Here is a 57,671-nt window from a genome sequence, read left to right on the forward strand (position 1 = left end):
GTGTTCGTGTTGTACGCCGAGCCGACGGGTATTATGCCCAATTTTGCTTTGATGCTGACCGCAAAGAGCAGGGAAACTATACAGGCAATGTTATCGGTCTTGACCTGGGATTGCAATATTTTTACAAAGACCAAAACGACAATGCTGTAGTTTATCCTAAGTATTTGCGAAAAGCAGAAAAAAGGCTAAAACGTCAACAAAAACGATTAAGTAAAAAGTATAGGAAAGGGGCAAAACCTCAATCCAAGAGCTACCATCGAACCAGAAAAAGACTGGGTAAACTCCACCTGAAAGTTCAACGCCAGCGGAAAGATTGGGCGATTAAGTTAGCCCGAAACGTAGTGGCATCTAACGATGTTGTGGTGTATGAGGCTTTAAAAGTGTCGAATCTGGTCAAGAATCATAACTTGGCTAAGTCTATTTCTGATGCAGGTTGGTATCAATTCACTCAATGGCTAGACTACTATGGCAAAATTTGGGATAAAGCAATAGTTGCGGTTGCACCCAACTATACTTCCCAAGATTGCTCTAATTGTGGTCATCGGGTGAAAAAGTCACTAAGCACTAGAACTCACTCTTGTCCTCACTGTGGAATTAAAATCTGTCGTGATACAAATGCGGCTTTAAATATTCTTAAAAGAGGAATGGAAGTTCTCGGGATGGAATGGCAAAACAGTACCCAAGGGCATTGGGAATCTGGGTCGGAAGACCGAAAGCATGGGGAGAAAACCGCCTCTACTATTGAAGGGAAACCAGAGATAGCAAGTGGATTTCTATGAACTATGAATAAGAATCCCCCGTCGTTCACGCGGGGGAGTATGTCAACGCTATAACTAAGCACACAAATCACCCAGACTGAGAAAATATCATGCGTATCGCTCACGATGTCACCGAATTGGTTGGCCGCACTCCTTTAGTACAATTGAATCGGATTCCCCAAACAGAGGGCTGTCTTGGCCGAATTGTGATGAAATTAGAAGGGATGAATCCCGCTGCTTCCGTCAAAGACCGTATTGGCACCCACATGATTAATAGCGCCGAAAAAGCGGGTTTAATCAATCCAGAAACCACGGTTTTAGTGGAACCCACTTCCGGCAATACGGGAATTGCCCTCGCGATGACTGCGGCAGCTAAGGGTTATCGCTTAATTTTAACTATGCCGGAAACGATGAGTTTAGAGCGCCGGGCGATGTTAAAAGCCTACGGTGCTACCCTAGAACTTACCCCCGGTTCCCAAGGCATGAAAGGGGCAATTTTACGCGCTCAGGAAATCGTTGATAGTATCCCCGGCGCTTATATGTTGCAACAATTTCGCAACCCTTCTAACCCAGAAATTCACCGTCTCACCACTGCTGAGGAAATTTGGCAAGATACGGAGGGACAGGTAGATTTTATTGTTGCAGGTGTGGGTACTGGAGGCACGATTACGGGAGTCGCTGAAGTGATTAAATCTCGTAAACCTAGTTTTCAAGTAGTCGCGGTGGAACCTTTCAATAGTCCGGTGATTTCTGGTGGTAATCCCGGTCCCCATAAAATTCAGGGTATCGGTGCGGGTTTTATTCCGGAAGTTTTACGCACAGATCTGATTGATGAGGTAATTACCGTCAGTGATGAGGAAGCTTTTCAATTTGGTCGTCGTCTGGCAAAAGAAGAGGGTTTACTTTCGGGGATTTCTTCCGGTGCCAATCTTTGCGCTGCGATTCAACTGGCCCAACGACCGGAAAATGAGGGTAAATTAATTGTGGTGATTCAGCCTAGTTTTGGAGAACGTTATCTGAGTACACTGATGTTCCAAAATATCGAGGAGCGCGAGTTAACTTTGGTGTAAAAAAATATCCTCTTCAATCTCTACAGTCAGCCTTTAGCTTTAACTATAGCAGTTATCTTAAATGGTGGCCTAGGATTCAGGCGCAGGTCGTCGGTCGTCAGTATTCTCCGAGTCAGGAGCCGGTCGTTAGGAGACAGGTTTTAGGTTTTGGGGTTTTGGGGTTTTAGTTCAATTTCCCCACTCCCCCACTTCCCTATACTTTTTAAACAGGATTTAGTATTAATCATATTTCAAGAGGGATTTTTTCACCTGTAGGGGTATTTGTAAAGGTTGCGGTTTGATTGTTTCTTGGCCGGAAAAACTATCGAGTAAAGCCGATCGCACTTGCGTGTCGGTTTCTCGCGAGAGAAGATAACGGAAGTATTCTTGGCATTGTTCTCGACGACTGGGGGAAAGTTCCATTTCACTTAAACGTCGGACTGCCATTAAGCGCATTAAGGGATCATTGACTGTTAATTTTTCTAACCAGCGATCAAAGTTTTTTGACTCATTTTGACCGCGATGGTCGAGAAAATGCCATCCTAGCAGGATTAAAGTCAAAACCGTGCCAATTCCTTGCAAAATTGAGGCTAGAGCTAACCAGCGATTTTCGGCATAGGTCCAAATGGCGACAGCGAGATAGGTGGCTAAACTGCCCAAACCGCCACAGACTACCGCTAAAGTTAACTTACCGCTATCGGCAGTGAAAAAAGCACGCCCCCACAGCCACAGCGATGGCCAGTTTTGACCCTGGAGATGGTAAACTCCAATCATCGCCCCCACTCCGGTTAAAGTGGCCAAAACTAACTGCCAATTCCACGCCCAGAGGATCAAAAAACTAGCACAAGCTGCCGCCCATGTCAAGAATTGACGGGTTTTTTTTGCTGCGAGAGTTTTGATGACTCGACGCTGCAGAGCGGGAGAAAAATAGCGAGGAAGGCGGAATACTGAAGACACGGGAAGTTTTTCACTGAGGGTTTGATGATCACTATAGCCTGTTCTCAGGCAGACAGATCATTTTTCTCGGTAAAAATCCTCGTGGCAAAAGAGCGCAGTGCTAGGGTGGCCTAAAATTGCGATCGAGAATCGGCTAAAGTTCAGGTTGGCGAGCTTAGGTGTTAAGATACTTTGCCATCAAACTCAACTTTTTTTGTTAATAAATAGCTCAACAATATTCTGTAAACTTATATACAGAAACCTAAAGAAATATATTAATTGGCAGTCTTTAAGGGCAGTAAGTTCTGATAAATAATCTAGAGTGTTAAGTATAAGTACCGCATCTAATTTTACCTAGTCACGCCAGCTATCTAACTCATCTATTTCACTTCCGAACAGAGTTAGAACTTCCTTTGTTACGTTCTGAGAGGCAAAAAAATGACTACTCAACTACAACAAAAAGCCGAACTTGAAATCGTCACCTTGAACCCTGTTTACGGAGTTAACTATAACAAGGGTTACATCGGTTTTACCTATGACGGAACAAATCCAGTTGGTCGAGGAATTGCTTATTTTACTAAGTGGGATAAAATGAGCAATATTTATGCTACTCACGCTCTCATCGTTACGGGTGAAAATACCTGTATTGAAGCGAATGCTGGCACGAATATGGTAGAAGAAAATCCTCTAGAACCCTATTTTCAACCTTCTAATTGCCAAATTTTCTTCCGCAAACCCAAAGATTTAACTGATGAGATTGCAGAGCGTATTGTTGAGATTCTCAAACCAGAAGTAGGTAAAAAATATGACTATAAACTAATCCTAGCTCATGCCTTTTCTGGAAGTTTACCTGGTCAAATACTCAATCTTTTATCACGGCAAAAAATCAAAAAGTTACTGTCTGAAGCTCTCAACTGTCCTGATAAATGGATTTGTAGTGAGTTAGCAGCTTACGCTTTAGATGAGCAACCTGAATACCGAGATATCGGAGTTCTGATCAATCCTAATTCTACCATTAATCCTCAAAAATTATTTGAAGATGATCTGATTTTTCAGGCTTGGGAAAATCAGGTTGCAGCAAAGTTTAAAGATTTAATCACCGGGACAACAGTAATTGCTTAAATGATCGAAAAACACTTTTGATTAGAAAGGAGAATCAATTATGGCTTATTTACTCTTTAAAATGGATTTGCCAACATCACGAACTAATCAGTTCCGTCAAGGCAAACTTCATGTCATGGAAGGAAACACTTCCATTAAATCTTGGACAGCAACATCAGGATATGCTCCGTATCAATGCCTCAATGATCAATCTACAAGGGCTAAAGGACCGATTCCATCCTGCAGCAAGGTTGGCATAACCAATTATTCTGTTAGTACCTCTCCAATTAATCATGCCAATACACCTGGAATCCGTAGCAATTTTTATCATATTCTCAATTCGCGATGGTCTGAGGGAAGGATATTTGTTAATGGTATTGCAAGAAGTCAATTTGGTATTCATTTTGATGATCGCAGTCCTGGTTCTGCTGGTTGTATTGTCATCCGAACTCGTTCTGAGTGGAATGATTACGATCAATATCTTAAAGCCTATCGTCAACGAGGACATAATCGTATTGACTTAATTGTTCAGTACAACGGTAGTTCTCCGCTGCTACCTCAATCTCAAGTTTTCACCGTACAGCAACCCACTTCAGGTCAAAACCAACCTGTTAATACCTCTATTACCTTTTCAGGAACGGCAAAACCAGAAGTCTCAAAAATCATCGCCTTAGTCGGTCCCGGTGGTCCTTTCAAAATTGCTGAACTGACCAGTGCAGGTGCAACATGGCGTTTTGATTACAAGTTTTTAAACCGTGGAGTCAATCGTCCTTTCACTTTTCAAGCCTACAATTCGTCTGGCCGTTTACTGCAAACAATTTCATTCAGACTCACCATTATCTAGATTTATTTCGAGTGAAAATTGTGCCTAATTTACCTATTTCTAGGAGGATAATATTATGAGTTGGCTACGGTTTACGATGAATTTGAATGACGATCCCTCATCTTTAGAGGAGATACATGATAGTTATCAGACCTTAGTGAAAGGTCAATTGGCGATTATGGAAGAAGATGAAGCAAAAAATATTTATGAGGCAACATCAGGGTTTCCTCTCTATCAGTTTATCTCTGCTCAAAGCTTGATTGGTCGGGGTCCGATTCCCTGCTGTGGTAAAGTGGGTATTCCTGCTTATACTGTTTCGACCCTACCTTTTGACTTAACTTCAGAAGCCAAGAGTGAGGAAAACTTTTATTTGATTGAGCCAAATACTGTAGATGCAGATGGTGTTAAACGGGGAAGTTTTGCCATTCAATTTGATGATAATCCTCCTGGTTCTGCTGGATCGATTGGCTTAATTAATGCTCAAGATTGGCAAAAACTTAAAGCATTTATGGCTGACTATCATCAGCAAGGATTTGAATCAATTGATTTAATTGTTGAATACAATAATATTGCAAAACCTGCGCCAATATCCTTATCAGAATCTGTTTTTACAGTAGAGTCCCCAACCCCTGAAACGGTTCATAATATTAGTAAACCGCTTACTTTTTCAGGGATGGCAAATGCTTCTGTCACCAAGATTATTACGACTGTTAGTGCAGAGGTAATGTTCATTATCGGGGAAGTTGAACCGATGGATGGACAATGGAAATTTGAGATTCAACTGGATAGTACAGAGGAGAATTTATTCAAATTCCGTGCTTTAGATCGAGATGGAAATCTCTTACAAACTATCGAATTTGGTTTGATTTTAGATGAGGATTAATTACCCTCATTTAAACAATTAAAGTTTTACGATTTCAACCATTTACTAAATTGGAGGAAGTCATCATGATTACTATTACCAGTGTTCCTGAAACAATCGAAACTAATCAGAATTTTTTCATTAAAGGAACAGCATCAGATGATCTACGAGAAAAACCCGTTGAATTAATCATTGATTATCAGTATAAAGTCTCAGGGGGAAACGTTGCAGATGACGGAACTTGGCAAATTAACTTTGTCTTTCTGTCTGCGGGTGATCGCCGCTTAAAAATTGTCATTGGGGATCCCACAGATAATACAGCATACGCCAATATTCAAGTAGTGGAAGCTGTTCCCACTATTCGCATCACCCATCTACCTACAACTATCAAAACATCAGAACCTTTTGTCATTAAGGGAGAAGTCGATAACCTTGCTAATGGTGAAGAATTACTAATTCGTATTGATGGGCAATTTGATGTGGCTAAACCCATCGTTGAAGGGGGGAAGTGGGATGCACAGATTGTCCTTTCTCAAGGTGGACGGCGATTGCTAGAAGTCATTGCATCAGATCAAGAAAAGCTCCAAAAAGAGATCGATATTCAAGAAAGTTCTCCTACCCTTAACATTATCACTCGTCAAGTTTGGGGCGCACCGCCTACTCCTTCTAGCCTTCCCAATCTTAATGCCCAACGCATTACCATTCATCACACTACTAATCCTGCTTTGTCTCCGAGTGCAAACCAAACCAGCGAATTTCAGCGCATGAGAAGTATTCGCGATTATCATGTAAATTCCCTCCAATGGTCTGACATTGGCTATCACTATGTCATTATGCCCAGTGGTCGTATTTATGAAGGTCGTTATGACCGCAAACGAGGGGCGCATGACAAAGTTAATGACGGTTTTGGTATTGCTTTTGATGGCAACTATGTATCAAGCAGTATTACAGACGCACAATTCAATTCTGCGGTTGCTCTTTGCACTCAGTTGTGTAAACGGATGGGCATTAATGATCCTACTGTTCTTGTTTCTACTCCCACCTATTTTTCTGGAAACCCCAATCGCAACCTTCCTCGTATTTTAGGACACCGCGATCGTGATTATAATTCTTGCCCTGGAACACCGAATGGCACAACTGTGCGTTTAGAGCAAATTCGTCAAGCCGTTAAAAGGGCATTGTCAAATTAAGTGATCTTAAATTAGTTAGGTTTGGCTTCAATTTTACCTAACCGATGTTTCCCAAATTTATCAGGAGAAAAGCTCATGGCGAATCAATACAAAGTTAAGGCAGGAGATAGCCTCTACAAAATTGCCCAAAACCATAATTTATCCCTCACAAGATTGCTTAATCTTAATCCACAAATTTCTAATCCCAATCTAATTCAAATTGGCGATCCCATTAATTTACCTGATTCTGGAAGTGATAGCGGTGAGGTGGCCCCAGACGCTTCGGATATTATGGCTCGAACAATTTATGGGGAAGCACGCGGAGAATCTGAACTGGGACAAATTGCAGTAGGTTGGGTCATTCTTAATCGTGTTGCTAAACAAACATGGTATGGCAAGGATGTTGTAAACGTATGTCTTAAATCTTGGCAGTTTTCCTGTTGGAATCCTTCAGATGCAAATCGAGCAAAAATCAAGTCGGTTAAAATAGGCGACCCAGTGTTCGATAATTGTCGTGAAAGTGCTAGAAAAGTTCTTACCCGCACTATCCCTGATCCAACGAATGGAGCAACTCATTATCATGCAAAATCCGTTAAACCTTCTTGGACTCACGGTGCAACCTTAACAAAAACAATTGGTAATCATTTGTTCTACAAAAATGTCGATTGAGTAAAAGTTAGAGAAATCAACTCAAAAGGAGGTTGTTTTATATGAAACTTCACCGTAAAAATGTCAAAGGGAATCTTCGGCAATCAAGTCTTTGGATTTCTCTGATTTCGCTGACTCTAATAACCAGTGGTTGCCATGAGGATTTAAGCCAAGTCCGAGAATTTAGTAAGGTATCAGGAACAATTCAAGAAACATCTGAAAAGCTGGGAAAAGATATATATGAATCCTGTCTTAGACGAGAAAACCGACTGGATGAAACCGAGAAACTCCAATCATCCTTTGCTCAAACTCAATTTCCGTCTCCTTCTGGCGTTTTAACTCGTGAAAATAGTCGGACAAGAACATTAGAAGGATTTGAAGAATTTCCAGTCACGGGAGATTCTAATCCTTATAAGTTTCCCCCGATTAGAATGGATGAACGATGCGATCGCTTTAAACCCGTCGCTAAATCTACCATTCAAGCCAATCTTCTTGCCGTCAATTATTTAGAATCCCTCGGACAATTGGCAGGTGATCAACGGGTTTCACTGAACCAAAGTCTCACGGATATTGGGAGTGCCATTACCAATCTCAATTCCATCTTTGAAAAAGCTAAAATATCCGTGCAGATCAATTCAGATTATGTTAAAGCGGGAGAAAATATTGTTGGCTTTTTACTCAGCAATTCTCATTTTGAAAACAAAAGAAGATAAAGTTCTCTATGTGAACAAGAGAACTTCTGTCTAATTATCATTTTTTTTCAAGATAATCATCATAATTAGCTTCAAGAGACAGTTTTAAAATATCTGCCCATAAAAAACTTATCTCAACTCATAAATTTAGCTGAAATTCTGACCTAATTTCTGGTTTTTTCAATGAATAAAATAATCTTTCCTTCTCTCGAAAAATTGACATTTTTAACTAGAATTTATTTTTTTAAGCGGGACATATTCGGTAAGAATAAACAAGAAAAACTCTGACCAATTCTTAAACCAAAAATATTTTAATAAAGTACGAATATCATTAAAAAAACTGGTGCGAGTAACTAATAACTCACGAATCTTTTGATAAGTATGATTAACTAAATCTAAAACGGTATGAAATAAAAAAGCTAGTAAATTTAAAGACAACAAGAACTCGCATAAATGACTTTGACCATGACCAAAATTATGTTCTAAATTATAACCGTGATTTTTAAGAACGTTATTTCCTTCATTCTCAACTTTCCATCTGCTGCGTCCAGCTTTGACAATTTTTTCAACATTATTTTCAGTAATTTCATGATTGGTAATCCAATTATTTTGATAGATAATTTTCTGTGTTTTTTCATTAATGACCGTGACTTCACACCAATTAACTTCGAGACTTGACTCGACCTCTCTCAGAGGAACTCTAGAAACATAACGATAACGATAAATGAGATTCTTTCCTCCATCCCATTGTTTCTTTTCTACGGCTTTAACTTCTCCACTTTTTTTTAAAAATTCTAGCCATTCATATAAGGTTTTATGAGAAGTTTCAAGACAAACAAAAATAAAATTATAACCTTGTTTTAGAGCTAACTCACAGATAGGTTGGCGAGAGTATAAGTCATCTCCTAACAGGGTTACAGGATAACCATACTTCTTTTGATGATTCTTATCTAACCATCTTTTAACAGCCGCATTTTCACAATCTTGTTTTTGCTGCCCATCTTGTTTTTTAATAAATTCTGGTTCTAAATTAATCACTTGTTTTTGCTCAGGAGAAACCACAATTGGCGTGACGCAACCATGAAAATAAGTTGTCGTTCCATTACGAGCATTGCGGCAATTACAATGGGGACAACTAATTTTCTTTGAAGAAAAATATTCCGTACCATCTAAAGCTATTAAAATTTCCTCATCTAAGTAGAAAAATTTTTTAATAACTCCCTGTTTTTTTAACCATTGATAGACTTGTTGAAAAGAGCCAAATATTGTGGCAGCTGGGATAGGATCTAACAGCTTTCTGATTTGATTATCACAAGGTATTTTTTTGATACCAAATAAACTTGAAGCATTATCTTTTCCCTTACTACTTTTCATCAAACGTTGATGCTCTAAAAAAGAAGGTGACTGAGTAAAAAAAACCGAAAAAGCCGCCTTAACTGCATCTTCTACCTGATATTTGGTATTGTTTCCTGGTTTTCTGTCATCGGGTAAGTCATGTAATTCTTGAACTAAAAATTGTATTAATTCAGGAATTTCTAAAGTCACAGCCTTTTTCGTCATCGCAGAACAGTTTGATTAATTAATATTTCCAACTTAATAATTTTACCTCAACAGACAACAATCATCAATTTTTATTTGGTTCTCTTTCTGATGTAGAGAACTTTTGTTCTAGATTTCTCCCATCTTTCAAATATTTTGAGTATAAATACTCTATATACTCACTTCTCTGCGATGCAGTCGCACTCGCGGGAGCGCATTTTGTAGATTGCTTAAAGCTTTGTTTCTGTCTGTATCACTTGTTACTTTTTAAAATGAGAATTGCTGCTTTTTACTGGATAATTTTGTTGTTAAGCCCATTCAGCGTAAAAACCTTAAATCTGTTATTGTTTGCCAAGATGAAAATTTTCAACAATATATTTTGTTGCTCAATGAAGTTAATCAACTTTACCGAGATACTTGGTTAGAAAGTGAAAAAGGTGGACTCTATCGTTACTTTGAAGAGCGATTTCAACAAGCCCCCACTCGCTATCGCAATAATATGCAAGAGTTGGCCAATGAAATTCAAACAATTACCCAACAATATACCCAAGAAAAGGCTCAATTAAACGGTCGAAAAGAGCAAGCAGACGCTTATATTGCATTATTATCTCTCACGGCTCAAAATCATCATAAACTAGCCATAATTTTCGGAAATAATATGGATAAAAAAGCAATTCAATCCTTCTGTCCTCAGAATTCTACGGCCACAACGGCTGAAATCTATCAAAACTTAGAGCCTCCTTCTCAGGAACAATTAAAAGAAGCTCAAAAAGTTTTAGATAACTATCTCAAAGAAGCTAAACCCTTAGTGGATAAACTCAACCAAAAAGCTCACTAGAGATGCTTACTATTTATCCTATTTAATTTGAGGTGAAATGATGAACACAATGACTCGCTCAGACGCTAAATACCTTGCTCAGAAAATCCTAAACTTAGTCCCTTTTCTCCAGCAAAAACGCTATGAATTATTTAACGCAGGTGAGTTAACTCCTGAAGAATTTTTAATGATTGCTCGCTATGAGAGAAGATTATTAGAATTTGTGGATGATTTGAGCCTGATTATCTTTCAACAAATTCTAACCGATTTAGAAGCCCCAGCGACTCGAATTCAAACATCTATTCAGGAAGCGCAGGAAGCTATTCAAAGAGTCGAAAATACCAACAAATTGATCGATATTGTCAAGTGTGTTGTCAATCTCGCTGGAGCAGTAATCTTGGCAGTTAAGCTAGGAACCCCTGCAACGCTAATTAACTTAGTCAATCAGTTAGATAATCTATTGATGACTGTTTAGAAATTCAATCTTAGGTCAACTTTAAAGGAGAACTGTATGAGTACCTTACAAATTCTTAGCCCCACTAATGATGCTCGATTTGAATGTCTAAAACCTGTTACTTTTACAGGCAAAGTCGATCCTGGAATAGTCACTGTAGAACTAAAAGCAGACGAACAATATTCCCTAGGCAGTGGTCAGGTTAAAGCGGATGGTTCTTGGTCGATTACTTATTCAGGATTTACCAATATCGGTGAGCGCAAAATTACCGCCATCGGTTTTGAGCAAGGAAATCAAAAAAAGGCAGAAACCAGTATCTATATTAATGTTGTTTACGCCACGGATGGACTTGATAAAATTATTGAGGTTGCCGCTAATTCCCAAATAGCCCGTTATCACTGGCTCGATCGAGGAGTTGCACCCAAAGGTTACATTAAAGGGATGGCAGTTGTCTACGCTAAGGTTTATTGCCAGTTGAAAGCAGCTAATCCCTTTGCCAAAGAAATGGCGAAAGCTAACACAGGAAACTCCGATAAAGATGCCTTAGCACACTACGCTCAGAAATTCCGTGATTTAGGGATGAATAATAGCGTGGCAGGGGTTGATACCCTCAGACATTTATTTGTCTTGCTGATAGGTTTAGGAATGCGAGAAAGTTCTGGAAAACACTGTGAAGGACGTGATCGTTCAGCCAGCAATACCACTGCTGAAACGGCGGAAGCGGGATTATTTCAAACAAGCTATAATGCCCGAAATTCTCATCTATTGTTACCTCAGTTATTTGAACAGTATTTAGCCAATTCATCAGGGTTTATCGAAATCTTTAAGGAAGGGGTTACTTGTCCTCCTCAAGACTGGGAAAACTATGGAGAAGGGAAAGGAAAAGAATTTCAACGCTTGTCGAAAGCTTGTCCGGCTTTTGCCGCCGAATTTGCTGCTATTGGCTTAAGAAATCTCCGAAAACATTGGGGACCAATTAACCGCCTAGAAGCTGAAATTTGTCCTGAAGCTGATGCTCTGTTACAGGAGGTTCAGAAGATTGTTGATCAATTGAATCTTTGTTCATTGTTTTAATTATCTTTTTTTCTATCTCTCAAATAAGGGAAAGGAGGGAGTTATGAAACTTTTCAATACTCTAATTGCTGGTGGATTATTAACTATTAGCTTTTTAGTCATTACTGGGGCAACAAAAGCTCATATCTTTCAAGAAAAAGTGGCTGAAAACGCTGTTAAAGAATGGCGAAATTTTCATAATCCACCCATTGTTGTCAGAGCTAAAGCAGATACTGAAATACGCAGAGATACAGGAACAGCTGAAAGGGAGCATCCCACTTTTGCAATAAGAAATTGTACTTAGATGCGAAATGCTTAGATGGCAAGCCTTTTCGGGAGTTCATAGATTTTTAACGGTTCTCTAAATTGTGTGATTCAAACCAGAATCGTTACTACAAAAGCCTTCTCCCCCTTCCGAGCATTTATACTCATTACATAATTGGGATGCTCCCCAGCTGAAAGACCTCTAGAATATGCTCAATGTAACATAGTTAATCGTTACTGGCGCAGTGTAAAAACACCCCCTAGAGGTGACTTTTGTAGATTACCCAGAATAGCAGATAAAAATCAAGGAGGCTGGGATAATTATCCTTGGTCAGCCGCTTTTATTTCTTTTATTATGAAACAATCACGGGCAGGTGATCAGTTTAAATATAGTGTCCGTCACGCTACTTACATCGTTGATGCCGTCAAAAATCGGGACAATCCTAATGCTTCTTTTCGAGGCTATCCCATTGATTGGATTCGTCCATCTGTTGGCGATCTAATCTGTGCGCCGCGAGGAGAAAATGCGGGTTTAACCTATTGGAAGATTATTGATCAAGGAGATTTTGAATCTCATTGTGATGAGGAGAAAATGCGGGTTTAACCTATTGGAAGATTATTGATCAAGGAGATTTTGAATCTCATTGTGATATTGTGGTTGCCAAAAATAACAATCAATTAGAAGTCATCGGTGGGAATGTAGGAGATAGTGTGGCAAAAACGATTGTTTCTCTAGACGATCAGGGACACATCAAAGTCACCAAACCTGATTTCAGACCTTGGTTTGTGGTTATTAAAAATAATCTCAGATAATGTGCAACTCTTGAAGTGATGGCAAAGTTGAAATCTTTAAGGAGGAAAGGCGATACATGGGAAAATCCTGCGCTTTTCCTCCCCTATAGAATTTAAGCGTATTGTCGCTGGACAAGAATATCATTTTCAAGCAACAGGTCAATGGACAGACTGGACAATTACCTCTAATGCTGATGGTTATGAAAGTCCTAATTTCTTGCTGAAACTATGTGAAGGACTACGACGAATGCCTAATTCAGCTTGGTTTTCACTGATTGGTTCAATTGATAAAGATCAAGATAGTTTCTTCCTCATCGGCACAAATAAACAGTTTATAGCCCCAAAAACAGGACGGCTTTACTGCTTTGCTAACGATGTGATCATCGCCTATGGCAATAATCGAGATAGCATCCAACTCACTGTAACTTCCTTAACTTGACAAAGGGAACAGTCAAACTAGAGGCCCTATGAGGTGAAAGTCTCATGTACGGTTCGGAATGGCAGGGGATGGGGACGACGACCTTCTCGACCCCTACTCAGTTTAAAGGCAATACAGTTGACAATGCACCCCATTCGATAAATCACCGATAAATATTGCTTAATTGAACTAACACTGTCCCTTAACTACAGGTTTACCCCAGATTAATTTCTGGACTCTAAGGTAGTAAAGGCATCTTGATCACTACAGTATGAGTAACGCTACCTTTACAGAAAATTTTAATGCTTTTACTGGTTCGGGATTCGCCCCGATTCCGAGTCTAGGTCAGCTAGATTCCGACCTTTGGATTATTTCCGGTCTTTCCGATGGCAGCATGACCCATGGGGACACCCGTACTTCTTCAGGAGATTTTGCCAGAGGACAGACATCTAACCCTGTCACCACTGGGGGAGTTTATGCTTTCAGCATCGCTTCGGGAAATAATGCTTTTGGGGTACAACCCACAGGAGATGATTTTACCCCCGGCGCTATCACCCTACGCTTACAGAATGTCACTAATAGCTTAGTGGATTCGATTACTCTTTCCTATATCATCCGCTTTCGCAACGACCAAAATCGGGCTAATTCTCTGAATTTTTCCTATTCTGGGGACGGAAATACTTTTACTGCTGTTAGCAGTTTAGACTTTATCACCCCGGATAAGCTGGACAGTTCCGGTTGGCAGTCGGTAACTCGTTCTATTACCCTTTCTGGATTAAGTATCGCCGCTAATAGTAATTTTTTCCTGCGTTGGACAGGAGATGATGTTAGTGGTAGCGGTAGTCGCGATGAATACGCAATTGATGATATTGCCGTGACTGGTTTAGCTGCCCCCAGTACATATATTCTACCCACTCCTACCCTCGTAAAAATCCATGAAATTCAAGGCACGGGTTTAGTCAGTCCAATTTTAAATCAATTGGTGACTGTAGAGGCGATCGTGGTGGGAGATTTCCAGGGTAATACGGGATTAAGTGGTTTTTATCTTCAGGAGGAAGATAGCGATAGCGATAGTAATCCTCTGACTTCCGAAGGTTTATTTATTTTTGAAGGCAATATCCCGATTATTAACCTTACTATCGGCGATAAAGTTAGAATTACAGGAACAGTTAGTGAATTTGGTAACGCGGGGGTATCCTTAACCCAACTGAGCAGCATCACAGAAGCGTTAATTATTTCTAATAATAATCCCTTACCCACGGCCGCCACTATTAGCAATCTCTCGAACGCGAATGCTCAACCGCAAGTTTTAGAAGCTTTTGAGGGAATGCGGACAACTTTCGCCGAAACTCTCTCTTTAACCGAATATTTCCAACTTGGTCGTTTTGGTAGTGTGGTTTTATCCTCCGGGGGACGTTTACAGCAACCCACTAACGTTACCAATCCGGGGACAGATGCCAATACTTTACAAGCGAGTAATAATCTGCGACGAATTACCCTAGATGATGGTAGTAATCTCACTTTTCCGACGACTCTATTCGGACGTGGTGGCAATCCCCTCAGTACCAGTAATATTTTACGGGCCGGGGACACAGTAACGGGATTAACCGGAGTTTTAGACCAACGTTTTGGAGTCTATCGCATCCAGAATAACCAAGGTGTGGACTTCCAAGCGGTCAATAATCGCTCAGAAACGCCCACTAATGTGGGTGGTCGCCTAAAAATTGCCAGTTATAACGTCCTTAATTACTTTACCACCATCGCCAATGGCACTAATAATGCCCGGGGTGCCAATAGTATCAACGAATTCCAGCGTCAAGAGGAGAAATTAGTCACGGCACTTATCGGTCTTGATGCCGATGTTTTCGGGTTGATAGAATTGGAAAATAACGGCGATGGGGCGATATCTAAGCTTGTTAACGCTTTAAATGCCGTTGCAGGTGCAGGAACCTACGCTTTTATCCCCACAGGTACAATTGGCACTGATGCGATTAAGGTGGGAATCATCTACAAACCCGCTAAAGTTACCCCTGTAGGTGATTTTAAGATCTTAGACAGTAGCGTTGATGCTCGTTTCGATGATACTCGCAATCGTCCCGCCCTAGCACAAGCCTTCCAAGAAGTCAATACCGGTGCCAAATTTAATTTAGTCGTCAATCACCTAAAATCAAAAGGTCAATCGGGTTTAACTAATACAAGTGATCCTAACTTCGATCGAGGGGATGGTCAAGGTTTCTGGAATGCCAGTCGCACCAATGCGGCCTTAGCCTTAAGGGATTGGATAGCCACGGATCCCACTAATAGCGGTGATAGGGATTATTTAATTATCGGGGATCTCAATGCCTACGCCCAAGAAGACCCAATTCGAGCGCTCGAATCCGCCGGATATACAAATTTAGTGGGTCAATTTGGGGGTATTAACGCTTATTCCTACGTTTTTGACGGTCAAGCTGGTTATCTTGACCATGCTCTCGCTAATGCTAGTTTAGCCTCCCAGGTAACGGGAGTGACAGAATGGCACATTAACGCCGATGAACCTAGTGTTTTCGACTACGATGACAATATCGTTGACCCCGGGGAAAATCCCTCCAATCCTCCCTTAAACCCCTCTGCACTCTACCAAGTTAACCCCTATCGTACCAGCGATCATGATCCCGTTTTAATTGGTTTAAATTTAACCACCCCTCAACCCTTTAAACTGCAATTATTCCATTTTTCCGACAACGAAGGCGGAATTTCAGCCCTTGATGATGCCCCGCGCATGAGTGCGGTGTTAAATGCCCTCAAACAGCAGGACATCGATAACGATGGTGTAGCAGGTTTTGCCAATACCCTCACCCTTGCGTCTGGAGATGCCTACATTCCGGGGCTATTTTTCGGGGCCAGCGAACAGGTATTCGGGGCAGTTGGCCGCGGCGATATCCAGATTCTCAACAATTTGGGAGTACAAGCGAACGCTTTTGGCAATCATGAATTTGATCAAGGTACAGCAGTTGTCCGTAATCTAATTCTTGCCAATGGCAACTATCCGGGTACAAATTTCCCCTATCTCAGTTCTAATCTTAATTTTGCCCCCGATACCAACTTAGCCAGTTTAGTGACTGCCGATGGTCAGGAAGCGAGTACCATTGCTAATAAAATCGCTAAGAGTACGGTGATTACTCTGCCCGATGGCGAGAAAATTGGCATTGTTGGGGCAACTACCCCGATTTTACGCTCAATTTCCAGTCCGGGTAACGTGGGAGTTTCTCCTGCTAATCCAAATGACCTTGATGCTTTAGCGGCCATTATTCAAGCTTCCGTCGATGCACTTTTGGCTGCTAATCCGGGGATGAATAAGGTCGTTTTGTTAGCCCATATGCAACAATTATCGATCGAACAGACCCTAGCGGAACGTTTACGCAATGTCGATATTATTGTCGCTGGTGGTTCCCATACTCGTTTAACCGACGAAAATGACCGTTTACGCGCCGGAGACACCTTCCAGGGCGTTTACCCCATTGTCAAAACTAACCCGGAGGGAAAACCGGTAGCGGTAGTTAATACCGATGCCAATTATAAGTACGTCGGGCGCTTAGTTCTCGATTTTGATAGCAGTGGTCATATCATTCCCGAAAGCTACAATCCCAATATTAGCGGTGCTTACGCCACCGATGCCCAAGGGGTGACGGAAGTGGGGGGAACAGGATTAGAAGACCCCGAAATTCGGGGGATTACCAATTCCCTCAGAGGGGTTATTAACGCTCAAGAAGGCAATTTCTTCGGTTTTACGCGAGTTTTCCTCAACGGTCAACGGTCGGGGACAGGATTAGATGGAGTTCGCCAACAGGAAACCAACCTCGGCAATATTACCGCCGATGCTAACCTAGCTGAGGCCAAAAAAACCGATGCTAACGTGGTTATTTCCCTGAAAAATGGCGGTGGTATTCGCAATAGCATTGGCAGTATCATCGTTCCCACCGGTACGGAAGCAGTACGGGTAGCACCAGAAGAAGTACCTGGAGTGAAACCGGCCGGGGGAATTTCAGAAGTAGCGATTAAAAATGCCCTCAGTTTTAATAATTCCCTTAGTCTCACCACTGTCACCGCTAGTGAATTAAAGGGGATTTTGGAGTACGGTCTGGCAGCTAGTACAAACGACCCTGCTAATTCCCAAGGCCGTTTCCCGCAAGTGGGAGGAATGGCCTTCAGTTTCGACCTTGATGACCCCGCTGGCAGTCGGATAAAATCTTTGGTAATCAAGGATGAAAACGGCACAGTTATCGATGTGGTGGTGCAAAATGGCGCAATTGTCGGTGATGCTAATCGTAGCTTCCGCATGGTGACGCTTTCTTTTCTTCTTGGTGGCGGTGATGGTTATACCATTCCCCAGCGCAATCGCGTCAATTTGCTAGGCAGTACACCCAACTTCACTGGTAACGCAACTTTTGCCCCCGATGGTACGGAACAGGACGCTTTTGCGGAGTATTTACGGGCGAATTTCTTCAATCAACCCTTTTTAGGGGAAGATGTGAGCAGAGAATTTGATACCCGTCTGCAAAACCTCAATTTCCGCAGTGATGAAGTTTTGCGTTCCACTCGTTCGGGTACGGCCGGCATTGATAATCTAGTGGGTACTACCGGTGATGATGTCTTAGTCGGGTTTCAAGGTCGCGACACCCTAACTGGTTTAGGTGGTAATGATTTGTTTGTTTATGTCAGTTTGAGCGATCGCAGTGATACTATTACTGATTTTACCGTCGGCAGCGACAAAATTGTTCTCACGCAACTGCTTAATAGTTTGAATTACACCGGCAGTAATCCCATTGCTGATGGTTATATCACTTTTACTGCTCGTGGTAGTAGTACGGTTCTCAATATCGATACTGATGGTTTTGGAACTGCCGCAAGTCCTTTATCCCTAGCGTTAATTAATAACGTTGCGGTGGCGGCCTTGAATAACCTTGCCAATTTCCTGTTCTAGTTTTTTTGGGTGGGCTATCAATGCCCACCAAAGTTTTTTTTAAGGAGTAATTGCCATGAATAAAGTTGCTGTAATCACAGGTTTAGCCCTAGCATATTTTGGTTCCAATGTCAATAGTTTACAAGCGGCAAATATTACCTACAATTTTCAAGGTGTTATAACTTCTGGAAGTCTGAATGGGAGTTATTCTGGTTCGGCCAGTTTCGATGATGGGGCGATTACAGGCGTAGATTTTGAATCTATCCCCTTGACCAATATTAGTTTTAATCTCCTCGACCATAGCTTTAATCTCGCTTCGGCCGATGCCAACCCTGTGGCTAATTATTTCGATGGGACTTTTATTGGCATCGATTATAGTGTCACCTCTACTAATGCCTTCTTTCCTATCGCTAATTTTGCCCTGACTAGCGGATTTTTTGAACTAAGTGAAGCGGCTTTTACCTATAGTCCTCGCTTGGGTATTGCAGGACAAGGTAGCCTAACTTTTAGCAAAGTTCCTGAACCTTCTATCGTTATCGGTTTAATTACCTTAGGAGGAATAGGTCTTGTCTTTCGCAAAAGTCCCTAACTAGGGTCTGCTGAAAAAGTTTGTTGGTGGGGGCAGGGCGTGGGGTGTGGGGTGTACGGAAAGAAACCTCTTTCATCTGTGGGGGTGAAAATTTTTTCATCGGGACCGACGACCGACGACCGACTCCCACGGTTAACTTTACTTTTGTCCGACCACTTATAGACATGAAACTATCAGACTATTGCTACTCGATTTTATAGAGATAGGCTTCCGGGGTTTCAAGAAGGGAAGTCATCGGGCGATCGAGAGGGGGAGTTTTGACGAGGGTAAAAATTGGAAATAAATCGTTCATTTGGATAGCCATTTTAAATTTCGGCTGTATGTAATAACTACCCGATGGGCAAGCATTGGTGATCTTTAGCTCTCTTTTGGTCATAAAGGTATCGATATAATCGTACTGACCACGCTCTTTTCTTCTGCGTTTCTTGGCTGGATCGCAAAGGGTTGAACCGACCGGAATCTGATTGATAATTGCCACTGTATCGGCCACGGATAGGAGCCTTTCGGAACCGTATTTACTGGCAAGATAACGTTGATTGAAATAGAGATTAGTTGCGATAGAATAGCCGATGATAATTGCTAGAAATAGAGCGAGGATCCTGTGGAAAGTCTTAGTAAAGTTTAGATAGGCCAGACTAGCGATCGCCAAGAGGATAGGAGCAAACCAGAGCCGGATTTTACGATGGGAATAAAAATGCTCATCAGGATAATTGGAGGAAGCGTAGAGAAAAATTACCCAAGTAATCGCCAAAAAGCCAATCAGCGTTTTATTGCCTCGATATTTTTTGATGACTATGTATAGAGAAACGCCGAAAAAATAACCGAAACTACGACATTGAAAATCGATATTTTGTCATTCAAAAAAATACTTGATTGCCCAGATAAACCGTTTCCCAAATCGCTTTAAATAGACGAGTGAACAGATTGCTCGATGGTTCACCGCTCGCCCCCTTCGCCGTGATTGCTCTCACGATTCCCCTCGTATTAGCGAAATTCCGAACGATCTCACTGTGCCAATACATAAATAAGGCGAGATTTGCCGAGAGAATCGATAGAAAAGGCAAAAGACATTTACGAGTATTCTTGCGATTGCGATAAACAAACCATAGACAGGCAATAACACAAGTCACTGGGATAATTAACATCGTGGTGGTGTGTAAACTCACCAATATAGCGACGGTAATCCCGAAGAATATCCAAGCTATAGTCTGATAGAGCAGCGGCTTACTCGTTTCCATCTGGAATCGATAGAGTAAAGCAAAAACGAGCAGGAAAAAGGGTATTGGGCTAGGGGCCCAGGAAAAATTATTAATAAAATAGTCCGCATAAATCGTGCTATACCGAAATCCTGCCAAACTGGACAGGAGAAGACGTTTATCTTGTTCTACATTTTCTAAAAGTTGATAAACAAAGTAGATTAAGAGCGGAATCGATAGAAAAGAAAATAGACCATTAGTAAGGACTTGAAATTCGGGAGCGGTACCGAAAATTGTCAGGGGAAACCCTAAATAAATATAGAGGGGGGGAATTGCGAATCCATATCTTCCCCCCCCTGCGAGTCCCAATTGAGGAAAGTTTCCCTTCCACATATCCATCCAAAAGTAACCACCGCTAATCTGATCGGGATCGGGTCCGATATCGAAGGTAACATATTCAAAAATACTGACAATCCTGGTGAAAAAGGCAAAGGCGATCGCTAGAATCCCTAAAATCAGTGCTGTTACTCGGACTTTATTGATTGATTTCCCCATAAGTGTCGGTATTTTTATCCTAAAATTGTCTAGTAGCTTTGCGACCGTATCCCCGAATATTTATCTTGGCATGGTAGCGCAAATTTCTAGTCCTACTCGGTCAGAATTATAGCGTTGCCGATCAAGATGAAGTATAACCTGATTTAGCATCGCCTACCGAAGAGGGACTCCCGAAAACGAAAACTTCGTACCTCACCATGAGGACAACTGCCATAAGATTTAAGGGACTGTTTAGCAATAAACTGGGTACACTCGCTTAACAAAATTTTTTTTAGACAGAATATTGGACAAGATCGGGAACCCCGTGTTAAACTGCCTCGATAAGATGATCTCACTCTCAAAGCCTTTCACTATATAATCCAATGGTAATACAATCGATCAGTTTAACAGTTAAGGACTATAAGTCTAACATTCCCGTGGCCATCTTGTGTGGTGGCAAAGGAACCCGACTGCGGGAAGAAACCGAATTTCGACCTAAGCCGATGATTGCCATCGGAAATCGACCGATTATTTGGCATATCATGAAAACTTATGCCCAATATGGGTTAACTGACTTTATGCTCTGTCTAGGGTACAAAGGGGAAATAATCCGGGACTATTTCTTTAACTATGATTGGAATCAAAGTGATGTACTCTTAGAGTTAGGCAATAAAAAAGTGACCAAACTCGATAGTGGACACCAGGAGGAAGACTGGCGTATTTGGTTAATTGATACGGGACCCGAAACCATGACGGGAGGCCGTCTTAAACGTCTCACCCCTTACATAGAGAGAAGTGGAAGCGAGATCTTTTTGGCCACCTATGGGGACGGGGTTTGTGATGTGAATATTGCGGATCTGTTGGATTTCCATTACTCCCATGGGAAATTAGCCACGATGACGGCGGTTCGTCCTTCTTCTCGCTTTGGCGAGTTAATCATTGAGGGTAATTTAGTCACTCAATTCCAAGAAAAGCCCCAAACGGCTGAAGGATGGATTAATGGGGGTTATTTTGTCTTAAATCGCAAGGTTTTGGATTTAATTGAGGGAGATACGACGACTTTTGAAGCACAACCCCTAAGAACCCTGGCTGCTTTAGGAGAACTCGCCGTCTATAAGCATGAAGGGTTTTGGCAGTGTATGGATACTTACCGAGAAATGGAAATGCTCAATCACCTTTATGACACTGGACAAGCTAGATGGAAAATATGGTAAAGAAAGCATTTTGGCTGGGCAAAAAGGTCTTTATTACTGGTCATACTGGCTTTAAGGGGTCTTGGCTGGGGTTTTGGTTACTCCATCGAGGGGCAGCGGTAAAAGGCCTCAGTTTAGCTCCCAATACCACCCCCGCCTTATTTGAGCAATTAGACTTAGCTAAAATTTTGAGTCACCATCTAGGAGATATTCGAGAGGCTGAGTTAGTGACTCGTTTAATCGCTTCATGGCAGCCGGATGTAGTCTTTCATTTAGCGGCGCAATGAGCGTCTTATACCGAACTCAAGTCATTGACAGATAGTCAATCCTTTAATAGCAGGAGGTACAAAGTGGACATAGTAAATTCAATACATCTCCAGATTAGGAAAATGCTCAAACAGCAATCAAAAATTGATGGCAGATTTTTGGTAATTGCTGCAGTCTTAGGATATTTTGGGTTATTGTATGTAGCTAATTTTTTTGTTCCCTATCACAAGTTTTGGAGGAGACTTGGGGTTCCTGCGCTTAAAAACCCTTTTATGGATCTTGGACTCGTATTAGGTGGTTTTGATTGTGATCGATTGACAGGAGAAGTTTCCCTAACAAATAATTCTTGCTTCAATCAAATATCTTATCCTAGTAGTTGGTCTTTATTAACTTGGCTGGGGTTAGAGCAGCGTGATACTATATTTTGGGGAGTTTTCTTTGCTTTAATCTTTTATGGGATAACTTTAATTATCATTGGCCGATTAAATTATCAAGAAGCTGTAGTTTATGCCCTAATTTTATGCTCACCTCCGGTAATGCTTTTAGTGGAACGTGGCAACGTAGATATTGTTATCTATTCTTGGCTGGGTGTCGCACTAATGATAATTAAGAATAGCCGAGCATTAATTTTTAGGTTGTGTGCCTACTTATTAATATTTTTTTGGGGAGTTGTTAAACTATTTCCCATTTTTGGTCTGACGGTAATTATTAAAGAGAAAAGAAATCTATTTCTGTTCTTGTCGGCTATTTTTACCACTGCTTTTATTACTTATTTTCTCGCTAGTATAGGGGAGATGAAAACTATCTCACAAGCATTTGATGTTGAGCGTGTTTGGTTTCGTTTTGGCCATCAAGCCCTCTTTTTGAAAGTCAAACCTTTTCTATCAAATCTTTCTCTATTTACTGGCGGCGAAACTGATATTAAAAAGATGCTCAGATATATAATTTATATAATTGTGATTCTATTGACGCTGTTAATCTTGACCAGATTTTTACTGTCGAAATTTAAAATTTTTCGAGAATGGCTTAGTTCCGATTTTGTGTCAATGGATTCGGGCAAATCTTTGGATAAAAGCCAATATATTGATTATTTCCGTCTTGCAGCAGGCCTTTATTTAGGAAATTTTCTAGTTATTGGCCTTGTTATGGATTACAAATTAACTTTTCTAATCTTTGCCCTTCCTCAAATTTTGGATTGGATTAAGCAAGAAAATCAATTAAGCTTGTCTTCCAGTATAGCTTTAGTCGCTATGGTGACAACCTTTTACGCAAGTCCATTGTTACATCCTTGGGCAATTGATGAAATTATCAATTTGCTCTTATTTTTCAATCTATTATACATTTCACTTCTCTCTATGCCTGAATGGCTAAAAAGTTTAGTCCATAGGAGATTATCTGGCAAATTTTCCGTATAAAAGTTTAACCCCGGGCTAATATATAGCAAAATTAAATGAATTGTCAAATCCCCTTAAGCAATTGACATCCTCCGTCAAGTTCATGTATAGTAGCTCCCAAAGAGTTAGGGTGATGGGTTTAAGCCTTGACGAAAACTCTTTGGGAGCGATTACTTGCACAAAGCTGCTGCAATTAACTGAAAACCCAGTATAGCGAGTCTATTTGACTTGTGAACAATCGTAGCTCCCCTCTCCTTCTGGGATGAGCCTGATGGGTTTTGGCAGTGTATGGATACTTATCGAGAAATGGAAATGCTCAATCACCTTTATGACACTGGACAAGCTAGATGGAAAATATGGTAAAGAAAGCATTTTGGCGGGGCAAAAAGGTCTTTATCACGGGTCATACGGGCTTTAAGGGGTCTTGGCTGGCGTTTTGGTTACTCCATCTAGGAGCAGAGGTAAAAGGCCTCAGTTTAGCTCCCAATACCACCCCCGCCTTATTTGAGCAATTGGACTTAGCTCAAAACCTGAGTCATCATATAGGAGATATTCGAGAGCCTGAGTTAGTGACTCGTTTAATCGCTTCATGGCAGCCGGATGTAGTCTTGCATTTAGCGGCACAACCCTTAGTGCGGCTTTCTTATCTGGAGTCGGTGGAAACCTGGAACACAAATGTCATGGGGACTATTCACGTTTTAGAAGCCCTCAAAAGCCTGAATCATCCCTGTGCCGCCGTGTTTATTACTAGCGATAAGTGCTATGAGAATCGGGAATGGGTCTATGGTTATCGGGAAAATGACCCCCTAGGGGGTTACGATCCCTATAGTTCTAGTAAAGCGGGGGCGGAATTGGCGATCGCATCTTGGCGCAGTTCCTTCTTTAAAACTCCTCAAACCGCCATCGGCATTGCCAGCGCCAGGGCAGGAAATGTCATCGGTGGTGGAGACTGGTCCCTAGACCGGATTGTACCCGATGCAATGCGGGCCTTGATGAAGTCCGAAGCGATTCCGGTGCGGAACCCTCTAGCGACTCGCCCTTGGCAGCACGTTTTAGAGCCTTTAGGTGGCTATTTACGGTTAGCTGAGTCGATTTATGAGCAGTTGATGACGGCTAATTGGCAGCAAGACAGCCGGGGGTTATATGGGGCGTTTAATTTCGGTCCGTCTCTGACTTCTAATCGTCCGGTTAAAGAGTTAGTTGAGTCTATCCTACAACTTTGGCCGGGGACTTGGCTCGATCAAAGTGATCCGAATGCTGTTCATGAGGCTAAATTGCTTAATCTAGTCACAGATAAGGCTTTTCATACCCTAAAATGGCAACCCGTCTGGGATTTTCGGCAAACCCTCAAGGAAACCGTGACATGGTATTATCAAGCGGCCCAAATGGACTCTCAAGATAAGGCACAATTCCAGGAACTTACCCGCCAACAAATCGAATATTATCAAAGTTGTCTGAGCGATTAGCGAACTCAAGGCTGATAATAGTGCAAATTAAGTAATAATTAAGTACAAATTTCTCCCCTGAAAGGAAATTAACCATGACTCAATCTATTTCTCCCCTCAATACCAATACTGAAGCAGAACTGCGAGAGCAAGTCTTTCAAGCCGTACAAGAATACTATAAGCACAAATTTCAACCCCGGGCTTTTGTGGCGGGGCAGACCTATATTCCGGCATCGGGTAAAGTATTTGATGAGCAAGAATTAGTCAAATTAGTGGATTCTTCCCTAGATTTCTGGTTAACGACGGGCAGATATGCGGCAGAATTTGAGGAACGTTTTGCCCAGTGGATGGGGGTAAAACATTGTTTATTAGTCAATTCCGGCTCTTCGGCCAATTTAGTGGCCTTAAGTGCCTTAACTTCCCCTAAATTGGGGGAAAAACAACTTAAACCGGGGGATGAAGTGATTACCGTCGCCGCAGGTTTCCCGACTACAGTTAATCCCATCTTTCAAAATCAGCTAATTCCCGTCTTTTTAGACGTTAAATTACCCGGTTATGACCTTGATATTGATCAACTGGAATCGGCCTTGTCAGAGAAGACTAAAGCGATTATGATCGCTCATACCTTGGGAAATCCGTTTAATTTAGAAACGGTGATGGCTTTTGCCGAAAAACATGACCTCTGGGTAGTTGAGGATAACTGTGACGCGGTGGGAAGTCTCTATAAAGGGCAAAAAACTGGCACCTTTGGGCATTTAGCAACGGTTAGCTTTTATCCTGCTCATCACATGACTATGGGAGAAGGGGGTGCGGTTTTAACCAGCGATACCCGCTTGAAAAAGATTGTCGAGTCATTCCGTGACTGGGGGAGAGATTGTTGGTGTCCTCCGGGTGTAGATAATACCTGTAATAAGCGCTTTGGTTGGCAGTTAGGAGATTTACCCTTTGGTTATGACCATAAGTACACCTATTCTCATGTGGGTTATAACCTAAAGATGACGGATATGCAAGCAGCCGTCGGGGTAGCGCAACTGGATAAATTGCCAGGATTTATCAAAAAGCGCCGGGAAAATTTCGACTTTTTGCATCAAAAGTTACAGGAGCTTCAAGATGTTTTAATTCTGCCTGAAGCCAGCCCCGATTCTGAACCGAGTTGGTTCGGGTTTCCGATTTTTGTCAAGGAAAATGCTCCTTTTAGCCGCAATGATTTGGTTAAGCATTTGGAGGAAAAACGCATCGGCACAAGGCTATTATTTGGAGGAAATTTATTGCGACAGCCTCTTTATAAGGGGTTAAATTATCGAGTCGTTGGGGATTTAAGTAATGCCGATAAAATCATGAGTAGTGTTTTTTGGCTGGGCATTTATCCTGGATTAACGGAGGAGATGTTAACCTATGTAGTAACGACTATCCGAGAATTTTGTCATGGCCAATAAAATTACCGAACTTTTGGGACAAAATTTCAGGTTAAGGAAAATATGGCGGCTCTTCTCGTTTCTGTGTGGAAGGAAGAAGAATAGGGATAATTTTCCAGAAGTATAATGTTCAAAGTTTTGCTAGGCAAGACTTCTAGGAATGGTGCGCCCTGATTATTACAGAAAGTCGAGAAGACCCAAAATATGAAAGTATTGATTACCGGTGCAAGTGGTTTTGTTGGTTCCCATGTAGCAAGGCTTTTAATAGCCGAAGGGTGTGAGGTACACGCACTTGTGCGAGAAAACGGCGAACAATGGCGAATTCAAGATATTCTCCCATCACTACATTTATGGCAATCTGACTTAGTAGCATTTGAAACAGTGAATGCTTATTTACAGAAAATCAAGCCTGAATTGTGTATTCACTTAGCTTGGTATGTTGGGTCAGGAAAACAACTAAATTCTCGGGAAAACTTGAATTCATTCCAGGCAAGTCTCAATTTATTCTCTCAACTAGCTGAAGTAGGTTGTAAGCGGTTTGTGGGTATAGGGACTTGTTTTGAGTATGATTTCAATCTAGGATATTTTTCTGAATCAAGTCCGACAAAACCCATCACCTTATATGCAGCGAGCAAGGTGGCACTATTCACTATTTTACAACAACTAGCCCAGAGCGCCGAAGTAGAGTTAACATGGGTTCGTTTGTTTTATCAGTATGGTCCAATGGAGGATGAGCGACGGTTAATTCCGTCGGTTATTTGTTCACTGCTGCGGGATGAAGTGGTAAAAACAACTAAAGGTGAACAAGTTCTGGATTTCCTTCATGTTGAGGATATAGCATCGGCAATTTGGGCAGTTGCTAAGAGCAACGTTTCAGGTGTAGTTAATGTTGGTTCTGGTCAACCTGTAACCGTTGGACAAATAGCACTTGAACTTGGTAATTTATTAGGTAAACCTGATTTAATTCATCTGGGTGCTTTACCTTACCGTCCCAATGATCCCATGTTTATTTGTGCTAATAATGAGTTGCTTAGGAGAAAGACTGATTGGACACAAAAATATAATTTAACGACGGGATTAAAAAATACAATTGAATGGTATAAAGACCATTTAAACATAAATAAAATTGAGGAAATTTAAGATGAGTAAAAAATTAATTAGTGTTGTTACTCCCTGCTACAATGAACAAGATAATGTTGAGTTTTCATATACTGAGGTCAAAGAGATTTTTGCAAGATTAGGAAAATATGAATACGAGCATATTTTTATCGATAATGACTCTCAAGATAAAACAGTAAGTATATTAGAGCAAATCTCTCAAAGCGACTCTAGAGTCAAAATTATCATTAACGCTAGGAATTTTGGCTTTGTTCGTTCTACCTATTACGGCCTCTTACAAGGAACTGGAGATGCGGTTATTTTAGTCTTCGCCGATTGTCAAGATCCTCCCGAACTAATCGTCGATTTTTTAGAAAAATGGGAGGAAGGCTATCAAGTTGTTAAAGGAATTAAAAGATCTAGTCAAGAGAACTCTTTGGTCTATAGTGTGAGAAGATTTTATTATTTTTTAGTTAGAACCCTATCAGAAGAGATTGACTTAACTTCTAATTTTACCGGCTTCGGTTTATATGATCACAAAGTGATAGAAGCATTGCGTTTGATCGATGATCCTTATCCCTACTTAAAGGGTCTTATTTCAGAAGTCGGTTTTAAGAGTGCTAAAATCGAGTATCATCAGAAAGTCCGAAAACGAGGTAAGAGTAGTTTTAATTTTTATCGAATGTACGATCTGGCAATGCTGGGCATCACTACCTATTCTAATTTTCCGCTAAGATTGGCGACAATGATCGGGTTCGCTCTATCTCTAGTGAGTTTTCTGGTCGGTCTGGTGACTTTGATTTTGAAGCTTCTGTTTTGGAACCTTTTCCCCATAGGAATAGCGGCGATCATTATCGGATTGTTTCTTTTTTCTTCTGTACAGTTATTTTTTATAGGTATTTTAGGAGAATACATTGGTTTGATAAATAGACGAAGCTTAAAAAGACCTCTAGTGGTAGAGAGAGCGCGAGTCAACTTTGATTAAGAGTTACCTAGCGATGTTCTTTAATCCAAATTGTAAAAGACAATAAATAAAGAGGAAAATAAAATGTATCAAATGAACAAAAATATGATCGATCAATGGCTTAAAGGAGTAGGGGCGTTCCTACTTATTTTTATTGATGTAAATTATCTTCTTACCACAAGATTTGAGAGCTTGAAAGGAAATGAAAGTTATGAAGCAATGTGGTATCTATTGGTTTTAACTTCAATTGTTGTTTTACCTATATTCTTGGGTAAAGTTTTGAACTATTTGAGTTCTATTTTATCAAAAATAATCAATAATTGGCAAGTCACAAATCAAAGTCACAATCTTGAGTTTTTACTTTCGTGGGGACTTGGTCTTGTTTTCAACACGATAGCAATTCAAAGAATCTTTACCCAAGGATCTAGTCAAAGTCTCGGGTTATATATCAGACCCGAGATGTCATCCAACTCAGATAAGCTGACAACTTATTTATCAAGCTTGAATTTTTCGTTGCTAATTCCAGTTGCATTAATTTTAACAGTTATTTTCTTTTTTCTATTACATTTATTTTCCCTTCGTAAATTTGTGAGAACATTATTGATTGAAAATATAGTTTTTATTGGAGTTTTAGTGACGGTGACATCAGTTGCTTGGAGTCTGGTTTATACTGATCCATCGAACTACCATTTTAATGTGGTTCTCTTCCCATTAGCTGCCATTAATGGTGATTCCCCTTTTATTCCCCTTGTTGACGATGGATTTAAAAGTTTATATGGCGGATACTACCTTTGGCTTGGCCTACTATCACGATTAATGGGAAATAGTCTATTGTCTATCAAAATTGTTGTATGTAGTTTGATTGCTCTTCAGATTATTCTTTACTATTTAATAGTTAAAGCCATCTACAAAAATTCGTTGATCAGAATTTTGGTATTCATTAGTTGCCTATTTTGGAGTTATTTTCATGGTAAGGTAGTAAGCCAAGATTTATACTTTCAATATTTTCCTTTAAGAACTTTATTCCCTTGTCTTTTGATGGTTACTTTGTTGTATATATCTGAAAGAAAATTTCTCGATAAAGCTACTTTTTCCTTGAATTTTTTAACAATTAACTTACGAGATTTACTTCTAGATTTTATAGTGGCAATGGCTCTATTAAGTAATTTTGATTCTGGTATCTCTGTCTTGATTATGTACTTTTTTATTTACATTTGGAATGAGTTTAAAATAGATGGTTTTAGCGCAAAAAACATGATTAAAAAATTAACGGGATTTAGTATAAATCTCATAATTATCATTTTCATAATTATTTTTGGCTTTAGAATTATTGCTGGAGAATTTATCAATTTTTATAATTATATAGGTTTTACTCTTAAATTTGGCTCTGGCTTTTTTGGTTTGCCTTTTCCAGATAATATATGGATGATATATATGGTTGTTTACGGTTTTAATATCATACAATCTTTTCAGAGTCCCATTGAGGATAAAAACGCTAAGTATCGTTTTGTAATTGCCATCTGGGGAATAGTTAGCCTCTTTTATTTTGTCAATAGAAGTCATCCTTGGAATTTGATATCTGTATCACTTCCATTTTTTCTTTCCTATGGTTGTTTGATTGATTATGCCTTTAGTTCTTATCGAAAAAAATGTCTGAATCTGAACCAGAATTGATGCAGAATAAAATGGCATTTAGGGAGTTTTTACCAATCTTATTGCCCGATTCGTTTGATTTGTTAAGGCTCTCCCTTATCAGTGTATTAGTCATGCCCTTTATTATTATGTCCCTAATCGCTTGTGTAAAATTTATCCCCGCAACGATATCCAATTTTCAAAGCCCTAAAAGCTATTCGCAAATGTCTGCTTTAGCCAGCTTGTCTGAGAGAGTGGCTACATTAGAACAGCAATTAAACCGTCCATCAATTCTCCTTTCAGATTCATTTGAATCCTATTATTATCTTGACAAAAACAGAAAAGTCTTGTTCTATCCCGAGACAACTTCTATTTTATCTGGGGACAATTCTTTTCAGCCCCGTTTTATTGATGCTCTCAATAAATTTAATCCAATTGTCACGGTCTGCCCCTTAAGGAAAGTTTTCAATTACAATCTTCGTGGCACGTTTTTAGAATTACTCTATCAGAACAATTATAAACTTCTAGAATCCCGGAAAAGCATAGATTCTACTATAAAGCGAAGTTGTGATATTTATGTAAAAGATTAGAACTGTAATAGAGTCAGAGAATCTGGTTCTTCGGTTTGTCTTATGCAATGTCTGTCTCTATAAGGAATGAAACCCTTAAGTAGTCGTGCAAAATTAATTTCCTAGTGAAGATAGGCAAAAGGCAAAAGGCAGGAGGCAAGAGGTGGTTAGATATGTGTAATTAATTTTGCTTAGGTACTTATAGAGACAGACATTGCCGCAATTTTTGTCAATTGTTTGGGATATGAAGCGAACTAATCAATTAAATCTCTTGCCAGATAAGGATTTAGTCGATTTATGCCCCCATGTCAAACCATACCAAGTCCCGGAGAGCCGAGAATCTTGACAAAATCCCATAACCTAAAATGAGCCGAGCGCTTGGCATCAAGATTGATAGCGCTAGGGGTTGACATTGATGATAGTTTATGATAGGAAAGTAGCACCAGTTGTTCACCCCAACTAATCCAATGGCTGAAGAAACCCTCCTAATTGCAGCTAACCCACAAGGGATCAAGCTACCACCAACCCAAGATGAGCTACCTTCTGATGATGGTATTCCCATGGAAACCCAGCGACACGGACTGCAAATGCAGTTATTAGTCAGACCTCTCTCCCGGTGGTTAAAAACTCAGGGACGAGAAGCGTTTGTCGGAGGCAATATGTTTGTTTACTTTAGCCCCAATCAAGTGCGGAACGAGGATTATCGCGGGCCTGATTTATTTGTCGTTGTGGACGTGCCTCGAAAAGAAAGGAAAAGCTGGGTCGTCTGGGAAGAAGAGAAAGCCCCTGATGTGGTGATTGAGTTGCTCTCTGAAAGTACAGCCAAAAAAGATAAAGAAGAGAAAAAACTCATCTATCAGAATCGTTTGCGGGTGACAGAATACTTTTGGTATGATCCCTTTGACCCAGAAGATTTAGCGGGACATCGCTTAGAAGGGGGTGTTTATAAATCTTTAAACCCAGATGCTCAAGGCAGATTCAGCAGCAAAATATTAGGGCTAGTGTTAGTGCGGTGGCAGGGAATTTATGGGGATGAACAAGAGCCGATTACTTGGCTACGTTGGGCAACAGCAGAGGGGCAATTGCTCCCCACCATAGAGGAGTTGGCCGAGCAGGAAAAGCAACGGGCCGAGCAAGAAAAGCAACGGGCCGAACGCTTGGCAGCAAAATTAAGAGCGCTAGGGGTTGAAGTTGATGATAGTGTATGAACTAATTGCAGGCATTGTCCACCTACAGGTCTATTTTATAATTAATTTAATGCACCTACTTAGTCGTGGACAGTTTATGAGAGCTTATTAAATATAGGAAGGACTGTTTACGACAATGACACCATCTACAATTAATTTGTTCAAAAAATCACCGCCAATCACCTGGGAAAAACTGCCAGATGATTTTATTCTACCTGACGAACCTGTGGACAACAACTTGCAACCCCTATTAGCAGCAGCTTTACGGGAATCCCTAGAATTAGCAGGACTAATTCTAGAATCGATGCTAATTGCCTCTAATTTTGGCTTGTGTGCTACCGTTAAAACTCAAACTGTTGTCAAAGCACCTGATTGGGTTTATATTCCCTCAGTAAAACCGATTGCTAGTGGAGAAATTCGGCGCAGTTACACTCCCCACCTCCAAGGAGAAATTCCTACCATCGTCCTAGAGTTTATCTCGGAAACCGAAGGGGGTGAGTATTCCATCAATCCTCACTATCCCTATGGAAAATGGTATTTTTACGAGCAAATCTTACAAGTACCTGTCTATGGAATATTTCAGCCAAAAACCGGAGAATTAGAAATTTATCGATTGAATCAAGGAAGGTATGAACAACAAAAACCTGATGAAAACAATCGTTATTGGATAGCAGAGATTAACTTATTTTTGGGAGTCTGGCAGGGAAAAAAAGCGGAAGTAACAGCCTATTGGTTACGTTGGTGGGATAAGTCGGGCAATCTGTTATTGTGGGGGAGTGAGTTAGTACAACAGGAAAAGCAACGGGCAGAGCAAGAAAAGCAACGAGCCGCGCAAGAGCGTCAACGAGCCGAACAAGCTGAGTTAGAACTTGAGCAAGAACAAATTGCTCGCCAACGTTTGGTGCAAAAGTTAAAAGAGTTGGGAGTCAATCCTGAAAATCTATAGGCCATTTTAGATATTTGAATTAGTGAAATTACTTATGACAGCCATGCAACTACTTCAGTCAAACCCCTTACCAACTATTACCTGGGAAAAACTGCCAGATGATTTTATTCTACCTGACGAACCTGTGGACAACAACTTGCAACCCCTATTAGCAGCAGCTTTACGAGAATCGTTAGAATTAGCAGGACTAATTCTAGAATCGATGCTAATTGCCTCTAATTTTGGCTTGTGTGCTACCGTTAAAACTCAAACAGTTGTCAAGGCACCTGATTGGGTTTATATTCCCTCAGTAAAACCCATTGCTAGTGGAGAAATTCGGCGCAGTTACACTCCCCACCTCCAAGGAGAAATTCCAGCAATTGTCCTAGAGTTTATCTCGGAAACCGAAGGGGGTGAATATTCCATCAATCCTCACTATCCCTATGGAAAATGGTATTTTTACGAGCAAATCTTACAAGTACCTGTCTATGGAATATTTCAGCCAAAAACCGGAGAATTAGAAATTTATCGATTGAATCAAGGAAGGTATGAACAACAAAAACCTGATGAAAACAATCGTTATTGGATAGCAGAGATTAACTTATTTTTGGGAGTCTGGCAAGGAAGCAAAGCTGAATTTACTACTAATTGGTTGCGCTGGTGGGATAAGTCGGGAAATTTGCTATTATGGGGCAGTGAGTTAGTAGAGCAAGAAAGGCAACGAGCCGAGCAAGAGCGTCAACGAGCCGAACAAGAGCGGCAACGAGCCGAGCAAGAGCGGCAACGAACCGAGCAAGAGCGTCAACGGGCCGAACAAGCTGAGTTAGAACTTGAGCAAGAACAAATTGCTCGCCAACGTTTGGTGCAAAAGTTAAAAGAGTTGGGAGTCAATCCTGAAAATCTATAGCCCATTTTAGATATTTGAATTAGTGAAATTACTTATGACAGCCATGCAACTACTTCAGTCAAACCCCTTACCAACTATTACCTGGGAAAAACTGCCCGATGATTTTATTCTACCTGACGAACCTGTGGACAATAACCTGCAACCCCTCTTAGCAGCAGCTTTACGCGAATCCCTAGAATTAGCAGGACTAATTCTAGAATCGATGCTAATTGCCTCTAATTTTGGCTTGTGTGCTACCGTTAAAACTCAAACAGTTGTCAAGGCACCTGATTGGGTTTATATTCCCTCAGTAAAACCCATTGCTAGTGGAGAAATTCGGCGCAGTTACACTCCCCACCTCCAAGGAGAAATTCCAGCAATTGTCCTAGAGTTTATCTCGGAAACCGAAGGGGGTGAGTATTCCATCAATCCTCACTATCCCTATGGAAAATGGTATTTTTACGAGCAAATCTTACAAGTACCTGTCTATGGAATATTTCAGCCAAAAACCGGAGAATTAGAAATTTATCGATTGAATCAAGGAAGGTATGAACAACAAAAACCTAATGAAAACAATCGTTATTGGATAGCAGAGATTAACTTATTTTTGGGAGTCTGGCAAGGAAGCAAAGCTGAATTTACTACTAATTGGTTGCGCTGGTGGGATAAGTCGGGAAATTTGCTATTATGGGGGAGTGAGTTAGTAGAGCAAGAAAGGCAACGAGCCGAACGCTTGGCAGCAAAATTAAGAGCGCTAGGGGTTGAAGTTGATGATAGTGTATGAACTAATTGCAGGCATTGTCCACCTAGATGTCTATTTGATAATTAATTTAATGCACCTACTTAGTTGCGGGCAGTTTATGAGAGCTTATTAAATATTAGGAAGGACTGTTTACGACAATGACACCATCTGCCATTGATTTACCGACAAAATCAACGATAATCACCTGGGAAAAACTGCCAGATGATTTTATTCTACCTGACGAACCTGTGGACAATAACCTGCAACCCCTCTTAGCAGCAGCTTTACGCGAATCCCTAGAATTAGCAGGACTAATTCTAGAATCGATGCTAATTGCCTCTAATTTTGGCTTGTGTGCTACCGTTAAAACTCAAACTGTTGTCAAAGCACCTGATTGGGTTTATATTCCCTCAGTAAAACCGATTGCTAGTGGAGAAATTCGGCGCAGTTACACTCCCCACCTCCAAGGAGAAATTCCTACCATCGTCCTAGAGTTTATCTCGGAAACCGAAGGGGGTGAGTATTCCATCAATCCTCACTATCCCTATGGAAAATGGTATTTTTACGAGCAAATCTTACAAGTACCTGTCTATGGAATATTTCAGCCAAAAACCGGAGAATTAGAAATTTATCGATTGAATCAAGGAAGATATGAACAACAAAAACCTAATGAAAACAATCGTTATTGGATAGTAGAGATTAACTTATTTTTGGGAGTCTGGCAGGGAAAAAAAGCGGAAGTAACAGCCTATTGGTTGCGCTGGTGGGATAAGTCGGGAAATTTGCTATTATGGGGGAGTGAGTTAGTAGAGCAAGAAAGGCAACGAGCCGAGCAGGAAAAGCAACGGGCCGAGCAGGAAAAGCAACGGGCCGAGCAGGAAAAACTACGGGCCGAACAGGAAAAACTGAAGGCCGAGCAAGAAAAGCAACGGGCCGAACGCTTGGCGGCACAATTAAGAGCGCTAGGAGTTGAAGTTGATGATAGTGTATGAACTAATTGCAGGCATTGTCCACCTACAGGTCTATTTGATAATTAATTTAATGCACCTACTTAGTCGTGGACAGTTTATGAGAGCTTATTAAATATAGGAGGGACTGTTTACGACAATGACACCATCTACAATTAATTTGTTCAAAAAATCAACGACAATCACCTGGGAAAAACTGCCAGATGATTTTATTCTACCTGACGAACCTGTGGACAACAACTTGCAACCCCTATTAGCAGCAGCTTTACGGGAATCCCTAGAATTAGCAGGACTAATTCTAGAATCGATGCTAATTGCCTCTAATTTTGGCTTGTGTGCTACCGTTAAAACTCAAACAGTTGTCAAAGCACCTGATTGGGTTTATATTCCCTCAGTAAAACCCATTGCTAGTGGAGAAATTCGGCGCAGTTACACTCCCCACCTCGAAGGAGAAATTCCAGAAATTGTCCTAGAGTTTATCTCGGAAACCGAAGGGGGTGAGTATTCCATCAATCCTCACTATCCCTATGGAAAATGGTATTTTTACGAGCAAATCTTACAAGTACCTGTCTATGGAATATTTCAGCCAAAAACCGGAGAATTAGAAATTTATCGATTGAATCAAGGAAGATATGAACAACAAAAACCTAATGAAAACAATCGTTATTGGATAGCAGAGATTAACTTATTTTTGGGAGTCTGGCAGGGAAAAAAAGCGGAAGTAACAGCCTATTGGTTGCGCTGGTGGGATAAGTCGGGCAATCTGTTATTATGGGGGAGTGAACGAGTCGCACAAACTGAATATCAACTCGAACAGGAGCGAATGTTACGGCAAAAATTAGCTGAAAAATTAAGAGAATTAGGCGTTGAACCAGAAACCTTGTAGGAGACTTGTCAAATGCTGATAAAATCATGGAAGGAATCTTGGTAATGATTCGGGGCTGAAGATGCAACCTAACCTAACAAATGACTTAAATCACATTCTTGCCCATACTAAAACCCTGTGGGAGGAATTGCGGGGACAGCGGATATTTATTACCGGAGGTACAGGCTTTTTTGGCTGCTGGCTTTTAGAGAGTTTTATCTGGGCCAATGATCAGCTAGACTTAAAAGCATCGGCAGTGGTTTTAACCAGGAATCCTGATAGTTTCAGGCAAAAAGCTCCTCATTTAGCCAATCATACCGCTATTCAATTCCATAGCGGTGATGTTAGGTCATTTCAGTTTCCTGAAGGAGAGTTTTCTTATATTATTCATGGTGCCACTGAAGCGAGTGCCAAGCTCAATCAAGAAGATCCCTTACTAATGTTTGATACGATTATTGAGGGAACAAGGCATACTTTAGAATTTGCTAAATTTTGTCAGGCTAAAAAGTTCTTATTAACCAGTTCTGGTGCCGTTTATGGCAAACAACCCCCTGAGATAACCCATGTTTCTGAAGACTATTTAGGCTCTCCTGATTTAACTAATCCGGGTTATGCTTATGCAGAAGGAAAACGGGCAGCAGAAATGCTCTGTACTCTTTATGCTAAACAACAGGGATTAGAAACGAAAATTGCTCGTTGCTTTGCCTTTGTCGGTCCCTATTTGCCACTGGATACCCATTTTGCTATTGGTAATTTCATTCGAGATGGTATGACGGAGGGGCCGATTCTCATCCAGGGGGATGGTAGTCCTTATCGTTCTTACCTCTATGCGGCAGATTTGGCGATTTGGCTGTGGACAATTTTGTTTAAGGGAAAATCATGCTACCCTTACAATGTCGGTTCAGATGAGGATTTAACTATCGCTGAATTAGCAAAAGTTGTTGCCAGTACATTTGCATCAAAAGTTGAGGTAATTATAGCTAAAGAACCTATCCCGGGTAAACCTGCTGAACGTTACGTTCCTTCAGTAAAACGAGCCTTTTCTGAGTTACAACTTAAACCCTTGATTTCCCTAGGGGAATCAATTATCCGAACAGCTAGTTATAATTCATCGAAATTTTAGGATTTACACCATGAATCAGAAAAAATCACTGCGGAATTGTCCAATTTGTCAAGAAGAAAATGGGGAGATTCTTCACACACAAAATTTTGTTTTACCTGAAGGTCATCCCCTCTCAAATGGATATGATATACTATGTTGCGATCGATGTGGTTTCGTCTATGCTGATACAACAGTAAGTCAGAAAGATTATGATGTTTTTTACGCCAAATTATCCAAATACGAGGACAAAAAAACAGCTACGGGAGGAGGGGAGTCTCCCTATGATGCCGCCCGACTTCAAAAAACGGCTGAATGTATTGCTGAATTTTTACCAGATAAGAGCATTCGCATTTTAGATATTGGCTGTGCCAATGGTGGTTTATTAGGCTATCTTAAAAAACTAGGATATAACAATTTATGTGGTTTAGATCCATCTCCTGCTTGTGTTGAGAATACAAAACAGCTTTACGGAATAGAAGCTTATGCTGGTTCTATTTTTACGCCGCCTCAAGATTTAGGAGATTTTGATCTTGTCATTCTTTCTCATGTGTTAGAGCATATACAGGATCTGAAATTTTCTGTAAAATTAATAGAACAATTAATCAAAGTCGGGGGATATCTATATGTAGAAGTTCCCAATGCTTCGGGATATGTTGATCATGTTTTTGCCCCTTTTCAAGATTTTAATACTGAACATATTAATCATTTTTATCATCCCCATTTATCAAATTTATTAATTCAATTTGGATTGACCAATAAGTTAATCGGCGAAAAAGTCTTTGAGGTTTCTCCAGGGATGTCTTATCCAGCCATTTATAGCTTTTGGCAGAAGCAAGAGTCTAATTCATCGGAATTGGTAATTGCTCAGGACAAAATGCTCAAACAAAGAATCCTGCTTTATATTGAAAGCTCAAAAAAAATTATGACTGATATTGATCTTAAATTACAGTCAGTGTTAGAGGATGCTGCCGATGTTATTGTTTGGGGAACGGGACAATTAGCCATGAAACTACTGGCCGAAACTTCACTGGCAAAAGCCAATATAGTTGCTTTTGTTGATGGAAATCCCATTAATCAAGGTAGTGTTATTTCAGGGATTACGGTGCTATCACCCCATCAAATTCAATTGAGAGAGATGAGACAGCCGATTATTGTAACCTCAATTTTATCTCAAGAAGCTATTTACAATGCTATCCAAAAAATGCAGCTGCCTAACCCAGTTATTTTATTGAGATGAGCAAAGGCGAACTTAGCTCTATTTTATCGGTGAAATTTCTTTTTATTAATCTTGTCGAGTATATCAAGGTAAAAATTATAATTCTGAAATCATTGACTAGCATGGGTTTCAAAAAAAATGTCAATCGATATCTTTAATATCGCTAAAATTATTATACTGGGTGTTAATCTACTTACATCCTATATAATGATGTCAACCAAATTAGCGAATCTAAGAGCGAAACCCCGATGAGAGTTGCCGACTATATCGCCCAAACCCTTGTAGAACATGGCATCCATGATGTTTTCTTGCTTACTGGTGGTGGGGCGATGCACCTGAATGATGCTTTCGGGCGCTGTTCAGGACTATCCTACACCTGTTGCCATCACGAACAAGCTTGTGCCATGGCCGCCGAAAGCTACTATCGGTTAACCAATCGCCTAGCCGCCCTGAATGTAACCACAGGACCGGGGGGAACTAATGCCATTACCGGAGTCTATGGAGCGTGGACAGATTCCGTCGGTATGATCGTTATTTCCGGACAGGTGAAATGGGAAACCGTGGTCAGAAGTACAGACTTACCCCTCAGACAATTGGGAGATCAGGAAATTGACATTGTTAAATTGGTGGAACCGATCACCAAATACGCGGTGATGGTGACAGACCCCCAGTCAATTCGCTACCATCTCGAAAGAGCATTACATCTGGCTCAATCTGGCCGTCCTGGTCCGTGCTGGTTGGATATCCCGATGAATGTTCAAGGAGCTAAGATTGATCCCACATCTCTACCGGGCTACGACCCTAAAGAAGATGCGATCAGATATACTACTACCAATCTAGCAGCCACCTGTGAACAAGTTATCAACCGACTGAAAACCGCCGAACGCCCGGTTATCTACGCCGGATCGGGAATTCGTTTAGGGAGGGCTTATGAAGACTTCCTGCGCTTAGTGAATACTTGGAAAATCCCCGTAGTTACAGCTTGGAACGCTCACGATCTGATCTGGAACGATCATCCTTACTATATTGGTAGGCCAGGCACGGTCGGCGATCGCCCTGGTAATTTTGCCGTCCAAAATTCTGATTTCCTATTAGTTTTAGGTTGCCGGCTCAACATCCGCCAGGTGAGCTATAACTGGGAAAATTTTGCCCGGGAAGCCTATAAAATTATCGTGGATATTGACGAATCAGAACTGAAAAAGCCAACGCTCAAGCCAGATTTACCTGTTCATGCCGATGTAGCCGACTTCTTGGCGCATTTACTGCAACATCAAGTTGAGCCAACACAACACCATCAACAGTGGCTAGACTGGTGTTTGATTCGTAAGGAAAAATATCCTACTGTCTTACCCGAATATTGGCTAACACAAGGGGCAGTTAACCCTTATTGCTTTGCTCAAGCACTCTTTAAGGAACTCCCCCCGGGAGAAATAGTCGTGACCGGTGATGGAACTGCTTGTGTGACGACATTTCAAGCGGCATCAATCAAAGAGGGACAGCGCCTCTATACTAACTCTGGTTGTGCCTCCATGGGATACGATCTACCCGCGGCGATTGGGGCCTGTATTGCCAGTGGTAAGCGGCGAGTGATTTGTATTGCGGGAGATGGCAGCATTCAATTAAACCTACAAGAATTACAAACCCTGGTGGGATATCAACTGCCTATCAAGATTTTTGTCCTCAATAATCAAGGCTATCACTCGATTCGTCAAACTCAGCAGAATTTCTTTGCCGATAATATTGTCGGTTGTGGACCGGAAAGTGGCGTGACCTTTCCCAGTTTTGAAAAGTTGGCGGCGGCCTATGGGATTCCTTACCGACTTTGCCGAGAACACGCAACTATGCGGGAAGCTATTCAAGAAACCCTTGCCGGGGAAGGTTCTCAGATCTGCGAGGTGTTTCTTGACCTCAATCAACCCTTTGCTCCTAAGTTGTCTTCTCGTCGCTTGGATGATGGGCGCATGGTATCTTCTCCCTTAGAAGATTTATCCCCCTTCCTAGATCGAGATGAGTTTATGAGTAATATGATTGTTGCGCCCTTGACTGAATGACTCATCATCAATGTGGGACGGCTCTCAAGAGGTGACAAAGAGGTTGCAAGCCCAAATACAGGTTGAGTTAACGGGCTATTTCTCGCGCCCGACTGGCTAAACCCCAAAGGGCATCTTCTGATTGCTCGGAAAGCCTAATGGGCTCGCCCAGATAATTGTAAAAGGCCGACTGTAAAAATCTACTTTTTTGCATGATTCCCCCTGAACCAATATACTCAGAAATCTGACGAGAGTCGTGATTGATTCGCTTGAGTGCTTCGATATGGTTCTGGACGATCGAAACGAAGCAAGCCTTAAGGACTGAAGAGACATTTAGATTTTCCTCAGTCAGTCCCGTCAGTGAGCCTTCATTGCCGATCGCACTTGGGAAAAACCCCAGATTGACTTTCAATCGAGATGAAAAGCTAAGATCATGATCAACTTTTCGAGTCACCTCTGTCCAAGCTAGATCCAAATCGAGTTGGGGACTCAACTCAGTGAATAGCTTGAGCAGAGCATTCAGAGCGCGTCCAGCTGGAAGATGTGTAATTGTTTGAAGATAGCGTCCCTGAAAATAGGGGCGCGTTTGAAAATCTCCAACCTGAAATTCAGAACTCAGGCGACTCACTTGACTGCCTGTTGCGATGTTGAATGAAACTTGATCATCTCGCCATAAACCCGCTCCTAAAAGACTCACTTGCTGATCTCCAACGGAAGGATATACGGGTATTGTGCGCCCCCCCCATTTCAGGTATCCAAGTACTTCTTCTCCGACCACTACACCAGGCCAGTCGAAGCAATCAATCTTAGCAGTTCGAATAATATCCCGATGCCAATCGCCCTTCTTAATGTCCCAACATCCTGTAGCTGCGGCATTGCTTATGTGGAGCTGCTGAACAGGATTCTCGATGAGAGCCGACACGATCGCCGATCCCAGATCACAAACAACTCCTAGCTTCTCTCCCATACCTTGGAGCCGAAAAAGCTGCGTGATCGGAAATCCTGGCCGCAGGTACTCACCGGTCTCATGAAGAACAGAAAATATCCCCAAGCGATTTTTCAATTTTTGAAACGAGCTTACACCATCCTCGCTCTCCAGACATCGCAGGTCTTGCCAAGAGATAAAGGGAGAACAAAAGTCTTTCTCTCTCATGAGAACAAGTCCGTGCATCTGGTTGCTAAGAAGAACGCCCTGGCACTTTTCGGGATGGCTACTTAACTGGACTTGAATGGCTTGCGAAACGCTGTCAAGGATTCGACGCATGGAAACAGTTTTTCCATAGTTTCCGTCAAACGAAGGAAAAGGAATTCGCTCGATTCCATTCATTGAAAATTCTTCAGCATCAATCCGGGCTGACTTAATATAAGTCGCCCCTAGATCAAGACCGATAAAAAACATCTTCATTCAACAAATACCTTTCCAGTAGAGACTTAAATTCTTCGTCCAATGCAGTTTTTTTAATCTCAAGACAATTGTTCTCGGTGAAGTACACCATGTTTACTTCGGAAGCACTCGCCGCCTTTTTATCTCGACGAGCGGCCGTTAAAAGCCCTTCTGCTGAGACAAACTTGGTGTTCTTAAATCCAAAGTGATTGAGAATAACCTTCTTAATACGGCTGTATTTACTTTTCTCAAGCCAGCCTTTTTCAAAGGCAAAGAAATTTACGAAATCAATTCCCCACATGACTCCAAGTCCATGGGGTACGAAATGATTGGTTTCAGCTTCCAGAGCGTGGCCAAAAGTATGCCCGTAGTTAAGGATTCGACGGAGATCAGATTCATACTCATCTTCTTCAATGACCTTCTTTTTAACCATCAAACTATCGTAAATATGTTTGGCAGTGGCAGGTGATAGCAGCTCCTCTTGTTGTTCTAGATCTTTTTCAAGCTCCACGAACTTTTCAAACCCTCCAGTTAAATGCAACTTTAATATTTCACCGTATCCTGACTTGATATCATCGATTGACAGAGTTTTTAAGAACTCTGGTGTAATCAGAATTGCATAGGGCGAATTGAAAACCCCCAACTGGTTCTTAAAAGTTTTCAGGTTAATTCCGCATTTAGCTCCAATACTACTGTCAGACATACTCAATAGGGTCGTTGGAACTAATGTCCAAGGAATGCCTCGGAAAAAAATGCAGGTTGAAAACGTGGTAATATCCTGAATAATTCCGCCACCAATGGCGACCAAGTGGTTGGCTTTTGTGCATTTGTTTTCACTCAGCCAGTTTAAAACTTTTTCAATTCCACCAAAAGTTTTTGCGTCTTCGGTGGCCTCAATTTCTAAAACTGGAAACCCGTTCATGATTGGTTCAAGAGTCTGACCATAAAGCTTGCGGACGTTCTGATCAATGATAAAGAGCCGATTTTTGATCTGAGATACTTTTTGGGCAATATCTTCAACTGTAGGGGAAAACTCAACTGGATATTCCCTCTGGGCTGACTTAATTTTAAAGCTACTTGGGGTTGGAAAAATCATTTTTTCGTTCATAGTTCCTCTTTCTCTAAACAATCTAAAGAATCGAAATTCCACCATCCACAACGATGTTTTGACCCGTAAGATAGGAATTTTCTTCTGACACTAAAAAAGCGGCTGTTTTCGCAATTTCACTGGGTTCAGCCATTCTTCCAGCTGGAATCAACGATGAAATTTCCTTAATTTTTTCATCAGTATTGTTCTTGCGCGTGAGTTCCGTGTTCACGAAACCAGGACTCAGACAGTTCACCATGACGTTGTAGGGCGCCCATTCAATAGCCGCCGTTCGTGTCAAACCTAGAAGTCCCGACTTTGAAGATGTGTATGAGGCTCTGCCCGCTTTCGATAAAAAGCTAAACAAAGATGCGATATTGAGAATACGGCCATTTCTTTTTTGGCACATTCCAACTCCAAAGTGCTGCATCAATAGAAAGGGAGCATTTAAGTTGATATTCTGAATTGTCGACCAAGTTTGAAAATCAACTTCAGCTAGGGGTTGAACCACATTTTCTCCGGCATTATTGACCAGAATGTCCACAGAATCCGAAGAATGCTCGGCGACGAACTTCTGAACGGGGTAATGATTCGGTAGTAGTGGCGTAGCTCTCTTGCTTACCTGGTATGAATTGTGTAAAATATTTATTAATAAAAATAATTGGCTCGAATCAGTCTTTAAACCTCTAGCTTGATCATGACTTTTCTGATAAATATCTTTTTCTGGCTCCTGTCTGGCTTACTGAAATATCAGTCTAGCACCGAACAAAGTCCCCCCCCTAGTTCACCTCCGTTCCCCTGTCCTAATTGTGGTTCTCACCATACGATCAAGAATGGTTCTATTCATAATGGAAAACCCAAACGTCAATGTAAAGAATGTGGTCGTCAGTTTGTGATCAATCCCACTAATAAAACCGTCTCTGACGAAACCAAACAATTAATTGATAAACTCTTGCTCGAACGAATTTCCTTACGAGGAATTGCTAGAGTAACAGGGGTAAGTTGGTCATGGTTACAAAATTATGTCAACAATAAACTGGCGGCTGTCCCCCGTCAAATAAAGGTTTCGGACAAACCAAAAGGTAAATTGGTTATAGAATGTGATGAAATGTGGTCTTTTGTTTTTTCTAAGACGATAAAGGTCTATATTTGGCTGGCAATTGATAGAAATACAAGAGAAATTATTGGTTGCTATTTAGGAGATAGGAGTCGTCAATCAGCCAAAAAACTTTGGGCTAGTTTACCAGGTGTTTACCGACAATGTGCAGTTGCTTACACAGACTTTTGGGAGTCATATAAGACAGTAATTCCCAGTAAACGTCATCGACCAGTCGGGAAAGAAACTGGTCAAACTAATCATATTGAAAGATTAAATAATACCTTTCGACAAAGGATTTCTCGGTTGGTGAGAGAGAGTCTATCTTTCTCTAAAAAAATGGAGAATCACGTTGGGGCTGTTTGGTATTTTATCCATGACTACAATGCACAACTGGCAAAGGATTAAGCCGCCATCACTACTACAGAATCACCACCCTGAACGGATTCCATGTCACAAAGATCTAAATCTTCCCTTTTAGGTCTCAGTACCAATATTCCTCTCACCTCTAACTCAATAGCAATGGCTTCGCCGATTCCCCGAGAGGCACCAGTGACTAAAGCTGTTTTTGTCATGACTCTTTGAATGGTTTACGGAGGTCAATCGCAATTATAGCCTAATCTGAACCGTTCGGGGGGTTGGCTCTTCTCGTTTCTGTGTGCAGGGTAAGAAGAATAGGGAAATTGTCCAGAAATACAGTCCCCAAAGCCTTGCCTAGCAAGACTCCTACGAATGACAAGCACTGATTATCAAAGATTATAGCGGTGTGCAGTCGTATTAGGTACAGTGTCACAAGCTATAAACCATGCTAGGCAAAGCTTGGTCTGTATCTCACTCAAGCGCTTACCGCTATATCAAACAAAGTCCAGAATAGTCATAATTTTAAATACCCCGTTGATAGATAATCTTTCTGAGATTATCGTTAGTTGAATAAGGGCTATCAATGGAGTCAATCATAATCGGTTCATCCTTGTTGCAGGCCCTAGTTAATATTTCTCCTGACATTAACTCCCGGCAAGAAATCTGTCCTTTCTGGAGAGGAACCGCCAAGTATAGATCTTCATTGATGCGGTCATGGTTGAGAATGTAACCTTCTGGCAAATCCCTTTTAGCGTAAACCCCTCGAACCAGCGCATCAAGATACTTAATTTCTCTTTCAGGGGGCATTCTTTTTTGAGTACCCGGCGCGCCACACATTTCTTTAGCTTTTTGAAAAGCTTTAAACCAAATATCGACTTGTTCAGGTAGGGAACAATAAGGAGAGACAGGGACTCCATCCATCTCAATATCGATATGCCTTTCAAAAGTTCTCGCACCTTTAGCGTAGGCTATCAGCATTGAGGATGTCCAATCAGTATATTCATGGGTTGAAAAACCAATGACATGATTGGGGTAGCGATTTTTTAAATAATCGATTTGATTCATCTCTAGCTCAGAATCTTCGGAAGGGTAGAGAGAAACACAATGGTTAATAGCCAAAGGAACATTACGATTTTCAAAGAAGATGACTAAATCATCTATATCCTTGAGAGAAGAACCTCCGGTTGACACAATTACTGGTTTGCGAGTATCGGCAATTTTCTCAATTAAAAACCAGTCGTTGAGATCTGAACTAGCGATTTTAATAATGGGGATCCCCAGTTCGGCACAAAGATTAACAGACTTTTCATCAAAAGGAGTTGCCATCGGAATACAGCCACTTTGACGTACTGCTTTCACTAGAGTTGCGTAATCATCTTCTGTCATTTTTGTATCGAGAGTTTTTTTGATATAGCGAATATCAGCCCTGTCCCGAAAATCTCGATGAATGAAATTGTCCACATCTCTGAATTGAAGCTTGATCGATGCTCTGACATTATTAAACCTAACAATTCTAGAGAAGTCGGTGATGATTTTTAATCCTCTCTCTAAACTACCCCAATGATTATTGGCAAGTTCTAAAACAAAGAGTTCGTCAAAAATATCGCGGTTAATAGACATTGGATAATCCTCCTTAAAATTAGACTCTATTATTCCCTTGCATGAAAAGCTAATGCTTGATTAGACCTATCAATTCGGGAAAACTATAAATTTTACATAACTGCTCGGAAGTTTCAGATTCGTGTACTTTTCCATAGCCATAGGTGGCGGCAATGAAACTAAGTCCACAGGATTTGGCTGCCTGAGCATCATCACGAGAATCTCCCACCAACATAGCAGATTGTTGATTGATTTGATACTTTGTCAAGATATGTTGACAAATTGCCGATTTAGAGGAATAGGGATGAGTTCCCGTATCTGGAGATACAACATCGGCAAAAAAATGTAGCATCTGGAGATGATCTAAAATCTTAAAGGTTGGGTGGCTAGGCTTGTTAGTAACAATAAACATTGTAATATTAAAGTCGGACAATTGGCAAAGAGTTTCTACAACTCCTTCATAGATATCAGTTTTTTCCCAACCTTCACTATCGTAGCTTTTGCGAAACTCCCGGGTTAAATCATCAATCAGATCTGGATCAGCATTGCCGATCATCTGTTTGAACATTTCGGCCACAGGGGGGCCAATTAAGCTTGTAGAAATCTGATCTAGAGCAAAGTCTGGAAGTACAGATGACAACGCCTTTGTTAGAGAATATTTAATTCCCCTTGACGAATTAATCAATGTACCATCTAGATCAAAAAATATGTTTTGGATTTTCATATCAGTTTTAAGGTTTATAGGCAATAATCCCAACTCCCTCCCGACCATCATCTTGAGCATCAGGTAAGTAATCGATACGGGAAATGAACCCTTTTCTCTCAACTATAAATCCCACTGGCGTGCCTACAGGTGCTCATATATCTCGGTCTAAAGAATGTTTTTAGCCATGTTACACCATATTGCTATCTTTGTCAAGGATAATTTGCAAAATTGCTCAGTGGAGTTATAATGATAAAATATAGAGTAGCAATTATGGCATCAAAACAGTTCTTATAGCTGCCTTGCCGATTATGTTGCCAAACCATTGTCATGTTATGGGGGGTTTACCTGTAAATTAATGTATCTGATCAAAAAGGCTAAATTGGTTAACCTGATTAAAAAACATAAATTTGCCCGTTTTTTGCTGGTTGGCGCACTAAATACCCTGTTTGGTTATTTTTTATATGGTAGTCTTATACTGATAGGACTGAATTATAAGTACGCTGTCTTGCTGGCTACCATTCTGGGAGTTTTATTTAACTTTCAAACCACGGGAAAGTTAGTTTTTGGTAGCAAAAACAACAAATTGATTTTTCGTTTTGTCTTAGTTTATGTGGTGACTTTCTTGTTGAACGTTGAGGCCCTGAGAATTGTTGATGCTATTGATATTGGCATCGAGCAAAAAACTAAAATGTTAATCGCGGGTGCTATCTTGGTTCTTCCCTTGGCTGTCATCTCTTTTATTCTAATGAAACTATTTGTTTTTAGGGAAGGCTCGAAATAATGAAGAAAATTACGATTATGACCCCTTGTTATAATGAAGAAGGAAATATTGAAGACCTTTACCTGCGAGTTAAAGAAGTCTTTAATCAGTTACCTAACTATGAGTATGAACATCTTTTTATCGATAACGCTTCCCAAGATAAAACTGTAGATGAATTAAAAAAAATTGCTCAAAAAGACCCCGGGGTAAAGGTCATCGTCAATGCTAGAAATTTCGGTCCCGTTCGTTCTGGTTACTATGGGATTCTTCAGTGTTACGGAGATGCGGTTATTCCTATTGTAGCAGATCTGCAAGATCCTCCCGAATTAATCCTAGAATTTGTCAAGAAGTGGGAAGAAGGCTATAAAGTTGTTAAGGCGTTTAAAACGCCGATGAAAGAAGGATCTTTTTTCTATTTTGCCAGACAAATTTTTTATTATTTAATGGACAATCTTTCAGATATAAAAATTACTAGAAATTTTACAGGTTTCGGTTTATACGATCGCAAAGTCATCGATGTTCTACGAGAGGTTAATGATCCCTATCCCTATTTTAGGGGACTGATCGAAGAGTTGGGTTTTGAAAGTTTCTCTTTTGAGTATCAACAACAACGGCGAAAACGGGGTATTAGTAGTTACAACTTCTATCGATACTATAGCGAGGCGATGCTGGGTATTACCAGTCACTCCCAAGTTCCCCTCAGACTGGCCACCATGTTAGGCTTTGCTTTGTCCCTCTTGAGTCTGGTAGTGGCGTTAGGTTATTTAATCGCCAAATTGTTGTTCTGGGATTATTTCCCTTTAGGAACCGCACCAATCATGATCGGACTATTTTTACTCGCTTCTGTGCAACTATTTTTTATCGGTATTATTGGGGAATACATTGGCTTAATGCACATGAGAATTTTAAAAAGGCCTTTAGTTGTCGAACGAGAACGGATTAACTTTGAGTGAGTGACTGTATTTGTTATACTAACTCAATCTTGGAGGACAAATGGTAATGGTTAGGCGTTGGGTTTCATGCTTCAACCCAACCTACTTTCATCTTATATTTAATTCCACCCACCTACTTAAATACAATAGAAAACCTATCTGGATTAGCTAATCTATATATAGCGTTTTTCAGTCTAATGAGGTATAGTAAATCCATCGATAGATAGGCGTTTCAGCGTTTCAATCGGGACTCACTTCTGTGAAAACCGCTATAGTAAAATGTAGATTCTGTGTACCCCCCCACTTTTCCATAGCGATTTAGTCTGATTGACGATTCGATCGTAAAATAGCAACAGATCAAGAGAGTACAGGTCAAATATGCCGAAATTTGTTATCTGGGGTAGTTATTGTGAAAACGTGCTGGAAAAACGCGCACCCTATCGTCAAGCGCATCTAGAGGGATTAAATCAACAGAAAGAACGGGGAATTCTCATTACTATCGGACCAACGGCAGATTTAAGCCAAGTTTTCGCAATTTATCAGGCAGCCAGCGAGTCAGAAGTGCGAGAATTAATCGAAGCGGATCCCTACTGGCAAAATGGCATCTGGACAGAGTACCAAGTCAAAGAATGGATTCAAGCCATCTAAGGGGACTATCAGCTATATTTTTCTATAAGGGTGTTGTCATCTCCGGTCAAGTCTGAGGATATTGTCAAGGATAAACCGGAGTTATCCCTTATCGATTCCAGCTGACAGCTGACAGCTTTCCTACTTTTTGCTTATCGCCATGGTTTACATCAAAAAGGTCGAACTCTCACACTTCAAATCCTTCGGGGGAACGACTCCTATACCCTTTTTACCGGGGTTTACGGTGGTTTCTGGTCCAAATGGTTCGGGAAAGTCGAATATTCTCGACGCATTGCTATTTTGCTTGGGATTAGCTACTTCCAAGGGAATGCGGGCCGAAAGATTACCGGATTTAGTCAATCACAGCTATAACAGTCAACGTCATAGTACCGAAGCGAGTGTCTCGGTGACTTTTGATATTGCCGATATTCCTGACGCAACCGATAGGGATTGGACGGTTTCCCGACGCTTAAAAGTGGCTAAGGGTGGCAGCTATACTTCTACCTACTATATCAATGGGGAAACCTGTACGGTTAGCGAACTTCACGACCAATTAAACCGTTTACGCATCTATCCCGAAGGGTATAACGTGGTGTTACAGGGGGACGTAACCAGAATTATCAGCATGAATGCCAAGGAAAGACGAGAAATTATCGACGAATTGGCAGGAGTAGCCGAATTTGACCGCAAAATTGAGAAAACTAAGGAGAATATCGATTCGGTTAAAGAAAGGGAAGAACGCTGCCAAATTATTGCCACAGAATTGCAAAAATCTCTGGAGAAATTAGCACTCGATCGCATTAAAGCCGAAAAATACCAAAAACTCAAGGCCCAAGTCCAAGAAAAACAACAATGGGAAATTGTCCTGCATTGGCAAAATCTCCAGCAGCGCTGCCAGCAAGTACAAGGACAAATTCAAGCTGGGGAAAGGGAAAAACAGGTTTTAACGGAGACTATCGCCAATTTATCCGAACAAATCGCCCAAAATAGTCAAGAATTAGAGAAACTCAATCAACAGGTCAAAGCTTTCGGGGAAGATGAACACCTGTCCCTAACTTCCCGATTAGCGAGTCAACAGGCCAAACGACAACAACAGCAACAACGACAAAAAGAGTTAGAAAACCTCGAAAAAGAATCTCAGGCACAGAAAACCAGACTTTTAGAGGAAATTAATCGCTATAATCGCGAATTAAACCAGATTACTGCCCAAAAAAGCCGTTTAGAAACTGAAATTTTACCCAATCTCCTACGGACAACCCAAACCGCAAGGGAAACCCTAGAAACCCATCGTCTGCAAGCAAGTAGTCTCGCGGAAGCGTCAGAAGCTTGGGTAAAAGAACAAAGTGACCTTTCCCGCAATATTACCCGTCTTCAGGAACAATTAAACCCCTACCGTAGCCAACGGGCCCAATTGACCGAAAGATGCGATCGATTGCAAACTAATATAGTAGAAGCTGGTCAACGTCTGCAAGAATTAGAGCAAGTTATTAGCACAAAAACAGAAGAAAGTCAAGAAATATTACAAAAAATTAATCAATCGGAACCCGATATCCAAAATTTAGCCCAAAAACTCACCATTGCCGAACAAAATCGCGTCATCAGTCAGGACACCCAAAAACGTCTGCTCAAGGAACAACGGGACAAACAGAGGGAATTAGATAAACTGGAAGCGACCAAGCAAGCGCAACAGGAGGCCCAGGGAACCTATGCTACTCAAATATTGTTACAGTCAGATTTGCCCGGAATCTGCGGATTAGTGGCACAATTGGGGGAAGTAGAGGAACGTTATCAAATTGCTCTGGAAATCGCCGCCGGAGGTCGTTTAGGTCATGTAGTCGTCCAAGATGATAGCGTTGCGGCTGCCGGAATTGCCTTGCTAAAACAGCGTCGCATCGGTAGGGCCACTTTTTTACCCCTGAATAAAATTCGTCCTCCCCGTCCCCAGGATATTTCCTCTCTGCGTCATGCGCGGGGTTATCTGGATTTAGCGGTGAATTTGGTTAAGTTTCAACCCCAGTATCGGGAGGTTTTTAACTATATTTTTGGCAGTACCGTGGTTTTCGAGGATATAGATTCTGCCCGTTATTATATCAATCAATATCGCATCGTTACTTTGGATGGCGAGTTATTAGAGATGACTGGCGCTATGACCGGAGGCAGCCAACCGACGCGATCGGGGCTACGTTTTGGTAAAATTTCTCCCAAGGAGTCTAGTGAAGCGGAATCTTTACGGGAAAGATTAGCAGAAATCGATCGCATTCTTACCCGCAACGAAGAAAAAATTACTCAAGTTAATAATCTTATCAGTCAGTTAACCCAACAGTTAACCGAAACCCGTCAAAGTCATCGGGAAAATCAATTATCTCTACAACAATTAAGCAAGGATTTACAACGTTTAACCACAGAAAAAGAGGATTTAACCCGTCAATTATCGGGTCAGCAAGAGGAAATGACTATTTCTCGTCAACGGTTAGAAATATTAACCAGAGAAATTCCTGATTTAGAGTTATCCTTACAGCAAGAACAGGAAAAATTAACTGCTTTAGAGGCCAATCATACCCATAGCGAATGGCAACAGGTACAGGGAATAATTCGCAGTCAAGAATTGCAGTTAAAAACCCAAGAAAATCACCTCGCTACAGTCCGCGAACAGTTAAAAGACCTGCAAAGTCAACAAATCAGACTAGAGGAAAAAAGTCAAGAGTCTGCGGATAGAATTATTGAGATTGAGAAAATAATCACCGATGCAGTTAATCAGAGAAATATCGGTAATCTGGAGATAGAAAAACTTGATCACCATATTTTAGAAATCAATCAAGCTTTACAGCAATTATCCCGACAACTAGGGGAAACCAAGCAAAAAAGAGACCAATTAGAGACAGTTTTGCGACAACAACAAAACCAGCAACAACAGGCTATCTGGCAATCGGAAAAGTTAGTCAACAATCAAGAGGAAAGACAAGCATTACTAACCACTTTACAGACAGAAATTAGTCAACTAGAAAGCGACTTACCTAATCCCTTGCCAGAAATTCCCGAAAGTGAGCGAGATTTCGAGAAAATTCAAAGCGATATTCGGCAGTTACAAAAGAAATTGGCAGCTTTAGAACCTGTGAATATGTTAGCTTTAGAAGAATACCAAAAAACTAAAGAGAGATTAGATGAACTATCAGAAAAACTGCAAACTCTAGAAGGAGAAAGAACCGAACTACTTTTACGGATAGAAAACTTTACCACCCTCAGATTTAATGCTTTTCAGGAAGCATTTACTGCTGTGAACGAAAACTTTAAGACCATATTTGCCACCCTGTCCGATGGCGATGGTTACTTACAACTAGAAGACGAAAATGACCCCTTTAATGGTGGCTTAAATCTGGTGGCACATCCGAAAGGAAAACCCGTACAGCGATTAAGTTCCATGTCTGGAGGTGAAAAATCTTTAACCGCTTTAAGCTTTATTTTTTCCCTACAAAGATATCGTCCTTCTCCCTTTTATGCGTTTGATGAAGTGGATATGTTTTTAGATGGGGCCAATGTAGAAAAATTGGCTAAAATGATTCAAAAACAAGCACAACAAGCGCAGTTTATTGTCGTTAGTTTGCGTCGGCCGATGATTGAAGCATCGGAAAGAACCATCGGTGTCACCCAAGCGCGGGGAACCCATACACAGGTACTAGGAATTAAAGTTTAACCTTAGACGCAAGTGGGGTGTGGGAATTATGAATTATGAATTATGAATTATGAATTATGAATTATGAATTATGAATTGGGGTGTGGGGAAGTGGGGTGTGGGGTGTGGGGAAGTGGGGAAGTGGGGTGTGGGGTGTGGGGTGTGGGGTGTGGGGAAGTGGGGAAGTGGGGTGTGGGGTGTGGGAAGCTTTTCAGTAAACAGTAAACAGTGAACTGAAAACTCACATCTGATAACTGATAACTGATAACTGATAACTGATAACTGATAACTGATAACTGCCAGACAAGCCGGACAAAGTTAAGTTATATTAAGATTACTCAGAATGCGTCCTCGTCCCATTCAGAAATCTCATGACTCAACCGCAAGCACAACGCATCCTCTACGTTAGACTCCCCTGTAACCCCATTTTCCCCATCGGTGTGGTTTATCTTTCCGACCACGTTCATAAACTATTCCCCGACATCGAACAAAGGATTTTTGACCTTGGCACCGTCCCCCCCTTAGACTTTAACCAGGCACTCGATCGCTGTGTTGACGAATTTCGGCCCACCCTGCTAGTATTCTCCTGGCGGGATATTCAAATATATGCCCCCGTCGGTGGTCGCGGTGGTAATCCCCTGCAAAACGCCTTTGAATTTTACTACGCTAAAAACCCCCTAATCAAGCTGCGAGGTGCTTTAGGAGGTTTAAAGGTGACAACCGCCTACTACGGCGAATTATGGCGCAATCAGGGACTAATTCGCCGTGGGCTGCAGCGGGCCAAAAAATACCATCCCGAAGCGCGAGTTATCGTCGGGGGTGGTGCCGTCAGTGTTTTCTACGAACAACTAAAAACCAAACTGCCCACAGGAACAATTGTATCAGTAGGAGAAGGGGAAACCCTGCTAGAAAAATTCCTCTCTGGCCGGGACTTTAGCGATGAACGTTGTTATGTGGTCGGAGAAACCACACCCCGGCCGCGTTTAATCCACGAATCCCCCACCCCGTTAGAAAAATCCGCTTGTAACTACGACTACATCGCCAGTATTTGGCCGGAATTTTCCTACTATTTCCAAGAAAACGACTTTTATATCGGGGTACAAACCAAGCGCGGCTGTCCCCATAACTGCTGCTACTGCATCTATACCGTCGTCGAAGGGAAACAAGTACGCATTAATCCTGCCGATGAAGTAGTTAAGGAAATACGCCAATTATACGACCGCGGCATTCGCAATTTTTGGTTTACCGATGCCCAATTTATCCCCGCCAGAAAATTTATCGACGATGTAGAAGAACTATTAGAAAAAATCCTCGCCGATGGGATGAAAGATATCCATTGGGCTGCCTATATTCGTGCCGATAATCTCACCCCGAAACTGTGCGATTTAATGGTAAAAACAGGCATGAACTACTTTGAAATTGGCATCACCAGTGGTTCTCAGGAATTAGTCCGCAAAATGCGGATGGGCTATAATTTGCGGACAGTTCTACAAAATTGTCGAGACTTAAAAGCGGCGGGTTTTAATGATCTGGTTTCGGTAAATTATTCCTTTAATGTTATTGATGAAACCCTGGAAACTATTCGTCAAACTATCGCCTATCATCGGGAATTAGAAAATATTTTTGGAGTCGATAAAGTGGAACCAGCCATCTTTTTTATCGGACTACAACCCCACACCCATCTAGAAGAATACGCCTTGAAAAAAGAAATTCTTAAACCCGACTACGATCCCATGAGTTTAATGCCCTGGACAGCCAAAAAACTGCTCTGGAATCCCGAACCTTTGGGGTCATTCTTTGGCGAAGTTTGTCTGCAAGCATGGCGACAAAATCCCGATGATTTTGGACGGGAAGTGCTGAAAATTTTGGAAGCAAGACTAGGGAAGGCCGATTTAGAATCCGCTTTAACCGCACCGATAGAAACTAAGGAAAAAGTCTTAATTCCTGCTTAAAAATTAATTTTAGTCAATCCCAAGGCGGCAATTAGCGTTACCATGAGTCTGAAATCAGGAGATGATCAAAATCCCTTTACCGGTAACTGCAAAATGACCGACCATCGCCTCCATGGGCTAGAATTAGCGGAATATATCGCCCTAGGATTAACCCTGCTTACCCTTATCGCCATGGGTGCGGGGTTTTTGCCTTTGTTCCTCCTAGTCGTGACTTTCGGGTTGAATATTCTCAATCGTCTCCGAGAAAGAACCCTGCAAAGTCAACGCTTAACCGAGATAACCGGTCATTTACAGGAGCAGTGGGAAGAAGAAAAAGAAGCTTTATCGGCCCAAATACAGTCCCTCGATCCCGCAGTGGCCAGCGATAACGACCTTGCGGTCGCAACGCGCTCGCTACGCGAGATCGCAGAATTAGAGGAGAATATTCTCGCCCTCGAACAGTCCTACAATCAAATTATTCAATACATCAACCGTAACGCGCTGCTGGAACGCATCGAACATCTGGAAAAATCCTACAGTCGCTTACAAAGAGAGATTTTGCCGCTTAAGGAAGAATCGGCGGATATTCCCGCCACCAAAGCGGAAAATGAGCCACAAATCACCCTACCTACCCTTAATTTAACTCCCACTTCCCCCCCTGTCCCCCATTGGCACTATTATCGCCGTCTGACCGCCCATCGGGAAATGATTACAGCGATCGCAATTACCGAGGATCAACGGTTTTTAATTAGCGTTAGTTGGGATCGTACCCTAAAAATCTGGGATTTTGCGAGAGGAACCCTGATTAATACGGTGGAAGCTCATGATCAGGGCATTTTAGCCCTAGCAGTCACCGGAAAGGGCGATTATCACCTAGCGACGGGGGGATTCGATCAAACCGTTAAATTATGGACTTTAGCCAGCGATGGCAGTAATCTGGAATTAGATCAAATTTTCCTCGGTCATCTCGGTTCGATTCACGGCCTAGATTTTGCCCCTCGGTGGCATTTTTTGGTTAGTGGTAGTTACGATCAAACCCTAAAACAGTGGAATTTAGAGCAGGAAAACGAAGAATTTAGCTCCTATGACAGTCTGGGGGCAATTTATGCCCTAGCAGTGGCTCCTAATCAAGATTTTATCGCCGCAGCTGGAGGTGATGGCACTGTCACCCTCTGGCAATTAGGATCGGGAGAAAAAATCGCCGTCTTATCAGGTAACGTTTCTTCGGTGCAGAGTATTGCGATCGCAGCCGATAGTCAGATTATTGCCGCCGGTTGTGTGGATGGGACGGTGAAGATCTGGCACTACCACCCGGAGAAAAGCGGTCATTTTGCGCCAATTCGGGTGATTAATGCCCATAATGGTCAGGTGACAAGCTTGGTATTTGCAGAGGAGGGTCAATGGTTATTTACTGGGGGAACCGACGGAGAGATTAAAATCTGGTTAGCCAATTCTCAACAGGCGATCGCAACTCTCACCCCTGCCGATGGGCGATTATCGCCGATCTCCAGTTTAGTTCTCAGCCCCGATTATTGCCACCTAGCGGCGGCCGCGGCCGACGGCAGCATCACCATCTGGGAAAATATCACTTAATGGTCGATCGAACTAGAAAAATTGTATAATGTAATGTCCCGGACTCGATCAGGCCAGTTTGACCCGAAGAAAAAGTGACTGAGTTAACTGTCGTTTCTGCCTAATAGTTGTCATCGGGGCATCGAGAACGCGAGAGCGATCGCTTATACCAGAATCATTACCCATAGTAAAAAATTCAGAATGAAGACTCCAACAGATCAAAGATTTGATTACGTCAAAATCGGTTTAGCGTCCCCCGAGAGAATTCGGCAATGGGGAGAAAGAACTCTACCTAACGGTCAAGTCGTCGGAGAAGTAACCAAACCAGAAACGATCAACTATCGGACTCTCAAACCGGAAATGGATGGGTTATTCTGCGAGAAAATTTTTGGCCCCTCCAAAGACTGGGAATGTTGGTGCGGTAAATACAAACGCGTCCGTCACCGGGGGATTGTCTGTGAACGTTGCGGGGTAGAAGTCACCGAGTCCCGGGTACGTCGTCATCGCATGGGTTTTATCAAATTAGCTGCCCCCGTCACCCACGTTTGGTATCTCAAAGGTATTCCCAGTTATCTCAGTATCCTGCTCGATATGCCCCTGCGGGACGTGGAGCAGATCGTCTATTTTAATGCCTATGTGGTTCTCGATCCGGGTAACGCGGGCAATCTTAGTTATAAACAACTCCTCAGCGAAGATCAATGGTTAGAGATCGAAGAAGAAATCTACGCGGAGGATTCGGAATTAGTCGGCATTGAAGTGGGTATCGGGGCCGAGGCTATCCAAAGACTCTTACAGGAAATTAACCTGGAAGAAGAAGCGGAAAGACTGCGGACGGAAATTGTCGAAAGTAAAGGGCAAAAACGGGCAAAATTAATTAAACGTCTCCGGGTAATCGATAACTTTATCGCCACGGGTTCTCAGGCAGAATGGATGGTTTTAAGCGTAATTCCCGTGATTCCTCCCGATTTACGCCCGATGGTGCAGTTGGACGGCGGCCGTTTTGCCACCTCTGACCTGAACGATCTCTACCGTCGGGTGATTAACCGCAATAACCGTTTATCCCGTCTGCAAGAAATTCTCGCCCCGGAAATTATCGTCCGCAACGAAAAACGGATGTTACAGGAGGCCGTCGATGCTTTAATTGATAACGGTCGTCGCGGTCGCACGGTGGTGGGGGCCAATAATCGCGCCCTGAAGTCTTTATCGGATATTATCGAGGGTAAACAGGGGCGTTTCCGTCAAAATCTCCTCGGTAAACGGGTTGACTATTCGGGACGTTCGGTTATCGTTGTCGGTCCGAAATTGAAGATCTATCAATGCGGTTTACCCCGGGAAATGGCGATCGAATTGTTCCAACCCTTCGTTATCCATCGTTTAATTAAATTAGGCATCGTCAATAATATCAAGGCAGCC

At 41.5% G+C, this 57,671-nt stretch carries 51 protein-coding genes and 2 pseudogenes (2 of these 53 running past the window's edge); 43 read left to right on the forward strand and 10 right to left on the reverse strand.

Going from position 1 to position 57,671, the window contains the following annotated elements:
* Both B5D77_RS08800 and cysK read left to right on the forward strand, forming a co-directional pair.
* Window positions 1–779, forward strand: the 3' portion of a protein-coding gene (locus B5D77_RS08800; protein ID WP_106908658.1) for an RNA-guided endonuclease TnpB family protein. The gene continues 457 nt to the left of window position 1, outside the view; only the last 779 of its 1,236 coding nucleotides appear in the window; its start codon lies off the left edge, out of view; it ends in the stop codon at window positions 777–779.
* Window positions 780–868: 89 nt separating this feature from the next.
* Entirely contained in the window at window positions 869–1,828 is a 960-nt protein-coding gene (cysK, locus tag B5D77_RS08805) for a cysteine synthase A (RefSeq protein WP_106908659.1), read from the forward strand.
* A 219-nt stretch (window positions 1,829–2,047) separates the two neighbouring features.
* Here cysK and B5D77_RS08810 read toward each other — a convergent pair whose 3' ends face one another.
* On the reverse strand, window positions 2,048–2,764 hold the full coding sequence (locus B5D77_RS08810) for a hypothetical protein (RefSeq protein ID WP_106908660.1): 717 nt from the start codon (window positions 2,762–2,764) through the stop codon (window positions 2,048–2,050).
* A gap of 417 nt (window positions 2,765–3,181) precedes the next feature.
* On the opposite strand from B5D77_RS08810, the gene B5D77_RS08815 reads away from it, so the two are divergent.
* From B5D77_RS08815 to B5D77_RS08840, 6 genes are all read left to right on the forward strand, one after another.
* Window positions 3,182–3,865, forward strand: coding sequence for a hypothetical protein (locus B5D77_RS08815; RefSeq protein WP_008202902.1), 684 nt, complete (start codon window positions 3,182–3,184; stop codon window positions 3,863–3,865).
* Between the two features lie 40 nt (window positions 3,866–3,905).
* Complete coding sequence (locus B5D77_RS08820) at window positions 3,906–4,688, forward strand: DUF2778 domain-containing protein (protein ID WP_106908661.1); 783 nt, start codon at window positions 3,906–3,908, stop codon at window positions 4,686–4,688.
* Between the two features lie 157 nt (window positions 4,689–4,845).
* Window positions 4,846–5,550, forward strand: a complete 705-nt coding sequence (locus B5D77_RS08825; protein WP_254053059.1) for a hypothetical protein — start codon at window positions 4,846–4,848, stop codon at window positions 5,548–5,550.
* Between the two features lie 65 nt (window positions 5,551–5,615).
* Entirely contained in the window at window positions 5,616–6,719 is a 1,104-nt protein-coding gene (locus B5D77_RS08830; protein ID WP_106908663.1) for a peptidoglycan recognition family protein, read from the forward strand.
* 75 nt (window positions 6,720–6,794) lie between these two features.
* Complete coding sequence (locus B5D77_RS08835; RefSeq protein ID WP_002781980.1) at window positions 6,795–7,367, forward strand: cell wall hydrolase; 573 nt, start codon at window positions 6,795–6,797, stop codon at window positions 7,365–7,367.
* A gap of 41 nt (window positions 7,368–7,408) precedes the next feature.
* Window positions 7,409–8,059, forward strand: coding sequence for a hypothetical protein (locus B5D77_RS08840; protein ID WP_254053060.1), 651 nt, complete (start codon window positions 7,409–7,411; stop codon window positions 8,057–8,059).
* Between the two features lie 290 nt (window positions 8,060–8,349).
* Here the strand turns inward: B5D77_RS08840 and B5D77_RS08845 are convergent.
* Window positions 8,350–9,598, reverse strand: a pseudogene (locus tag B5D77_RS08845) (ISNCY family transposase).
* A gap of 361 nt (window positions 9,599–9,959) precedes the next feature.
* Here B5D77_RS08845 and B5D77_RS08850 point away from each other — a divergent pair.
* The 9 genes from B5D77_RS08850 to B5D77_RS08885 all read left to right on the forward strand — a co-directional run bounded on the left by B5D77_RS08850 (window position 9,960) and on the right by B5D77_RS08885 (window position 18,906).
* Window positions 9,960–10,415 carry a hypothetical protein gene (locus B5D77_RS08850; protein ID WP_254053061.1) on the forward strand — a complete coding sequence of 152 codons (456 nt, stop codon included), beginning with the start codon at window positions 9,960–9,962 and terminating at the stop codon, window positions 10,413–10,415.
* 49 nt (window positions 10,416–10,464) lie between these two features.
* On the forward strand, window positions 10,465–10,869 hold the full coding sequence (locus B5D77_RS08855) for a hypothetical protein (protein ID WP_106908666.1): 405 nt from the start codon (window positions 10,465–10,467) through the stop codon (window positions 10,867–10,869).
* Window positions 10,870–10,905: 36 nt separating this feature from the next.
* The gene (locus B5D77_RS08860; RefSeq protein WP_106908667.1) at window positions 10,906–11,922 is read left to right on the forward strand and encodes a hypothetical protein; all 1,017 of its coding nucleotides are present in this window, start codon (window positions 10,906–10,908) and stop codon (window positions 11,920–11,922) included.
* Between the two features lie 43 nt (window positions 11,923–11,965).
* The gene (locus tag B5D77_RS08865; protein ID WP_253852093.1) at window positions 11,966–12,205 is read left to right on the forward strand and encodes a hypothetical protein; all 240 of its coding nucleotides are present in this window, start codon (window positions 11,966–11,968) and stop codon (window positions 12,203–12,205) included.
* Between the two features lie 315 nt (window positions 12,206–12,520).
* Window positions 12,521–12,769 carry a DUF2272 domain-containing protein gene (locus B5D77_RS27120; protein ID WP_254053062.1) on the forward strand — a complete coding sequence of 83 codons (249 nt, stop codon included), beginning with the start codon at window positions 12,521–12,523 and terminating at the stop codon, window positions 12,767–12,769.
* Window positions 12,770–12,783: 14 nt separating this feature from the next.
* A complete protein-coding gene (locus B5D77_RS27125) occupies window positions 12,784–12,978 on the forward strand; it encodes a DUF2272 domain-containing protein (protein WP_301337827.1) in 195 nt (64 codons plus the stop codon).
* 226 nt (window positions 12,979–13,204) lie between these two features.
* Window positions 13,205–13,396: a hypothetical protein gene (locus B5D77_RS27130; RefSeq protein ID WP_223210022.1), complete on the forward strand. Its 192-nt coding sequence runs from the start codon at window positions 13,205–13,207 to the stop codon at window positions 13,394–13,396.
* A 250-nt stretch (window positions 13,397–13,646) separates the two neighbouring features.
* A complete protein-coding gene (locus tag B5D77_RS08880; protein WP_106908668.1) occupies window positions 13,647–18,338 on the forward strand; it encodes an ExeM/NucH family extracellular endonuclease in 4,692 nt (1,563 codons plus the stop codon).
* A gap of 55 nt (window positions 18,339–18,393) precedes the next feature.
* Window positions 18,394–18,906: a PEP-CTERM sorting domain-containing protein gene (locus B5D77_RS08885; RefSeq protein ID WP_106908669.1), complete on the forward strand. Its 513-nt coding sequence runs from the start codon at window positions 18,394–18,396 to the stop codon at window positions 18,904–18,906.
* 184 nt (window positions 18,907–19,090) lie between these two features.
* On the opposite strand, the gene B5D77_RS27135 is transcribed toward B5D77_RS08885, so the two are convergent.
* Together B5D77_RS27135 and B5D77_RS27140 are read right to left on the reverse strand one after the other, a co-directional pair.
* Entirely contained in the window at window positions 19,091–19,657 is a 567-nt protein-coding gene (locus tag B5D77_RS27135) for a hypothetical protein (RefSeq protein WP_254053063.1), read from the reverse strand.
* Window positions 19,658–19,763: 106 nt separating this feature from the next.
* Window positions 19,764–20,657 (reverse strand): hypothetical protein, encoded by an 894-nt coding sequence (locus B5D77_RS27140; protein ID WP_253852096.1) that lies wholly within the window; start codon window positions 20,655–20,657, stop codon window positions 19,764–19,766.
* 362 nt (window positions 20,658–21,019) lie between these two features.
* On the opposite strand from B5D77_RS27140, the gene rfbF reads away from it, so the two are divergent.
* The 18 genes and pseudogenes from rfbF (at window position 21,020) to B5D77_RS08985 (ending at window position 40,555) form a co-directional block, all read left to right on the forward strand.
* A complete protein-coding gene (rfbF, locus tag B5D77_RS08900; RefSeq protein WP_106908670.1) occupies window positions 21,020–21,850 on the forward strand; it encodes a glucose-1-phosphate cytidylyltransferase in 831 nt (276 codons plus the stop codon).
* Window positions 21,835–22,113, forward strand: a pseudogene (locus tag B5D77_RS08905) (GDP-mannose 4,6-dehydratase); the annotation flags it as partial. The gene rfbF and the pseudogene B5D77_RS08905, both read left to right, overlap by 16 nt.
* A gap of 105 nt (window positions 22,114–22,218) precedes the next feature.
* A complete protein-coding gene (locus tag B5D77_RS08910) occupies window positions 22,219–23,511 on the forward strand; it encodes a hypothetical protein (RefSeq protein ID WP_106908671.1) in 1,293 nt (430 codons plus the stop codon).
* A 326-nt stretch (window positions 23,512–23,837) separates the two neighbouring features.
* The gene (rfbG, locus tag B5D77_RS08915) at window positions 23,838–24,956 is read left to right on the forward strand and encodes a CDP-glucose 4,6-dehydratase (RefSeq protein WP_106908672.1); all 1,119 of its coding nucleotides are present in this window, start codon (window positions 23,838–23,840) and stop codon (window positions 24,954–24,956) included.
* Between the two features lie 74 nt (window positions 24,957–25,030).
* A complete protein-coding gene (rfbH, locus tag B5D77_RS08920) occupies window positions 25,031–26,371 on the forward strand; it encodes a lipopolysaccharide biosynthesis protein RfbH (protein ID WP_106908673.1) in 1,341 nt (446 codons plus the stop codon).
* Between the two features lie 183 nt (window positions 26,372–26,554).
* Window positions 26,555–27,490, forward strand: coding sequence for an NAD(P)-dependent oxidoreductase (locus B5D77_RS08925; protein WP_106908674.1), 936 nt, complete (start codon window positions 26,555–26,557; stop codon window positions 27,488–27,490).
* Between the two features lies 1 nt (window position 27,491).
* Window positions 27,492–28,433 carry a glycosyltransferase family 2 protein gene (locus B5D77_RS08930; protein WP_106908675.1) on the forward strand — a complete coding sequence of 314 codons (942 nt, stop codon included), beginning with the start codon at window positions 27,492–27,494 and terminating at the stop codon, window positions 28,431–28,433.
* 63 nt (window positions 28,434–28,496) lie between these two features.
* Entirely contained in the window at window positions 28,497–30,086 is a 1,590-nt protein-coding gene (locus B5D77_RS08935) for a hypothetical protein (RefSeq protein ID WP_254053064.1), read from the forward strand.
* Window positions 30,062–30,634 carry a hypothetical protein gene (locus tag B5D77_RS27145; protein ID WP_254053065.1) on the forward strand — a complete coding sequence of 191 codons (573 nt, stop codon included), beginning with the start codon at window positions 30,062–30,064 and terminating at the stop codon, window positions 30,632–30,634. Before B5D77_RS08935 ends, B5D77_RS27145 begins: the two co-directional genes overlap by 25 nt.
* Before the next feature lie 446 nt (window positions 30,635–31,080).
* Window positions 31,081–31,821 (forward strand): Uma2 family endonuclease, encoded by a 741-nt coding sequence (locus tag B5D77_RS08945; RefSeq protein WP_106908676.1) that lies wholly within the window; start codon window positions 31,081–31,083, stop codon window positions 31,819–31,821.
* A gap of 115 nt (window positions 31,822–31,936) precedes the next feature.
* Window positions 31,937–32,746: a Uma2 family endonuclease gene (locus tag B5D77_RS08950; protein ID WP_106908677.1), complete on the forward strand. Its 810-nt coding sequence runs from the start codon at window positions 31,937–31,939 to the stop codon at window positions 32,744–32,746.
* A 34-nt stretch (window positions 32,747–32,780) separates the two neighbouring features.
* On the forward strand, window positions 32,781–33,632 hold the full coding sequence (locus B5D77_RS08955) for a Uma2 family endonuclease (RefSeq protein WP_106908678.1): 852 nt from the start codon (window positions 32,781–32,783) through the stop codon (window positions 33,630–33,632).
* 34 nt (window positions 33,633–33,666) lie between these two features.
* Window positions 33,667–34,395: a Uma2 family endonuclease gene (locus tag B5D77_RS08960; protein ID WP_106908679.1), complete on the forward strand. Its 729-nt coding sequence runs from the start codon at window positions 33,667–33,669 to the stop codon at window positions 34,393–34,395.
* Window positions 34,396–34,511: 116 nt separating this feature from the next.
* A complete protein-coding gene (locus B5D77_RS08965; protein ID WP_106908680.1) occupies window positions 34,512–35,345 on the forward strand; it encodes a Uma2 family endonuclease in 834 nt (277 codons plus the stop codon).
* A gap of 115 nt (window positions 35,346–35,460) precedes the next feature.
* Window positions 35,461–36,207, forward strand: a complete 747-nt coding sequence (locus B5D77_RS08970; protein WP_106908681.1) for a Uma2 family endonuclease — start codon at window positions 35,461–35,463, stop codon at window positions 36,205–36,207.
* Between the two features lie 61 nt (window positions 36,208–36,268).
* The gene (locus tag B5D77_RS08975; RefSeq protein ID WP_106908682.1) at window positions 36,269–37,309 is read left to right on the forward strand and encodes an NAD(P)-dependent oxidoreductase; all 1,041 of its coding nucleotides are present in this window, start codon (window positions 36,269–36,271) and stop codon (window positions 37,307–37,309) included.
* A gap of 10 nt (window positions 37,310–37,319) precedes the next feature.
* The gene (locus B5D77_RS08980; RefSeq protein ID WP_106908683.1) at window positions 37,320–38,525 is read left to right on the forward strand and encodes a class I SAM-dependent methyltransferase; all 1,206 of its coding nucleotides are present in this window, start codon (window positions 37,320–37,322) and stop codon (window positions 38,523–38,525) included.
* A gap of 227 nt (window positions 38,526–38,752) precedes the next feature.
* Window positions 38,753–40,555 (forward strand): thiamine pyrophosphate-binding protein, encoded by a 1,803-nt coding sequence (locus tag B5D77_RS08985; protein ID WP_106908684.1) that lies wholly within the window; start codon window positions 38,753–38,755, stop codon window positions 40,553–40,555.
* A 67-nt stretch (window positions 40,556–40,622) separates the two neighbouring features.
* Here the strand turns inward: B5D77_RS08985 and B5D77_RS08990 are convergent, their stop codons facing one another.
* The 3 genes from B5D77_RS08990 to B5D77_RS09000 are packed head-to-tail and all read right to left on the reverse strand — an operon-like array spanning window position 40,623 to window position 43,720.
* Window positions 40,623–41,939 (reverse strand): sedoheptulokinase, encoded by a 1,317-nt coding sequence (locus tag B5D77_RS08990; protein ID WP_106908685.1) that lies wholly within the window; start codon window positions 41,937–41,939, stop codon window positions 40,623–40,625.
* Window positions 41,914–43,026 carry an iron-containing alcohol dehydrogenase gene (locus tag B5D77_RS08995; protein ID WP_159036953.1) on the reverse strand — a complete coding sequence of 371 codons (1,113 nt, stop codon included), beginning with the start codon at window positions 43,024–43,026 and terminating at the stop codon, window positions 41,914–41,916. The genes B5D77_RS08990 and B5D77_RS08995 overlap by 26 nt, the downstream gene beginning before the upstream one ends.
* A 22-nt stretch (window positions 43,027–43,048) precedes the next feature.
* Window positions 43,049–43,720: an SDR family NAD(P)-dependent oxidoreductase gene (locus B5D77_RS09000; protein WP_106908687.1), complete on the reverse strand. Its 672-nt coding sequence runs from the start codon at window positions 43,718–43,720 to the stop codon at window positions 43,049–43,051.
* Here B5D77_RS09000 and B5D77_RS09005 point away from each other — a divergent pair.
* A complete protein-coding gene (locus B5D77_RS09005) occupies window positions 43,703–44,509 on the forward strand; it encodes an IS1 family transposase (RefSeq protein WP_254052957.1) in 807 nt (268 codons plus the stop codon). The two genes, B5D77_RS09000 and B5D77_RS09005, sit on opposite strands and share 18 nt — an antisense overlap.
* Here the strand turns inward: B5D77_RS09005 and B5D77_RS26575 are convergent.
* From B5D77_RS26575 to B5D77_RS09020, 3 genes are all read right to left on the reverse strand, one after another.
* Window positions 44,506–44,676: a hypothetical protein gene (locus tag B5D77_RS26575; protein WP_216824550.1), complete on the reverse strand. Its 171-nt coding sequence runs from the start codon at window positions 44,674–44,676 to the stop codon at window positions 44,506–44,508. The two genes, B5D77_RS09005 and B5D77_RS26575, sit on opposite strands and share 4 nt — an antisense overlap.
* A 307-nt stretch (window positions 44,677–44,983) precedes the next feature.
* Window positions 44,984–46,081: an N-acetylneuraminate synthase family protein gene (locus tag B5D77_RS09015; protein ID WP_106908688.1), complete on the reverse strand. Its 1,098-nt coding sequence runs from the start codon at window positions 46,079–46,081 to the stop codon at window positions 44,984–44,986.
* Between the two features lie 49 nt (window positions 46,082–46,130).
* The gene (locus B5D77_RS09020) at window positions 46,131–46,784 is read right to left on the reverse strand and encodes an HAD family hydrolase (protein WP_159036955.1); all 654 of its coding nucleotides are present in this window, start codon (window positions 46,782–46,784) and stop codon (window positions 46,131–46,133) included.
* 337 nt (window positions 46,785–47,121) lie between these two features.
* Between B5D77_RS09020 and B5D77_RS09025 the strand changes: the two genes are divergently transcribed.
* From B5D77_RS09025 to B5D77_RS09055, 7 genes are all read left to right on the forward strand, one after another.
* Entirely contained in the window at window positions 47,122–47,547 is a 426-nt protein-coding gene (locus tag B5D77_RS09025) for a GtrA family protein (RefSeq protein WP_106908690.1), read from the forward strand.
* A complete protein-coding gene (locus B5D77_RS09030; RefSeq protein ID WP_106908691.1) occupies window positions 47,547–48,479 on the forward strand; it encodes a glycosyltransferase family 2 protein in 933 nt (310 codons plus the stop codon). The genes B5D77_RS09025 and B5D77_RS09030 overlap by 1 nt, the downstream gene beginning before the upstream one ends.
* Window positions 48,480–48,836: 357 nt before the next feature.
* Window positions 48,837–49,106 (forward strand): YciI family protein, encoded by a 270-nt coding sequence (locus B5D77_RS09035; protein WP_106908692.1) that lies wholly within the window; start codon window positions 48,837–48,839, stop codon window positions 49,104–49,106.
* Between the two features lie 139 nt (window positions 49,107–49,245).
* A complete protein-coding gene (gene smc, locus B5D77_RS09040) occupies window positions 49,246–52,776 on the forward strand; it encodes a chromosome segregation protein SMC (RefSeq protein ID WP_106908693.1) in 3,531 nt (1,176 codons plus the stop codon).
* Between the two features lie 350 nt (window positions 52,777–53,126).
* Window positions 53,127–54,707: a photosystem II high light acclimation radical SAM protein gene (locus B5D77_RS09045; RefSeq protein WP_106908694.1), complete on the forward strand. Its 1,581-nt coding sequence runs from the start codon at window positions 53,127–53,129 to the stop codon at window positions 54,705–54,707.
* A gap of 42 nt (window positions 54,708–54,749) precedes the next feature.
* Complete coding sequence (locus B5D77_RS09050) at window positions 54,750–56,279, forward strand: WD40 repeat domain-containing protein (RefSeq protein ID WP_008202872.1); 1,530 nt, start codon at window positions 54,750–54,752, stop codon at window positions 56,277–56,279.
* A 180-nt stretch (window positions 56,280–56,459) separates the two neighbouring features.
* Window positions 56,460–57,671: the 5' portion of a DNA-directed RNA polymerase subunit gamma gene (locus B5D77_RS09055; RefSeq protein ID WP_004163413.1), read on the forward strand. Its footprint extends 669 nt past the window's final position; only the first 1,212 of its 1,881 coding nucleotides appear in the window; its start codon is at window positions 56,460–56,462; its stop codon lies off the right edge, out of view.

Origin of the sequence: Microcystis sp. MC19 (assembly GCF_003019735.1) — a bacterium.
Classification (GTDB): domain Bacteria; phylum Cyanobacteriota; class Cyanobacteriia; order Cyanobacteriales; family Microcystaceae; genus Microcystis.

Coding starts and splice junctions, on each gene's coding strand:
- cysK (WP_106908659.1), top strand. CDS start 869: ATGCGTATCGCTCACGATGTCACCGAATTGGTTGGCCGCACTCCTTTA.
- B5D77_RS08815 (WP_008202902.1), top strand. CDS start 3,182: ATGACTACTCAACTACAACAAAAAGCCGAACTTGAAATCGTCACCTTG.
- B5D77_RS08820 (WP_106908661.1), top strand. CDS start 3,906: ATGGCTTATTTACTCTTTAAAATGGATTTGCCAACATCACGAACTAAT.
- B5D77_RS08825 (WP_254053059.1), top strand. CDS start 4,846: ATGGAAGAAGATGAAGCAAAAAATATTTATGAGGCAACATCAGGGTTT.
- B5D77_RS08830 (WP_106908663.1), top strand. CDS start 5,616: ATGATTACTATTACCAGTGTTCCTGAAACAATCGAAACTAATCAGAAT.
- B5D77_RS08835 (WP_002781980.1), top strand. CDS start 6,795: ATGGCGAATCAATACAAAGTTAAGGCAGGAGATAGCCTCTACAAAATT.
- B5D77_RS08840 (WP_254053060.1), top strand. CDS start 7,409: ATGAAACTTCACCGTAAAAATGTCAAAGGGAATCTTCGGCAATCAAGT.
- B5D77_RS08855 (WP_106908666.1), top strand. CDS start 10,465: ATGACTCGCTCAGACGCTAAATACCTTGCTCAGAAAATCCTAAACTTA.
- B5D77_RS08860 (WP_106908667.1), top strand. CDS start 10,906: ATGAGTACCTTACAAATTCTTAGCCCCACTAATGATGCTCGATTTGAA.
- B5D77_RS08865 (WP_253852093.1), top strand. CDS start 11,966: ATGAAACTTTTCAATACTCTAATTGCTGGTGGATTATTAACTATTAGC.
- B5D77_RS27120 (WP_254053062.1), top strand. CDS start 12,521: ATGAAACAATCACGGGCAGGTGATCAGTTTAAATATAGTGTCCGTCAC.
- B5D77_RS27130 (WP_223210022.1), top strand. CDS start 13,205: ATGCCTAATTCAGCTTGGTTTTCACTGATTGGTTCAATTGATAAAGAT.
- B5D77_RS08880 (WP_106908668.1), top strand. CDS start 13,647: ATGAGTAACGCTACCTTTACAGAAAATTTTAATGCTTTTACTGGTTCG.
- B5D77_RS08885 (WP_106908669.1), top strand. CDS start 18,394: ATGAATAAAGTTGCTGTAATCACAGGTTTAGCCCTAGCATATTTTGGT.
- B5D77_RS27140 (WP_253852096.1), bottom strand. CDS start 20,657: ATGGGGAAATCAATCAATAAAGTCCGAGTAACAGCACTGATTTTAGGG.
- rfbF (WP_106908670.1), top strand. CDS start 21,020: ATGGTAATACAATCGATCAGTTTAACAGTTAAGGACTATAAGTCTAAC.
- B5D77_RS08910 (WP_106908671.1), top strand. CDS start 22,219: ATGCTCAAACAGCAATCAAAAATTGATGGCAGATTTTTGGTAATTGCT.
- rfbG (WP_106908672.1), top strand. CDS start 23,838: ATGGAAAATATGGTAAAGAAAGCATTTTGGCGGGGCAAAAAGGTCTTT.
- rfbH (WP_106908673.1), top strand. CDS start 25,031: ATGACTCAATCTATTTCTCCCCTCAATACCAATACTGAAGCAGAACTG.
- B5D77_RS08925 (WP_106908674.1), top strand. CDS start 26,555: ATGAAAGTATTGATTACCGGTGCAAGTGGTTTTGTTGGTTCCCATGTA.
- B5D77_RS08930 (WP_106908675.1), top strand. CDS start 27,492: ATGAGTAAAAAATTAATTAGTGTTGTTACTCCCTGCTACAATGAACAA.
- B5D77_RS08935 (WP_254053064.1), top strand. CDS start 28,497: ATGTATCAAATGAACAAAAATATGATCGATCAATGGCTTAAAGGAGTA.
- B5D77_RS27145 (WP_254053065.1), top strand. CDS start 30,062: ATGTCTGAATCTGAACCAGAATTGATGCAGAATAAAATGGCATTTAGG.
- B5D77_RS08945 (WP_106908676.1), top strand. CDS start 31,081: ATGGCTGAAGAAACCCTCCTAATTGCAGCTAACCCACAAGGGATCAAG.
- B5D77_RS08950 (WP_106908677.1), top strand. CDS start 31,937: ATGACACCATCTACAATTAATTTGTTCAAAAAATCACCGCCAATCACC.
- B5D77_RS08955 (WP_106908678.1), top strand. CDS start 32,781: ATGACAGCCATGCAACTACTTCAGTCAAACCCCTTACCAACTATTACC.
- B5D77_RS08960 (WP_106908679.1), top strand. CDS start 33,667: ATGACAGCCATGCAACTACTTCAGTCAAACCCCTTACCAACTATTACC.
- B5D77_RS08965 (WP_106908680.1), top strand. CDS start 34,512: ATGACACCATCTGCCATTGATTTACCGACAAAATCAACGATAATCACC.
- B5D77_RS08970 (WP_106908681.1), top strand. CDS start 35,461: ATGACACCATCTACAATTAATTTGTTCAAAAAATCAACGACAATCACC.
- B5D77_RS08975 (WP_106908682.1), top strand. CDS start 36,269: ATGCAACCTAACCTAACAAATGACTTAAATCACATTCTTGCCCATACT.
- B5D77_RS08980 (WP_106908683.1), top strand. CDS start 37,320: ATGAATCAGAAAAAATCACTGCGGAATTGTCCAATTTGTCAAGAAGAA.
- B5D77_RS08985 (WP_106908684.1), top strand. CDS start 38,753: ATGAGAGTTGCCGACTATATCGCCCAAACCCTTGTAGAACATGGCATC.
- B5D77_RS08990 (WP_106908685.1), bottom strand. CDS start 41,939: ATGAAGATGTTTTTTATCGGTCTTGATCTAGGGGCGACTTATATTAAG.
- B5D77_RS08995 (WP_159036953.1), bottom strand. CDS start 43,026: ATGAACGAAAAAATGATTTTTCCAACCCCAAGTAGCTTTAAAATTAAG.
- B5D77_RS09005 (WP_254052957.1), top strand. CDS start 43,703: ATGACTTTTCTGATAAATATCTTTTTCTGGCTCCTGTCTGGCTTACTG.
- B5D77_RS26575 (WP_216824550.1), bottom strand. CDS start 44,676: ATGACAAAAACAGCTTTAGTCACTGGTGCCTCTCGGGGAATCGGCGAA.
- B5D77_RS09015 (WP_106908688.1), bottom strand. CDS start 46,081: ATGTCTATTAACCGCGATATTTTTGACGAACTCTTTGTTTTAGAACTT.
- B5D77_RS09020 (WP_159036955.1), bottom strand. CDS start 46,784: ATGAAAATCCAAAACATATTTTTTGATCTAGATGGTACATTGATTAAT.
- B5D77_RS09025 (WP_106908690.1), top strand. CDS start 47,122: ATGTATCTGATCAAAAAGGCTAAATTGGTTAACCTGATTAAAAAACAT.
- B5D77_RS09030 (WP_106908691.1), top strand. CDS start 47,547: ATGAAGAAAATTACGATTATGACCCCTTGTTATAATGAAGAAGGAAAT.
- B5D77_RS09035 (WP_106908692.1), top strand. CDS start 48,837: ATGCCGAAATTTGTTATCTGGGGTAGTTATTGTGAAAACGTGCTGGAA.
- smc (WP_106908693.1), top strand. CDS start 49,246: ATGGTTTACATCAAAAAGGTCGAACTCTCACACTTCAAATCCTTCGGG.
- B5D77_RS09045 (WP_106908694.1), top strand. CDS start 53,127: ATGACTCAACCGCAAGCACAACGCATCCTCTACGTTAGACTCCCCTGT.
- B5D77_RS09050 (WP_008202872.1), top strand. CDS start 54,750: ATGAGTCTGAAATCAGGAGATGATCAAAATCCCTTTACCGGTAACTGC.